Here is a 57,671-nt window from a genome sequence, read left to right on the forward strand (position 1 = left end):
CCACGATCTTCTGCTGCTTTTTGCATTTTTGTTACTAATAAACTTGTGCTCATTCCTGCGGAACAAACTAACATAATTGTTTTTTTTGCCATTTTCCTTCATCTCCTAAATTCTCTTTGTTTTACTTTACACCTTTATATAAGCAAGAAGCGTGCCAAGTTTTAACACATTGAAAACCTTGATATGACAACGTTTTTCAACATAGAAAGCGTGTACACACTAAAAATAAAACGATTACACACAGCTTTTTTGTGTGCGTTTCCAAAATAATAGGGCAACAAAAAAAAGTGAGCGATAAGTCGAAACGACTCATCGCTCACTTTCTAAAGCTGAAGAGAATCAACTGGACAAAAGCCGCTTTTTCCCTTTAAGCAGTTTCCATCATTTTAAGCATTTTATAAAACTGTTTCTTTTTAAAATAACTTAAAAAGATACCTAATACTGCGTCATTCAGTTTTTGTAACGCCCCATAAGAAACCATTGTTTCTGTATAACGCAGTTCACAGCTTTTTTCATCAATTGGCTGGAGCTCATACCGCACCGAGAAATCATTTTTAGTTGTGGATGTTCGAAATTGATAGGTCTTATTTTCTACAGCTTCTTCAATAACTATTTTCGCGCGACTATTTTTACTATATTCTTTGATGTATTCAAACTTACGCAACTGCTTTCTTGTAAGAGTTTTGCCTGTTTGCTTACGGATATCAAAAATAACAGAATTCATTAATTGCGTGTAAAATTCATCTGCTGAAATAGTTAATGTTTTCGTAATTTCCATTACCGTTTCACCTCATCCTTTGTCGCCTCTTCTTCAGCAACTTTTTTTCCTTTAAAAAACAAGTAACCACCAAGTCCAATGAAAAAAATCCCCGTTGTCAGACTTAATAAATCATAGTTTAAGGAGCTGGGATTCAACGAATACAAAACAATCAAGAAGCCAATACTACATAAAAATAATCCATTTCTAATCATTTTCATCCATCCTATCTTTTTAGACTACCGTTGCTTGGAAGTATAAAACGCCACCCCAAGGTTGTTCCTTAATCAGCTGTTTTGCAACTTGTGCAGCAGTTTCAGGGTCTCCTTCAACTTCAAAAAATAACTTAATACCATTCTTTTCTTTAAAAGTAAATGTTTCATTTTCCCCTTGATATGCCTCTAGTAAAGTAATAATTTCCTCTTGCTTCATTGCACTTGCAATCGAAATCATGCCGCTCGCTCCTTTCTATACAAGTAATTGCTGTTTTTATTGCCTATTGCTCACTTTCGCCTAATGCAGGATCCATTTTGTTAGCAGCGATAACAAACGGTGTCCAAATCAAGAAAGTGACTACCATACATACCAACGCTACGATTGGTGCGCGCCAGTCGGCACCTGTCGCTAAGAAAGATAATAGCAACGGCGGTGTCACCCATGCGACTTGTTGAGAAACTGGGGCGACTAGCCCAAGATACGTTGCAACCCAGCCAATTGTAGTAGCAACTAATGGCGCAATTACAAATGGAATAAACATAATTGGATTCAGAACAACTGGTAAACCAAACATAATCGGTTCATTGATATTAAAGATCCCAGGTCCTAATGATAATTTACCGACTGTTAAATAATCTGCTCGTTTGGAGAATAACAAGATTGCAATAATTAGGACGATTGTACCGCCTGAACCACCAAACCAAGCGAAAGCATCAAACGAACCACGGACCCACATGTAGGCTTTACCGTCGTCAATAGCGGCTAAAACCGCAGCTGTTCCTGTTTTTCCTTCATAACCTTTTTGGAAAATATCAATATTGATTAATTGTGCTTGTCCCCAAATGCCTTCAAGAACTGGTGCCAAAACGTTTGGCCCGTGGATACCAAAGAACCAGAAAATTTGAACAAAAACCGTTACGATTAACACAGCACCTAGTCCTTGTGATAACCCAAGGAACGGTTCCGCGATATATTTTTGAATTAAGTCAATTAATAATTGACCGCCTGAAAGTTTTGACACCGTAAAGTTAATAATTGCTACGACATACAATGCGATTGTTGCTGGTAAAATTGCCGCAAACGCTTTTGAAACTGCTGGTGGAACAGAATCAGGCATTTTTATTGTTAAATCCGCTTGCATTAATTTACAAAAAATAATAGTTGATAAAGCCCCCATAATCATCACCGTAAAGAAAGCGTTACCATTTAAATGATTAAGATTTAACCAACCCCATGGATTGACAGTCAATTGATTATTAGCAATTGACGCACCAATTTCTGCCCCATTAATTGCGTTGGCAATCTTTTCTGGCACTTTCACAGCTAATTCAGCTGTGTTATTTGGTGCAAAAGCAACACCTGAAATTAAGGTAGCTAAACTGACAATCCCACCAGCTAGCTCATTCACATTGTATGCTTTCGCTAAGTTATAGCCCCAAGAAAAAGCGAAAATCAAACCAGCGATAGCCAATGTACCATTCCAAACAAAACCATTAATCCCAATGATGACATTCAATACTGCAAAAATACCTTTGTCTGCTTCCAAACTTGCCGCATAAGTTGAGACAAACTCTTGGGGAAGATCTCGAATAATTGCGTTAATCATTACGGCGACTGATCCAGCCATTGTCGCAGGTAATGTACCAATAAAAGCATCCCTTAGTGCCACCAGATGTTTCTGTGCACCAATTTTTGCGGCAGTTGGTAAGATATATTTTTCCATCCATGCCATTAATCCGTTCATTTTTATTCCTCCTGTATCCATTTATATTTATTAAAAAGGCAGTAGCCTCATTAAACGAATGAATCGAGCGTACAAAATAAAACCTTTGGTAACATGCACTATCCTTATTTGCTATTCACTTTTCTTAAACGTTTTAATTCCTTATCCCATTAATGAGATTGCTTGATCTAAAACTTTTTCGCCATTCATCATGCCATAGTCTGCCATGTTAATTACATCTAAAGGAATCCCTTTTGGCTGTAATTTTTGTTCAAATTGCCCTTTCATGAAACGAACTTGTGGACCTAAAAGTAAAACATTCACCTCTTTATTTTCCAAGTTTGTATCTGCTTCAGAAGCCGATACTGCAAAGATGTCTGCTTCCATGCCACGATCTTCTGCTGCTTTTTGCATTTTTGTTACTAATAAACTTGTGCTCATTCCTGCGGAACAAACTAACATAATTGTTTTTTTTGCCATTTTTTCTTCATCTCCTTAAAAGTTATGACGTTATACACTTTATTTATAGCAATAATTGTGCCAAGTTTTTTCCTTATTAAAATGCTGATATAACAGCTTTCACCATCAAAAAAAGCGTGTACACACTAAAAGAAAACGCTTACACACATGAAATTGTGTGTAACTTACAAAAAGAAAACATCAAGAAAAAAGAGAGCGTTTTCTCATTTCTTGATGTTTTTTTATTTATTATTGTTTACTTTTAATTTCATTTTCTAAAAACATTTGGGTAACATGCGCAACTTCCGCTTCTGGAATCGTCACACGATACGCCCGTTCAATTAACATAAAATTCGTGCGTACGACATCGATTTCTAAACGATGTGTTTTAACATATTCCGCTAAGTTTGGAAAAGTTCTTGCTTCTTCTCCTTTAATTAAAGCATCTACCAGAAAAGCCAAATGAATCATGATTCCGGCATCCACCCCTGGTTCAACAATAATATGCATGTCTGTTTGTATTTGATGAACTGTTTTTTGTAACATGAGAATTAATTTTTGTAAGGAGTCCACAGAAGTAATGACGCCACTTAGTGAATGAACAATTGTATCAATCGCCACTTCATCACTAGCAATCCGTTTCAGTACATTTAATTTTTCATCATCAAAAATATCATAGACGGAAAAGAAGGGAATATTTTGATATTCAACATCCACAGTGCCCGCAATGGCCTTAATTTCATATTCTTCCATCAAGTTGTCGATATGCTTTTTAAATGTTTCTCGTTCAATAAATTGCATTTGAATCAGTTCCACTTTTGTTTCATCAATAACTGGTAAGATTCGTTGGTATAGTTTTGCGGCGACCCCTTCTCCTGTAAAGCACGTCACGATTACTGCTTTTTTTACGTTTTGACGTTTTTGCAGACTAGAGCGAAATTGTTCTCTCACAACGCTTTCAAAAGAAAGTTGAATATTTTGGTAAATGTCCTCTAAACTTCGTCCCACGCTTGCCATTCGAATAGCTTCTAAGACAATCATTGTGCTCGTCATTGTAATCGCCTTTGTTCGGATACCTGTTTCTTCAAACAACATATTTCCAAACGAATTTAATGAACCCATATCAGTCAGTAATAAAATCCCATTATTTAACGATTCTTTTTGCGTAATTACTTGGTTTCGTAATTGTTCATACATTGTTTGAACTTCCATCGTTAACGGCATATTCATCGCTGTTCCGATTGACGTTCCTAAAAGTTCTTGGGCGGTTTTCAACATACTTGAGGCAGTAGAATCCCCATGCATTAAGACGAACACACCAACATTATTTTCTGGAGTTCTTTCTTCTTTACCGACATTAATAGATAAAAACATACTAATAAAGCCAATTTCATCGAAAGGAATCTCTATGTTGTTCTCTTCTTCAATAATAGAAGATAAATCTAAGGCTACTTGAAATTCTTTTTTCATGTTTTTACGGACATTATTTAAATCAGGATGGACAATCACGTGACCTTCTTTGACACGTTCAATCGTACTTTGTAAATGAAGCGCAAAGGCAAAGCGTGCTGTTTCATTGTACGTGTGTTCCAAACGCTCTTCTGCGATATCATAAAGACGATTCGTTAAGTCCCAAATAGCTTCTGGTAGTAACTCCTTATGTAAAGAATGTTGGGTTAATTCTTCGACATAATTTTTAAAATACGCATTCATATCTTTAGAAATCAATTCTTCTAAATCAACATTTTCTAAGTCTGCTTCGGACAAATCAGCGACTTTTTCTTCGATTTCATTGTAAACTTGCATGTCTCTAGCTGGATCTTGCGACCAAACAATTTTGTTGGTACCTGGCTGGAAAGATAAATAATTACTTTTACTATCGACAAATTGATCCAAGCGCTCAGGCACTTCTTTAATTTTTAATAATCCTTTTTGGACAGGTAACGACAAATCCCGTTTACGGATAACCAAGTGTTCTAAATTGTGCGTCCGATAATAAAGAAATGACTTAGCACAAACTAATTTTAAGTCCCGCTTCACCTGACCAATATTTCCTTCTGCATCGTATAACATGAACGCCAAAACTGCTTCGCGTTCGATATCAATTTGTTGGCCCAAACGTGTTGCCTCTTGCTGAATAAATAACGAAATGATGGCATAACGCTCATCTAGCGTCCGTGCATCTAAAGATGGTAATGTAATCGACATCGGAATCCGCCGATTAAAAGTGGTTAAAAAGTTTTCTGAGGATTCCGTTGTCGCACCAATAATTTGAACAGAGGCTTCATAGGTTTGACCACTTTCTCCTAATGGACGGTACACGCCTTTATCAATAAACGTAAAGAGCATTTCTTGACCTTCTGGCGGTAAGCGATGAATTTCATCTAAAAAGAGAATCCCGCCATCTGCTTTTGCCATTAAGCCTGGACTATCTTCATTCGCACCAGTATAGGCGCCTTTTTTTACGCCAAAGATATGACCAAATAATAATTGTGGGTTTTGTGCATAATCAGCACAATTAAAAGAGACAAAAGGGGCATCTTCATCTAAGGTTTTTGAATCAATGGCAAAACGGTACATACATTCAGCAAAAAGAGATTTCCCTGTTCCTGTTTTCCCAAAGATAATCGTATGCAAACCTCTTGGTGGATATAAAATAGCCGCCTTGGCCTGCTGAATACTCACTTTTAAAGAATCATTGGCACCTACTAATGTGTCAAAACTAACAGAGGTGGACTCATCTACATGGACTTGTTCTCCTTCATTGATTGTTGGCACTGAATAGATAACAGGACGTCCAGTACTTCTAGTAATTTTCTTTTCTTTGAATAATTCATTTAAATAACGGCTGGCATTACTGCGATCAATCATTAACTGTTCTGCTACCGCTCCTGCCGTTAAGCCAGTTTCATTTTTTTGAAGTAACGCTAAGATTTCTTCCTTCCGAGATTTCATGGAATCCTCCTCGATACAACGTTCTGCTTGAAGCTCGTAAAGCGTTATTTCTTCGCTTTACGAGCTCCTTTGTTTTTCGTGTTTTTCTTTTTGTTTTTCTTCTTTTTGCGTGTTTCTTGTGGTTCTTTGACAACAGAATTTACTGTTTCTGGTTTTCTTTCTTTCGTACTCTTTTTTTCTGAATACGTATCTTTGACTACGTTCTTTTTTTCTAGTTCATCTTTGGCTTTTGGCTGTTCATGAAGTGCACCATCATATAAAAAGATTTCCTGATAGGGAATGGCCAATTGTTTCATCAAACGTTGATAATCCCTTTTGGTGCCATCGTTGATAAACGTAATCACTGCCCCTTGTGCACCCATCCGGCCAACGCGACCAGAACGATGAATATAGCTCTCTTCGGTTAAAGGAACATCTACGTTTACGACGTAAGGGACCCCTGTGAAATCTAAGCCCCGTGCCGCAATATCCGTGGTTAGTAACAACTTCACTCGTTCTGCTTTAAATTGATCGATCGCCAATTTACGCAACTGTTTACTTTGATCTGAAGCCAGACCAATAGCTGGCACATTCTCATAAACTAATTTTTCTTCTGCTGCACCTAAATCAGCAACTTGATTGAAAAAGACCATGCTTCTGAATGCTTCTGTATGGGCCAAACGACGTAAGTAATCAGCTTTTTTTCTTGGTGCTAACCGAATAAAGTAGTGGGCGACTTGACCTGCTGAAGTATCTTCTTCCGTCACATCAATCACCTGTAATTTTTGGCTTAAAGATTGCGCTTGATTCACGACACGATCAGCAGTCGCTGAATAAAAAACAAGTTGGTATTCGGTTGGTGTGTGTGTCAAAATTTGTTTGGTTAAACTTAGCTCTTCCTCTTGGAAAAGTTGATCAACTTCATCCATTACAATTGTTTTTAACAACTGAGCTTTGACTTTTTTATTCTTCATTAACTCTAAAATTCGACCTGGTGTTCCGATTAACACTTCGGGACGTTTTTTTAACTTGTCAATCTGGCGTGAAACATTTGCCCCGCCGATTAACGTTTGAACCGTTAATTGAAGTGGCTTAGCCCAAGTCCGAGCAACTTCAGCAATTTGCATAGCTAATTCTTGAGACGGAGCAATAATCAACAATTGATTTCCCTGTCCTTTTTCAACAGTTAAGAGTAAAGGCAGCATGTAAGCAAGTGTTTTTCCAGTTCCTGTCGGCGAAATTCCTAAAACATTTTCTCCTTCGCGAAGGGGCGTAAAACTTTTTTCTTGAATTGTTGATGGTTCGTTAAAGCCAGAAGCTTGCCACTGTTCTTGCCAAGCCTCTGGAAGTTGTTCTAAAAATCTCATATTGTTCCTTTCCTATCGCTTAATTCTTATTTATCAGCATCAAAAATAATGCCGGCACTATGACGTAAATCAGTGACTACTTTATTGACATTTCGAGCAAGCTCAACCCATTCTTCATACTTGGTGCCCCAATACTTATCTGTTGGGTTATTTAAAACTGCTGCAAAATCACGGGCTTCTTCAATCATTGGATTATCGGCTACTTGAATATCTAAGACATCACGTTCTTCATGTGCGCGATCATGGTACTCAGCCGAAGAAATAGCATTGACACTATCTAAAATCAAGGTCCCGTTTTCAAAGTAAATTTCGGATGGCGCAAAAGAATCACTAATTTTTCCAGTGTTTAACGTCACGTCAAACTGATCATAACGTAAAATAATTGTTCCTAAGCCATCGACACCTGTCGCAATTTTACTAGCAAAATAATGGCTTTCGTTTGGTACGCCAAACCAGCCCAAGGCTGCATAAACTAAATAAACGCCTAAATCTGCTAAGGCTCCCCCAGAAAAATGAGGAGAAAAAATATTTGGCTCTTTGCCTTCTAATACTTGATCATAGCGAGAAGAATATTTCATATACGTAAAATTCGCACCTAAAATTTGGTTTTTTAATGGCAATAATTCAGCAATTTTTTGGAAACTTTGCTCATGAATATTACGGGCCGCTTCAAAGAAATACACACGATTTTTATTCGCTAATTCAATAATTTCTGCCATCTCATCAGGTGTTGAAAAAGCTGGTTTTTCAACAATTACATTTTTTTTCGCTAAAATTGCTTGTTTCGCTTGTTCAAAATGTAATGAATTTGGTGAGGCAATATAAACCGTATCCATATGTGCAATACCAAAAAACGTCTCTAAATCAATTGCATATTCCACATCCCCATAGCGAGAACCAAATTCTTGTGCCGTTGCTAGTTTCCGAGAATAAACAGCCGTTAAATCATACGCACCCGTTTCTAAAGCTGCTGCAACAAATTGATGACTAATCCAATTGGTACCAATTACGCCTAAATGTATCATAATCAAAAACCTCCATTTTTTGTTTATTTACTCTCTTTATAATAGTAATCTCTCGTACAAAAGTCACGTAATTACCCTGCCTTAAAGCGCTAGGAGTTCTTCAAGTTATTTATTAGGATCATCAAATGCCTGTAATAAATCAAAGGTTACCTGTGACTTAAGTTCAATCGTTGCTGGTGTTACGTGGCAATTGTAAGCAAGGACTTGCACACCTTGATCAATTGCAGCACCCAGATTTTCAGCAAAGGCAGGTTGCATCTCTTGGTGAATCGTTGCTTGCTTAATTTCTTCAAATTGGACCACAAACAAAATGTAACAGCGGTAACCCGCTTTAGTTGCAGCCATTAGTTCAGTGACATGCTTCAAGCCACGAAGTGTTGGCGCGTCAGGAAAAGCACCGATGCCTTTATTTTCTAAAGTCATGCCTTTCACTTCGACAAAAGCTTGTTCGTCCGCATCCGTTTCCACTAGAAAATCAAATTTTGAATGTGCAAATCGTTGCTCACGTTTAACAGTTTGGATCGTACCAACTAAACCAGGAAGCACAATTTGACCATTTTTTAACGCTTCATTGACTAATGTATTCGGTACTTGACTATCAATATTAATCCAAAAAGAACCTTTTTTTACTGCAATCAAATCGTAATCTGTTTTTCTTTTAGGCGATGGTTGATAACTAAGCGCCACAATAGCACCTGGTAAAAAAACTTCTTTCCCTCTGCCAGTATTTTTGACATGTGTGACCACTTCTTCATTCGTTTCCATTAAACGACAGTGTGCAATAAACCGATTGGGTCGTTCGATAAAATAAGCAAGTTGGACATTCGGGTACTTCATACACAGACTTCCTTTCTTACACACTATACCATAAAAAAACAAGGAAAAGTATAGACCAAAACCAACAATTTTACTATCTTGTGTCAATCATTAAATATTTGTCAATTCTCAGCGATTTAGTCGAATATTTTAGACAAGTTCTATATAATAAAGGTAACTAAGACGAATAAATGAAAATGAAGGTTAGGAGGAATTTCTTTGAAAAAACATTGGACTTTCTTGGTTGGTGCATCTTTACTTACTGGATTAGCAGGCTCTATCCTCTGGAAAAAAAATAAACAGCTCCCTTCCCCACAGGAGCTTCAACACAACTATACTGGGCATTGGTGGTTTGTAGACGTGAAGAAAGCCACGCAACACACCTTGGAAATCACCTCATCTTTCAATGTTTTCATTGATGGCAAACAAACGCATGCCTTGCTTGTTGAATTAACCCCTAAACGCTTAGTTATCTTAGACAAGTTAGGTTACCATTTAATCATTCAATGTGAAAATGGTGTCCCTGCAACGCTTTACGATGAAGCCGACGATGAAACCTACACACTAGAACGGGCCATTTACAATTAATAAATCACCCACGACACATAAAATGAAGTATGTGCGGTGGGTGATTTATTTTTTTACATCCCTTGCAAAAGCATTCAGAAAGTTTTCTTACAACTTGAATATTATTAAATAGTCAAATGCGCCTTTTTCTGATAAACTTAGGATGATGTTTTTTTGAAAGGATGAGCCCCTATGACACCAAATCGCGAAGACTATTTAAAATTAATTTTTGAATTAGGTGGCGACGAAGTTAAAGTGAATAATAAACAAATTGTTTCTGGACTCGATGTTTCGGCAGCTTCGGTTAGTGAGATGATTTCAAAGTTAGTAAAAGAAGATTTGGTTGAGCATTCTCCTTATCAAGGGGTACAATTAACTGAAAAAGGCTTAAAAAAAGCGAGTACGTTAATTCGCAAACACCGAATCTGGGAAGTCTTTTTAGTAGAGCACTTAAATTACACTTGGAATGATGTGCACGAAGAGGCAGAAGTTTTAGAACATGTCACTTCACAGACGCTTGTGAACCGTTTAGCGGATTATTTAAATCATCCAGAATTTTGTCCACACGGTGGTGTTATTCCCGAAGATAATCAACCCATTCATGAGGAGAAACGCCAAACGTTAACAGACTACCCTGTTGGCACAAAAATTCGGATTGCACGTGTCTTAGACGAAAAAGAATTACTGGATTATTTAGTTTCCATTGATTTAAATATTCAAGAAGAATATACGATTAAAGAAATTGCTGCATATGAAGGACCAATCACCATTTATAATGAAAACAAAGAATTATCCGTCAGCTTTAAAGCAGCAAACACAATTTTTGTTGAGCCGTTGATTAGAGAAAGTGAGGAAAACTAATGAATGAAAAAGTAGCATTATTTACTATTTTCGGGGGGACAGGTGATCTTGCCAAACGCAAATTGTATCCTTCCCTGTTCCGCTTATATAAAAAAGGATTATTAGCTGAGCGTTTTGCGGTGATTGGTACCGCACGTCGGGAATGGACAGACGAATACTATCGTGAAATCGTTCGTGAAACCATTCAAGACTTAAATCCCACGGCCGAAGAGGTGACTGAATTTTCTAGTCATTTCTATTACCAATCACATAATGTGAATGATACGGAACATTATAATACCTTAAAAGAATTATCTGATCGCCTAAATGAACAATACCACTTAGAAGGCAATCACATTTACTATCTAGCTATGGCCCCTCAATTCTTTGGAACCATTGTTAATCACTTGAAATCACAACATATTATTTCGGAAGAAGGCTTTGATCGTCTAATTATCGAAAAGCCATTTGGTTCTGATTATGAATCTGCCTACGAATTAAATGAAGAAATTCGTGCTGCATTTCCTGAACAAGATATTTTCCGAATTGACCATTACTTAGGCAAAGAAATGATCCAAAATATTTCAGCCATTCGTTTTGCCAATAATATTTTTGAATCACAATGGAACAATCGTTACATTGATAATGTCCAAATCACCTTCGCTGAAAGCTTAGGTGTCGAGGATCGTGGCGGCTATTATGACCACAGTGGCGCACTAAAAGATATGGTTCAAAATCATATTTTACAAGTCGTTGCATTGCTTTCTATGGAGCCTCCTGTTGCTTTTTCTGAAAAAGAAATTCGGACTGAAAAAGTAAAAGCTTTACGTGCCATCCGCCTTTATTCTGAAGAAGAAGCCCTTCAAAATTTCGTGCGTGGACAATACGGCGAAGGTCAGCTAGCTGATCAAACATTTGCAGCCTATCGTGATGAACCGAATGTGGCAGAAACTTCATCCACTGAAACTTTTGTTGCTGGTAAATTTTTAATTGATAATTTCCGTTGGTCTGGCGTCCCTTTCTATGTTCGCACAGGTAAACGATTAACTGAAAAAGGCACACGTATTAACATCGTCTTTAAACAAGTACCTATTAATGTCTTCAAAGATGATACGTGTGAAGAATGCGATAAAACCGATTTACCACCGAATGTTTTAACTATCTATATCCAACCAACTGAAGGATTTTCATTAACCTTAAATGGAAAAGAAATCGGTCAAGGGTTCAATACAACTCCAGTGAAACTTGATTTCCGTCAAAGTGCTGAAATGACTGAAAATAGTCCAGAAGCATACGAAAAACTTCTATTAGACTGCCTAAATGGCGATAGTACAAACTTCTCTCATTGGGACGAAGTTGCCCAATCTTGGCGCATTGTTGACATTATTCGACATGCTTGGGATAAAACAGACGTTTCTTTCCCTAATTATGCCGCTGGCACAATGGGCCCGCAAGCTGCCTTCGACTTATTAGAAAAAGATGGCTTTACTTGGGAATGGCAACCAGATAACTGGTACCGTGACCGCGGTCAACTTGATCAATAAATAAGCCAAAAAAGATCCGCTAGTCGTTAACTAGCGGATCTTTTTTCTTGTTTATTCGAATCCTTCAGCAACCGCTTCTGGATAATTTTCTTCAACAATGTGTGCGCAACGGCCACAAAGTGTTGGTAATTTTTCATCTGAGCCGACATCTTGACGAACGGAACGACAACGGTCACACGTTTCGCCTTCTGCTTTTTCAACTAAAATAGCCATGTCTTCAAATTGAACAGCTTCACTAGGTGCTACTTCTTTTGATACTTCAAAGTCGGAAACAATTAGTAATTGAGCAATATCTGCATCAACAGCTGTCATTAATTGACGAATTTGTTCATTTGGATAAACGGTCACTTTGGCTTCTAACGATTTACCGATTAATTTAGAATGACGAGCTTCTTCCAACGCTTTTAAGACATTGTCACGGAAATCCATAAAGGCTGCCCATGTATCCATCAATTCTTCTTCATTAGTAAACGTTTCGTAACCTGGGAATTCAGCTAATTGCACATACTCTTCTTCTTCTTGTAAGAAACTCCAAATTTCTTCCGCTGTATGTGGAATAATTGGTGTCAATAATTTTGTTAATGAAACCAATGTTTGATAGAAAACAGTCTGCATACAACGACGTTGATAATCGTTTTCTGCTTCAATATAAACGACATCTTTCGCAAAGTCTAAATAGAAAGAAGATAAATCTACCGTTAAGAAGTTCATAACTGTCCGATAAATATGCATAAAATTATATTTTTCATAACCATTTTCACGGATTTCTTGAATGACTTGATTTAAACGAACCGTCATGTATTTATCTACAGAACGTAAATCAGCATAAGCTACAGTATGCTCAGCTGGATTAAAATCACTCGTATTCGCTAACAAGAAACGCATAGTATTACGGATTTTCCGGTACACTTCAGATACTTGGTTTAAGATATCCATTGAGACACGCACATCAGCTTCCGCGTCAACACTACTTACCCACAAGCGTAAGATATCTGCCCCCATTTGGTTAATAACTTTTTCAGGTAAGATGGTATTGCCTAACGATTTACTCATCTTACGGCCTTCGCCATCGAGAACCATCCCTTGAGAAATGATTGATTTATAAGGCGCTACCCCATTGATAGCAACACTTGTTGTAATACTTGAGTTAAACCAACCACGATATTGGTCAGAACCTTCTAAATACATATCTGCTGGGAAAGTTAACTCTTCTCTTTCTCGTAAAACTCCTTCATGTGAAGAACCTGAGTCAAACCAAACGTCCATGATATCTGTTTCTTTGGTAAACTCGCCATTTGGTGAACCTGGATGTGTAAAGCCTGCTGGTAGTAACTCTTTTGCTTCACGCATAAACCAGATATTTGATCCATGTTCTGCAAATAAATTCGCTACATGTTCAATTGTTTCTGGCGTAATGATGGCTTCCCCATTTTCAGCATAGAAGATCGGTAATGGTACACCCCACGCTCTTTGGCGAGAAATTACCCAATCACCACGGTCACGAATCATATTATACAAACGTGTTTTTCCCCAAGGAATTAGCCAGTCAACTTTCTCAACTTCATCTAAAATATCTTGACGGAATTTAGAGATTGAAGCAAACCATTGTGGCGTTGCACGGTAGATAACTGGTTTTTTGGTACGCCAATCATGTGGATAACTATGCGTAAAGAAATCTAATTTTAATAACGCGCCTTTTTCTTCTAATAACTCAGTAATCATTGGATTCGCTTTGTCATAGAAAATTCCTTCAAAACCAGGTGCTTCATCTGTAAAGACCCCACGACTGTCAACAGGAGAAATAACAGGTAAATCATATTTACGGCTAACGATATAGTCATCTTCACCATGTCCTGGTGCGGTATGAACTAAGCCAGTTCCGGCATCTAGCGTCACGTGGTCGCCTAGCATAACAAGTGATGTTCGATCATAGAATGGATGTTGAGCTGTCATACGATCTAATTTTTCACCAGAAAATTCTCGCAAGACTTCTACTTCTTCCCAACCAATCGCTTCTTTAACTGTTGCTAATAAATCTTTAGCAATTACAAATTTACGACCGTCTGCCTTCACTTCAACATACGTAAAATCAGGATTAACTGAAATACCTAAGTTGGCTGGTAATGTCCAAGGGGTTGTCGTCCAGATGACGAAGGCTGTCTCGTTATCTAAAAGACCTTTACCATCGGCCACATTAAAAGCTACGTAAATAGAAGGTGATTTTACATCTTTGTATTCAATTTCTGCTTCTGCTAAAGAAGATTCACTTGAAGGAGACCAATAAATTGGTTTTAAGCCTTTATAAATATAGCCTTTTTCTGCCATTTTACCAAAAACACGAATTTCTGCTGCTTCATACTCTGGATCTAACGTAATATATGGATGTTCCCAATCGCCTGACACACCTAAACGTTTAAAATCGTTACGTTGTTTATCGACTTGTGATAAGGCATACTCTTTACATTTTTCGCGATACTCAGCGACAGTCATTTCTTTACGTTTAACCCCTTTATTGGTTAACACTTGCTCAATTGGTAAACCATGGGTATCCCAACCAGGCACATAAGGAGAACGGAAACCAGACATTGATTTTGAACGAATAATAATATCTTTACTGATTTTATTCAAAGAATGTCCTAAATGAATATTTCCGTTTGCATACGGAGGGCCATCATGTAAAACAAAGGTTGGTTTTCCTTCGTTTAATTTTTGACGTTGTTCATATAAGCCTTTTTCTTCCCAGTCTTTTTGCCATTCTGCTTCACGGTTTGGCAAGTTCCCACGCATTGGAAAAGCTGTTTTTCCTAATTGCAATGTTTCTTTCATTTTCATATGCATTTGCCTCGCTTTCATTTTATCGATTTAATTGTGTTAGTTCATACTAAAGATGAACGATAGCTGATAAAAGTAGATAAAAAAAGAGTACTCCATCCCAAGGGACGAAGTACTCGTGTTACCACCCAAATTCAAAGTAGAGTTGCCCCTACTTTCTCTGAAATTGATAACGGTAATTATCCGGCAGTTCCTACTCAAGTGTTCAGAACTGCATCTAGGATAGAGGATCTGTTTAATGCCAGTGTCTGTCAAACTTTCACTATCATTGACTCGCTGCTAAGAATAAACATTAAACGTTCTGTTCTATCTATTTTGATTCTTCTTCAATTGTTTCTTCAGTGACTTCAATTACAGGCTTTTTTTCTACTACAGCATCTGTGTTCTCTTCAGAGTTTACAACAGTTTCATTTTCGTTGTCAAGGTCTTGTTCATCAAGAATTTCCTTAACTGCTGTATGTTTGTCTCCGACATAACTAGAAAAAGGCTTTAAAATCTCTTCCCACTCTTCACTCTTCACTTGCTCTAATTGAGTTTCAAGCATTAAGCTTAAGCGTTGATGGAAGACACGTGTTTTCTTCTTCAAGTCTTCTGTTTCCCCAGCTAATTGGCGAGCACGTTCAATTGCTTCTGCTAAGATTTGTGTTGATTTCGCTTCAGCATCTGCAATCATTGCATTTGATTTACGTTCAGCTTCTACCAAGGTTTCTTTGGCTTGGTTATCTGCCGAAGTGATAATCATTTCTGATTCTTTGTTGGCACTTGATTTCACTTTATCAGCGGTATCTTGTGCAACAATAATTGATTGGTTCAATGCATCTTTCAATTCATTGAAGTATTGTAATTTTTCTTCTGCGTGTTTTAATGATTTCTCAAGTTCACGATTTTTTTGTAATGCATCTTCATAATCACGTGTGACTTGATCTAAAAAGTCATCTACATCGTCTTGGTTATAGCCTCTCATTTTTGTTGAGAAGTCTTTGTTTTGAATATCTAATGGAGTTAATGCCATATTCCTTCACCTCTTTGGATTATTTTTGTAAAACCCCTTATGAACACATTCTCATACTAATCCTGAAATAGCAAATATCTTACTTTTTTTATTATACACAACTTCGTCTGAATGAACAGCCAAAATGGTTTTCTTAAACAAAAGTTCGAGATTATTTTCTCAATACCCCTAAGAGGACACTAAATTTTTCTTTCTTTGTTTTTCCTTCTAATTCTTGAATCTGAAGGCGCCCAAATCCCCGTATCGAAACAATATCTAATAAGTCTAAAGCAAAATCTGGTCGTGTCGTTTCTGTCCAATTGACTTTTACTTTACCAGATTCGATCAATTGTTTTGATCGCTGCCTTGAAATATTAAATACGGCGGAAATCACACTATCCAGCCGCAAAGAGCTCATAGTCGTTCGCTCTTCCTGCCAACCATCCTTCGGTATCAAAATTTGTGTATAATCACGCTCTTCTAAACGAACAGTAATTTTACCAATTTTGTCGACTTGGTTAACAACGAAGCCAGCTACTTCTTGTGCTATAAAAACCTGCCACTTATCACCATCGGAAATAATATCTCCAAAGGCTTCCCTACGAACCCCAACATTCATCAAGGTGCCTAAAATTTTCCCATGAGATAATGTCGCAAATTTAGATGGATAAATAATTTCAAATAATACAACACCAAAATCTGTCTCTTCTGGTATGTAATACGCTGGATAAATCAAGCAGCGTTTTCGTTCTGCTTGCTCATAACCACCATAAAAAGTAAACGATAAATCACTGTTTTGTCGAATCAACGTTTCCAAAATATACGCCTGTCTAGGATCAAGAAAGTCTGTCAAATAAGGCGCGTATTGCATCTCCACTTGCTCTAGCCAATCCCCGACAGTGTCAATAAAAGGATGTTCATCTTTGCGGAAATGTTGATACACATTTGCGTTCATAGATAAATCATCCTTTCTAAAAGTTATTAATAAACAATAGCTCGTAAAATGACTGCTAAGCCACCCGCTGCTAGGTTAAGGACAATAATCCCTACCATTACGTTAAATCCAACCATTCCAATCCTTAAATTCAAACGGTCAAACAAACTTAAGTATGGTTCACAAATTCTAGAGAGCAAACGCCCGAAAGCAGAATCATATGCTCCTGGAAACCATGAAAGTAGCGCGTAAATCACTAGTAATCCTGAATAGATTTGAACGCCTTTGTATAATAGAGTAATCAGTGTTGCGATAATAACACCTCCCTAAGGCTTAGAAATCAAAGAATTGTTTGTTGGCTAAAGATTGTGCTGTCGCACTATCAATTTCCATATTCGCTGGTGTGCATAAGAAGATTTCATTGCCAACGCGCTGAATATCTCCGTCTAAAGCATACACAGTACCAGTTAAGAAATCAACGATGCGTCGTGCTTGGTCTTCTTCTACTAATGTAAAATTAACTAGCACAGCTTCTTCAGCAAATAAATGTTTCGCAATGCTCATTGCTTCTGAATACACACGTGGTTCAATAATAGTAATTTTATGTGTTTTTGCATTGGCGGTGCTTTCTTGTGCTCGTCTTGTATTCGTAGTCGCTGATTGATTAGAACTACGCATAGAAACCACTTTTTTCTCTGTGTAAGCAGCTTGTTGTGTGTCTCTTTCTTGATGCGCTTCAGCAGAACGATAGCGTGCAAAAGGTTTTTCAACTACAGGCTCACTTTGTTGTGTATAAGCTGGCTGATTGTAACTTTCCTGTTGTTGAACAGGGCGTTGTGGTTTAGGCCGAGCTGCACGACGCGGTGGTTCATTAACTGCTTTGCGCTCTTCATATTCTTCGTAGTTATCATAATAATCATCTTCTTCGCCAGATAAGCCAAAAAAGCTCGATAACGCATCCTTGTTAAAAATTGACATAAATTCCTCTCCTTTACGCATCTCTGAATAACGCTGTTCCGATTCGTATAAAAGTTGCACCTTCTTCAACTGCGATTGGGAAATCGTTACTCATTCCCATGCTAAGTTCTGTACAAGGAGCAAAAGATAAATGTTTCTCATTTACGGTCATTTGCAGCTCTTTTAATTCTCTAAATGTTGCATGTAATACTTCTTCACTTGCCCCAAAAGGTGCCATAGTCATTAGACCGACGATTTGAATTTTGTCCAAATCAGCAAGTTCTTGAATGAAAGGTAAGACGTCTTCTTTACGAAAGCCGTGCTTGCTTTCTTCCCCAGTTATATTCACTTCAACAAAACAACGAATAACTTTCGTTGCTCTTTTTTGAATTTCTTTGGCTAGACTCAGACTATCTAATGCATGAAAATAATCTATCTCATTAATAATTAATTTTACCTTCCTACGTTGTAAATTACCAATTAAATGCCACTGAATATCATTAAATTTTTCCAATCCAGCTTTCTTTTCTAGTAACTTATCTACTCGGTTTTCAGCTAAATTCTGGACACCAAGCTGAACAAGCTCTGCTGCTTCCTCAATTCCTACTGATTTAGTGACGCCAATCATTGTCACATCAGCAACAGAGCGCTGTGAGCTTTTGCATGCTAGCTGAAGTTGATTATTAATATTTGTTAAGTTTTCAGCTATCATTTCTAATCGATGCTCCTTATCGTTTTCTGCGGAAAAATGGTGGCGTACTTAATTCGTCATCATTGTGATTTGGTTCTTCACGGTGGAATGTGTCAAATTCTTTTTTGTCTACTTGTTCTAATGAAGATTCATCAACTTTTGGACGTGTATTTTGTTCTCTGCGAATATCCCAATCGCCAAAAGCACTTGCTTCTTCTTGTGATTTTGGTTGATCCATTTCCACAGACTGAGTTGTTTGTTGCATTGGTTGAACCGCTTGTCTGGTTTGACGGTGCGGTTTTCTATCCTTTTTTGATTCATCAATACCTGTAGCGATTACTGTTACACGAATTTCGTCGCCTAAATCTTCGTTAATTGATGTACCTAGGATGATGTTCACATCACCTGAAGCAGCATTTGTAACGATATCTGAAGCATCTTGCGCTTCAAACAAGGTCATATCTAAGCCACCAGTAATGTTTAATAAGACTTGTTCCGCACCATCGATTGATGTTTCTAACAATGGTGAAGAAATAGCTTTTTTCGTTGCTTCAATTACGCGTTCTTCGCCGCTCGCTACACCAATTCCCATTAAAGCTGTTCCTTGGTTTTCCATCACTGTTTTCACGTCAGCAAAGTCCAAGTTTACGTAACCTGGCGCAGTGATTAAATCTGAAATTCCTTGAACACCTTGACGTAATACATTATCAGCTTCTCTAAATGCTTCAAGCATTGGCGTTTTCTTGTCAACGACTTCTAATAAGCGGTTGTTTGAGATAATTAGTAGTGTATCAACGTTTTCTTTTAATAAGGCAATTCCTTCAGCGGCAAAACGACCACGTTTTGGACCTTCAAAACTAAATGGACGAGTTACTACACCAACTGTTAAAGCGCCTAATTCTTTAGAGATTTTTGCAACTACTGGGGCAGCACCTGTACCAGTTCCGCCACCCATACCAGCAGTAATGAAAATCATATCCGCGCCTTGTAATGATTCTGAAATCACTTGTTCACTTTCTTCTGCAGCTTTTTGGCCAACTTCAGGTTGTGAACCGGCACCTAAACCACGAGTGTATTTAGGGCCTAATTGAATCACTGTTTCTGCTTTTGAATGTTTTAATGCTTGAACGTCTGTATTGGCTGTGATAAATTCCACGCCTTTAACGTTTTCTTCGATCATACGGTTTACAGCGTTTCCGCCGCCGCCACCTACACCGATAACTTTAATGACTGCACCGTTGTTAATGTTATTGTCTAATGAAAATTCCATGATATCGTATCCTCCTGTTTGTGTGATTAGTCGAAAATGTTCGAGAAGAAGTCTTTGATTTTGCCTGTCACTTTTTCACCAGACTCACGTTCGTTGAATTCTTCGTATTCTTCTTGAGGCTGTTCAGCATATGTGTCATAGCGAACTTCTTGTTGGACAGCGACTGATTGTGCTGGTTTCGATTTTTCACCAGGGATTGCATATTTGGCAATGTGATAAATATCGTTTAGTTGCGCTGAATATTCCACAATGCTAATGACATTAGCAAAGACTGGGTTACGTAAGCCCATGTGATTTGGTACGTATAGTTTTACGTTGGCTTCAAAAATCTCTTGCGCCAAATCGACAATACCTGGCATACTAGCGGCGCCACCAGTTAACACAACGCCTCCAGGTAATTCAAACGCATCAATTTCATCCAGAACTTCTTTTGATTTTCTCAAAATTTGTTCCACACGCGCTTCAATAATTTCTGAAAGGTAACGTTCGTCCACTCTTACAGGCTCTGACTTACCGATAACATCAACAGGAAACTCTTCGTTTGCTGAAGTTCTTTCTGGATAAGCATCCCCATAATTAATTTTTAAGGCTTCGGCGTTGTTAAAAGAAGTATTCAATACGATTGAGATATCTTTCGTGATGAACTCGCCGCCTTCTTGGTTAACATGAGTAAATTTCAATTGTTTGTCGTGGATAACAGATGTCGTTGTTTGACCGCCACCCATATCAATGACAATTGTTCCAAAGTCTTTTTCGCCATCTGTTAGAATTGTTTCTGTTAAAGCAAGCGGTGTAATCACTAATTCGTTAATTCCTAAGCCAGCTTTTTCAACACATTTACGGATGTTATGGATGATTGTTTTTGGTCCAGTATAGACAACGCCAAACATCTCCATGCGAACGCCAAGCATTCCACGTGGGTCTTTGATGCCTTCAAAGCCGTCGACGGTAAAGTCTTGCGGTAAGATTGCAACAATTTGACGTTCAGGAGGAGTTGAACGAACCAAAGCTGCAGATGCGACGTTGCGCACATCCTCATCTGTAATTTCTTTTGATTCACTGCTAACAGCTATCATTCCTTGACAGCTTTCTACTTCTAATAAATTCGCTGGTAATCCAACATTTACGCTTTTAATTTGAATGCCGGCTTTTTCTTCGGCTTGTCGAACGGCCCGTTGGATTGCTTGAACTGTTTGATCAATATCGACGACAATCCCTCGATTCAAACCGTCTGATTTTGCATTTCCAACGCCGATGATGTTCATTTGACCTTCAATATATTCAGCGACAACTACTTTGACAGAAGTTGTACCAATATCGAGGCCTACATACATTCCTGTTTTTGCCATGAACGGAATTCCTCCTCCTATTAATTCCAATATCTAAGCGGACAAAGGCGTCCGTTTAACTATCTCTTTTTTAGTATTATTCACTTCTTCCAATTTTACCATAAAAATGGGGGTTTTAGAAAGCAGATTATACGAATTTGTTCGTTAATTTTTGAAACATTTTTGTAAAAAACTTATTCTGCTTGTTGCACTTCTTGATTTTCTCCATTTGTCGGCGTACCGTTATTCGCTTCATCCGTTGCTACGCCTGCATTTGGGTCCACAACTTCTTGATTTTCAACCGCTGAATCTTCGGAAACTTCACTGCCCGTTTCTTCACTTTCTTTTTCATACGGATAAGAAAAAATGCCGACTTCCATATCAACGATTCCAGGTTTGTCCATTTGCTCGGCTACTTGTGAATAATAAGCCATTTTTTCACTTAAATCAGAAATATTAACAATCACTCGATTTCCATCATTCATATAGACATTAATCAAGTCTTTATTGGTTTTTGATGGTGCATATTTAATTTCTGAAATTCCTTGTTTAATTTCTTGAGGTAATTTGTTGTAAGAGGCCATTAATTCAGGGATTAATTTATCCTCTTTGAAATTCTCAAAAATTGGTTTGCCACTTTCAGCAGCTTTGGTGGTTTCCGCCAAAGTTTTACCATTCTCTAAAATCGGATGATAGCCGCCTTTAGTCGCAGCAAGAGCGACAATTTGATACTCTTGAATATCAATTTTAAATGAATTAATACCATTTAACTTAATGTTCGCCTTTTTTATAATTGGAAACTTTTTCTGAATATTTGCAGAAAAATAATTTCTATTTGAATACTGCTCCCATAAGCCACTGCCCGTTTCAAGTTTTGACTGCTGAATAATCGCTTGACTCTCCACACTTTTGTTACCTGAAACTGTTACTTCACTCAATCGACTAAGAGGCGAAACAAAATACAATGCCACTAAAATGGCTGTCCCTAAACAAGTTAAAATAAAGGCTAAACGCCTATATAAGCGCTTGTTCCGTGTTTTCTTAACGTTCGGTAAACGATCTGCAAAATGCTCCTCTTCTTCCACTGTTTCTTGTGGAAGATGTTGTTGAGGCTCTTCTTGACTTTGTTCTTGTAAAGTGATGGTGACTTCTGCTTGTTCGTTTTCACCTTTTGAAGCAGCTTCTTCCGCTTGCTTCTTCAAATATTCTTGGTTTTGTTTTTGCCAAGGTGTCAGTTCAGGTTGAGACTCTTCCGATTTTTTTGGAGGTAATGGTTTTCTTTTTTTGAATATATCGTTCTCGTTACTAATCTTCCACACCTCCTATCTCAGACTAACGTTTTCACAACTTGATACAAACGATCACTTGCATCTGGGATGCCTTCCCCTTTGGACGCCGTTGCCATCTGTTGTCTTTTTTCATTGTTTAATAAAATATCATCAATTGCCGCAACTAAACGAGCGCCGGTCAATTCTGCATCTGGAATCATTTCAACAGCACCAACTTTTACTAAGCTTTGCGCGTTTTTCGTTTGATGATCATTCGTGACGTAAGGACTCGGAATTAAAATTGCTGGTAATCCTAATGCGGTGAACTCCGCAATTGAGGTTGCTCCTGCACGTCCCACCATTAAATCGGTATTAGCCATCACTTCAACCATTTTATCAATATACGGTTGCACACTTATGTTTGTCAATTTCTTTTCAGAAAGCTTTAGACTTTCTTGAAGTTCCTGATAATATCTTTCTCCTGAAGCGTATAAAACTTGATACTCTCTCTCTTCAAACAAAGGAAAGGCCTGTTCAAACGCTTGATTGATTTTCAAGGCGCCACGACTTCCGCCAAATAAAACCACCGTTTTCTTTGCTGGATCCAAGCCAAACTCTGATAAAATAGCTGACTTTTCCACCGTTACGACTTCTTGTCCCCGTGGGTTCCCTGTTAAAATTGTTTTTTCTTTCGGGAAAAAACTAGCAACATCTGGAAAACAAATCGCAATTTTATCCACATAACGACTTAAAAATTTATTTGTCATTCCAGGGATACTATTTTGTTCATGAATAATTGTCGGTATTTTTAATTGGTGGGCCGCATAAACTACTGCACCAGAAACATAACCGCCTGTACCAATGACCACATCTGGTTGAAATTCACGAATAATTTTTTTTGCTTTATTAATGCTTGTTAAAAATAAATAAATTGTTTTAAAATTTTGAGGACTTAGCGAACGCTTGAATCCTTGAATTTTAATCGTTTTAAATGGAATTTTCGCCTTTGGCACAATTTGACTTTCTAGACCATTTTCTGTTCCCACATACAAGAATTCTGTTGCAGGTGCTTCTTTTTTGACGTGTTCGACGAAGGATAACGCAGGATAGATATGCCCACCTGTGCCACCACCAGTTACTAGTATCTTCATTTTCTCACATTTCACTTTCTTTTAATTGTTGAACAGCTTGCATAAAGGCTTCCCCGCGTACTTCAAAATTCGGGTATTGGTCCCAACTTGCGCAAGCAGGTGATAGTAAAATAGTATCATCTTTTTCCGAATAATCAAAGGCAATGGTAACCGCCGTTTGAACATTTTCAGCAAATAAAATTGTTTCAATGTTCGCTTTTTTAGCAGCTTCCGCCAATTTTTCTTTGGTTTCTCCAAATAAAACAATTGCTTTGAGTCCCAGCAGAGCAGGAACCAATTCATCAAATGAGTTACCGCGATCCAAGCCACCTGCAAGTAAAAGTAGCTTTTGGTTTTCAAACCCACTTAACGCCATCTCTGTAGCTAAAATATTGGTTGCTTTTGAATCGTTATAAAAACGTCTTTGCTGAACTTCGCCAACAAATTGCGTTCGATGGGGAACGCCCGAAAAGTTTTTCAAAGTTTGTCTAATCTGAACATTCGATACATTTTTTAATTTAGCTACACAAATCGCTGCGAGTGCATTTTCAATATTGTGACTACCAGGAATCCCTAGCTCATCAGCGGGCATAATATATTCTTCATTGAAATATAATTTCCCATCTAAAAGATAAGCCCCTTCTACTGCTTCTTTCGTTGAAAAAGGCAATACGTTGGCAGCTGTGGTTTTAGCTAACGTTTGAAGCTCTACTTGATTCCAATTTAAAATCAAGGTGTCCTCTGCGGTCATGTTTTTTTGAATGGCCCATTTTGCAGCAACATATTCTTTCCGCGAACCATGATAATCCAAGTGTGCCTCAAAAATATTTGTAATTACTGCAATTTGTGGGTGAAACGTCTCAATTCCCATTAACTGAAAACTAGAAAGTTCCATCACAAGATCATCCTTGGCTGTTGCTTCTTGAGCCACCGTACTCGCTGGAAAACCAATATTTCCCGCCAAACGTGCCTCACCAGCCGTTCTGTCAGCATTTAGCAGTAAACCAATCATCGTGGTCGTGGTTGTTTTACCATTGGTGCCCGTAATGCCGACAATTGGACATTCGGCAATTTGACCTGCTAATTCCACCTCAGTTATGATAGGAATTTTCCGAGTTAGTGCTTCTGCCACAAGTGGGTTTGTATAAGGAATGCCAGGATTTTTAACAATTAGTTCAAATTCTTCATCCAACAATTCAATTGGATGCCCCCCTGTAACAACACGAATACCCAAGGTTAATAAATCTTGGGCGTCAGGGTTTTGATCAAATTGTTTTGCGTCATTAACGGTAACGAGCGCACCTAACTCATGTAAGAGTTTCGCTGCGCTGACACCACTTTTAGCTAGTCCTAAAACCAACACTTTTTTGTTTTGATAGGTTGTTATTTTTTTCATTGTCAATTTCCCCTTTGATAGATTAGAAAAGAATCCATAATGTGATTCCTGAACAGATTAAACCGACAGACCAAAAGACAAAATCAATTTTCCATTCAGACCAACCACACATTTCAAAATGGTGATGAATTGGTGACATTTTAAAAATCCGTCGACCAAATAATTTAAATGAAGCAACTTGTAAAATAACACTTGCTGTTTCACAAACGTAGACAAGTCCAATTAAAAGTAGCGTCCATTCTTGATGCAAAATAATTGAAATTGCTGCTAACAATCCACCTAATGCTAATGAACCAACATCACCCATGAAGATTTTTGCTGGTTTTCTATTATAAGGGAAAAAGCCAATCAGCCCACCAATCACACTTAGGCAGATAATCACAACATCAAATTGTTGTTGTTTCCAGGCAATAATTGCATAAGTACCAAATGAAATTGTTCCTAAACCAGCAACTAAGCCGTCAATCCCATCTGTCAAATTCACGGCATTAGAAAAACCGACTAACCAAAAAATAATAAACACGCCATAAAAAATACCTAACGGAACTTCTGCTAATCCAAACAAATCTAAGGTGTCTGAAAAGCCTTCACTTCGATAAACAAAGTAGAAAACCAACCCACCAAAAATTTGACCAATTAATTTTTGACGAGAATTCAAGCCCATATTCCGTTTTTTAAAGACTTTAATGAAATCATCTAAATAACCTAGCAAACCGTATAATACTAAAATAAATAGAATAATTAGTAGAGACGGCGTAAATTGGTGGAAGAACAACCCCATTGCTAGCGAAGTAATCAAGCTGGCTACAAGGAAAACGACTCCCCCCATTGTAGGGGTACCTGTTTTCACGCTATGCCAAGTTGGGCCATCTTCACGAGTAACCTGCCCTTGTTTTTTCATTTGAAAATAGCCAATGAATAGTGGCATTACGCTCACTGTAATGGCAAAACTCACCACTATGGGAATAAAAATCTGTGTCCACTCCATGTTATCTCTCCTAATTATTCTACGTTATTATTCTGTGCCTTCTAAAGTCACGGTTAATTTTTTCTCCGTAATTTCAGTTTCAGCAGCGATACTTTGTTTCGTCACATAGCCTTCACCTTTAAACTCGACAGTCAAACCTAATAGATCGCCAAACTTGGTAACATCGCTCTTGGACCAGCCGGTTAAATCAGGCATATAGTTCGTTCCATTTGTGATCAAAATCAATTTCTGATTAGGCATTAATGTTTGACCAGACGGCGTTGATTGTTTTTTGATTTTTTCACCATCACCGATAATCACAGGATCAACCCCGTTCACTTTGGCATTGGCCAACGCTTCCGCTGGTGTCATGTTTTTATAATCAGCAACTGTGACTTTATCAGAAGCTACTTTCGTTGTTTCCGGATCTGTCTCTTTAATGTCTAACGCTAATTTCATTAATGGGTTTGCAATTGCCGCCATTGCTTCTGAAGGCGAACCTGTTTTTGCTTGTCTAAGTGTAATATACAAAACATATTCAGGATTATCCGCTGGGACCATTTCCACTACAGAAGACAAGACTTGACTTGCTCCATCAACGTACCCTTTACCATCTGAAATCTGGGCAGTTCCTGTTTTGGCAGCAACATGATAGCCTGGTACTTTATAAATATCATACGCAATCCCGTAAGTCGGGTCTTCAACAGTATCAATCATGTACGTACGAATCTGTTGAGCTGTTTGCGCTTTGATTGGGGTTCCTACGATTTGTGGTTCCGTAATCGTTTCTTTTCCTGTATTTTTGTCAACAATTTTGCTGATGTAATGAGGTTGCAACATTGAACCGTCATTTGCAATAGCTGAGAAACCTTTCATCATTTGGAAATTAGTAACTGTAATCCCTTGACCAAAGGCTGAATTGGCCCGATCAACAATATTATTATCTGGAAGTTTCCCAGTGTGTTCTGAAGTTAAACCTGAATGTGTGCTTGAACCAAACCCAAATTTTTTCAAATATTCGACCCACTTGTCGCCACCCATTCGTTGTTCCAAGTTCACCATTCCGATATTACTAGACCAAGAAATAGCTTGACGATAAGTTAAAGACGTTTTGTCTTTTAAATTGCCGACATCATGGTCGTTAATTGGGATACCTCCAATAGTGATACCACCTACGCGGTTAAATGATTCATTTGGATTAAAGACCCCTTGCTCGATGGCCGCCGCCGACGTAAATAATTTAAGCGTTGAGCCAGGTTCATACGGACTTTCAACTAATAGGTTCTGCCACGTGCCATTATTGTCTAATCCTTGTTTCGTTTCAGGATTAAATGTTGGCCGTTGAGACATGGCAACAATTTCGCCTGTTTTTGCTTCCATTAACATGGCAGTCATAGAAACTGGTTCATATTTTTCATTAACTTGCGTCATTAAATCTTCTAAGGTATTTTGCAAGCGACTATCTAGCGTTGTGTAAATATCTTGACCATCCACTGCTTTTTTCTCTTCCGCCACAGTTCCTGGTAAGGCATTACCGTAAATATCTTTTTCAAAATACACACGGCCATCGGTTCCACTTAAAATATCATTATAGGCCTGTTCTAGTCCCATCGCGCCTACTAAGCCTTCTTTATCATCATCTGGATTGGCTGCTTTTGTATAGCCAATAAAGTGAGAAGCAAACTGACCATTGGGATATAATCTGGCTGGATGTTCATTGAAATAAACACCTGAGATTTTTTTCTTTTTCAAATCTGCTTCAATTTTTTGGCGTGTTTCCAAGGTGATGTTTTGACCACCCGTACCAAATTCCACTTGATATTGTGTTGACCCATCTTCATGGATCCCATTATTCAAGTATTTCAATGCTGTTTTTTTGTCTAGTTTGGTATATTTCGCTAAAATTTCAGCAATATCATCGAAGTCTTTTTTCTCCGCATATAGCTTTTCATTATTTTGTCCCGTATATTTTTTTGATAATACGACATATAACGAATAAGAAGTAGCATCTTCTGCGATTGGATTACCATATCGATCTAAAATTGATCCTCGCTTAGCTTTTACCACTTGGCTTCCTTCATATAGAGAAGCTGTTTTTTCCTTTAGTGATACACCGGCTACTTTGCCTGTTGCCACAATGTATGTCGTTCTAAAGGCAAATAAAAAGAACAATCCAATACTCGTAGCGAATAAAATGATGCCTACTTTTTTACGATTGTTCATCGGATTTAAGTTTTTCTTTTTCATGAATTGTTTAAATTTATGTCTTTTACTCATTATTTAACAGTCCTAACATTGTCGCCGTTATTTTCTAGTCCTTGTTTTTTAGCGACATCTTTGATTCGATCTGATTTAGAAAGTTCGCTTCTTTCTTGTTCCAATTTCAAAGCGTTATCTTCCTTTTCTTTAATGACTGCTTGTGTTTCTGTAATATCGTTCATGGTTTGGACAATTGTCGTTCTTACTTGAATTGTCGCAATTGCAATACCAATCGTTGCACAAACTAATACAACACCGATTAATTTTTCTAGTAAAGAGACATTTTTTAGTTTCTTTTTGGGTAATAGAGTGGGGACAGGTAGTGTTTCCTCTTGCATTTTTCTGTCTTGCTCTGTTGCCACAGTTGGCTGATCCATTTCTGGTGCTTCATAATGGAAATCATTTACTTTCTTCAATTCAGCCATGTGTCTACCCCTCTCTCTATCTAGATTTTATTTTTTCGGCAATGCGTAACTTCGCACTTCGTGAACGATTATTCTCAGATAACTCACTGTCACTTGGTAAAATTGGTTTTCTGGTAATTACTTTTAATTCTGGTTGAAATTCTTCTGGTACCACTGGAATGCCTGGTGGCAAATCTTGTACCGTACTGTATTCTTTAAACATTGTTTTAACAATACGATCTTCTAACGAATGGAACGTAATCACACTGATTCTGCCATTTTTCGCTAGCAAATCAATTGCTTGTTCTAGCGACTCTTCAACTGCCCCTAATTCATCATTAACGGCAATGCGAATTGCTTGGAAAATTCGTTTTGCAGGATGTCCACCTTTGCGTCTTGCTGGAGCTGGAATCGCCGTCTTAATAATCTCAACAAGTTCACCTGTTGTTTCAATTGGCTGCTTTTCACGAACACGTTCAATTTCTCGAGCAATCTGTTTCGAAAATTTCTCTTCCCCATAACGAAAGAAAATTTTTACTAACTCACTATAGCTATACGTATTCACCACTTCGCGAGCCGTCAAGGGTGCGTCTTGATCCATGCGCATATCTAAGGGTGCGTCTTGATGATAGCTAAAACCACGTTCCGCTTCATCTAATTGTGGTGAAGAAACACCTAGATCGTATAGAATCCCATCAACATGGAACACCCCGTGTTCTGCCAATTCTTCTTTAATATTTCTAAAATTTGATTTGATGAAGGTCACTTGACCTTTGTCTACATATTTCTGCAAACGAGTCTTAGCATGTGCCAACGCTTTTTGGTCTTGATCAAAGGCATATAAATGACCGTGCTCATTCAATTGTGTCAGTAAGTATTCACTATGTCCGGCACCACCGAGTGTGCAATCTACGTATACGCCATCCGGCTTCACTTGTAATCCATCCACTGTTTCTTTTAAAAGAACGGTGTAATGGCGAAATTCTTCAGTCATCATTTGCCTCATTCCTAAAATCCAAAATCAATCATTGTTTCTGCTAATTCATCAAAGTTTTCTTCAGCTTCATCAGAGAATGCATGCCAACGTTCGTCACTCCAAATTTCAATTCGGTTAGAGACGCCAATAACAACACAGCCTTTTTCTAAACTGGCATGTGTTCGTAAATTCGCCGGAATATTGATACGACCTTGCTTATCAATCTCACATTCTGTTGCAGCGGAATAAAAGAATCGTACAAAGGTACGTGCATCTTTCTTAGCTAAGGGCATTTCTTGAAGTTTTGCTTCAAGTTGTGACCATTCATTTAAAGGATAACCAAATAAACAGCCATCCATCCCTCTCGTTACCACAAATTTTTCACCAAGTTCCTCACGAAACTTTGATGGAACGATTAGGCGGCCTTTGGCATCGATATTATGTTGGTATTCACCCATAAGCATAGCCAATACACCCGCTTTTCCACTTGATAGAACAAGTCTACCACATCCCACCACTTTCTACCACTATAAATCTAAAAACTTCTATTTTTTAACTGTTATTTAAAATTTCTGTAATATTTACAGGGTTTTATGTAACAAGCATCACCCAACAAAAAATGTTATTATAACAAGGTTTTTACTATGTTTTTTATAAAATAACCCCACAAATAACAAAAAAAACCCCACGGAGTGGGGAGTTGTGGGGGACATTTTCCCACAGCGTATTTCCCCTATTGTCTCCACGCTTTATTACAGTAGATAATGACTGATATTTAGCAAGATAAGCAACACATACAACACAAACGTTAGTAAAAACGTCAACCGCCAAAACATCTTGAAATATCGTCTATATAAAATCTCTCCATAATAATAAGCTTGAAACAGGGCAACAGCGACTCCTAATAACAAAATAGAAATCACAAAATACGGCATAATCGATTCATCATAACTATCTTTGGATAACTCATGGATCCCTATGAATAAAAACGGAATGGCCAAATCCGGTGCTTTTATTTTCCAACGTTCCGTTAGGGAAAAAGTGGACACGAGAAAATTGCACGCAAAGAGCACAATTACCGGAAAAATATACCAAAATAACATTATTGCCGAAAACGACACCATTCTCTCAACAAATCCTTTCATTCCACCTGCTATAACTATACTTCATCAACGTTACACAGATGTTTCATTTCGTTTAAATATATGTGCTAAAAGCCCTTTTTGCTTGCTTTTTCATATAAAAAACGGATTACTTATCAAACCATTTTCAAAACGAGGCCTCACCTATCGCGGCCACTTATTTTTGAATGTTTTTTATAAGCTTTTCTTCTCGTATTGTGTCATACTTCTATTATAATGGATTTAGAACAAAAAATGTTGATTCGGGGTGAATCTTTTGATTAATTATTTATTATTGAAAAATGACTATTTTGAACCTTGTTCACCAGACGATGAATCCCTAAGTTGGATTTCGGTAGAATCTCCTACAGAAGAAGAAATCGAGCGTCTCGTCAATCAATACCACTTACCAACAGATTATCTTACCGGCGTTTTAGATGATGAAGAAAATGCTCGAGTGGAAGGTTTCCGCTACGAAAAATTACAAACGCCTACGTTACTTTTATTTCGTTATCCCAAAGCTAGTATCAGTCCTAGTGGCTATCTGCAAGTAGAAACGGTGCCGATTGCTTTAATCGCAACCGTCGATAACAAACTAATTACTGTTAGCAATGGGCCTAACGACATCGTTCATGGGATTCAAAAAGAGGCGTTCACGCATCAAGATCTTTCTATTGAGAAGGCCTTAATTTTAGCCCTTTCATGGAAGATGGCCCTTTCCTTCAATAAAAACTTACAAGCACTTATCCAACAAACCAACAAACTTGAAGGAGAGCTCCAAGTAGCCACAGAAAATAGTCAATTGTATCAGATTATGGACATTCAAAAAAGTCTAGTTTATTTCGAAGCAGCTTTAACGGATAATTTAAAAGTATTAAAACGTTTATATAGCGCTGAAATTTTTAATCATCCAGAAAAACATTTGCCATTTTTAAGGGATATTCTGATTGAACTAGAACAAGGACTGAATACGACTAAAATACAACTAAAATTAGTTGATAACATTAGTAATACTTTTTCAGCAATCGTTTCAAATAACTTAAATAATGTCATGAAAATTTTAACATCCTTAACAATTGTCCTGACCATTCCAACCATCATCGGAGGAATTTACGGCATGAATGTGAAACTCCCTTTTGCAGAGCATGAATATTCTTTTTGGATTATTTTTGCTATCACTACCTTAATCTGCGTAATTAGTATTCGAATTTTAAAGAAAAAGAATCTCTTATAACTTTAGGTTGCTGTTTTCAGGAAAAGGTTGTACACTATTAGCAGAAATTAAAAAGGACGTGTCATTTATGAACGACAAAGAACAAAGTCGCTTTTCAAAAATCACGAAAGTCGTGGTTTGGCTAATGCTGATCGCAATTGTAGGTTCAACTGTTTTAACAGCGATTCTTAGTCTTTAAACTGGAGAACTTTTTCACACATTAAAAGTAAAAAAACAGCCCCTTCAATTGATAGAAGGGGCTGTTTTTTTACTTGCTCAAATAGAGCGGCTATTTTTTCGCCATCGCCAACAGCTCTTGTGCATGTTCAATGGTTAATTTCGTAATTTCACTTCCTGCGAGCATACGCGCAATTTCGTTTACTCGCTCTTTTTCAGATAAAATTCGGACGCTTGTTTCTGTCCGACCCGCCACAATTTCTTTTTCAATAAAATAATGTTCATCGGCAACGGCCGCCACTTGGGGCAAGTGCGTGATACACAACACCTGCGAATTTTCTGAAATTTGATAAATTTTATCGGCAATCGCCTGTGCTACTCGGCCACTGACTCCTGTATCCACTTCATCAAAAACAATACTAGTGATCCCTTGTGTTTGAGAAAAGATTGTTTTCATAGCCAGCATCACTCGCGAAAGTTCTCCGCCAGAAGCCACCCGAACTAACGGTTTTAATGGTTCCCCTGGGTTAGTAGTAATATAAAATTCTACTCCGTCTAAGCCATTTTCTTGTAAATGCTCAAGTTCTGTAAATCGGACTTCAAATTCAGTTCGCTCCAAATATAGTTCTTTTAATTCGGTTAAAATTTGTTGTTCAAGCTCTTTGGCTAGGCGCTTTCGTTCTTTTCGTAAAGCTAACGCTTGTTGATGAGCCGCTTGTTGTTTCTCTGCAAGCAACGCTTCTAAGTCACCTGTACCACCTTCCAAAAAATCAGCCTCTGCTAACTCTTTGGTGATTTCTTCATAGTAAGATAAAATCGTTTCGATCGAATCACCATATTTACGTTTCATTTGACGGATTAATTCCAAACGATTTTCTACTTCATTCAAGCGGCCTTCATCTAGTTCTAAGCCATCAATCAACCTAGAAAGATCTCCACTAGCTTCTTGTAGTAAGTAGTAAGCATTTTGAACAGTATCTGACAATGATTTATATTCTGGATCAAGGGATTCAATCGAAGCGAGTTCATTCATACTTGTTCCGATTTTATCCAAACTACTATCGTCTTCACCATTTAGCGCGGCATAACTAATCGTCAGTGCATCAGCAATCTTTTGAAAATTGTTCAGTTTATTGCGTTCTTCTAACAATTGTTCTTCTTCGCCAGCGACTAACTGTGCACTAGCAATTTCATCACTTTGAAAATGAAGCATGTCCATTCTTTGGGCAAATTCTTTTTCATTTTTTTGTCGCTTTCTGACTTTGGCTTCGAGTGCGCGATACTCTTGATACGCCTGTGTATATTTTTCTTTGACTGCTAAAAGCTTTTTCCCACCAAATTCATCTAACATATCAATATGGCGTTCACTTTGCATCAATTCTTGATGTTCATTTTGGCCATGAATATCTACTAAATATTCCCCAATTCTTTTTAAATTAGTAATGTTGACAATTCGTCCGTTGACACGGCAAACATTTTTACCAGAAGCGGAAATATCTCGTTGAATCACTAAAGAATCTTCTTCTGTTTCAATACCTAATTCTTCTAATAATTGCTTTAATTCTTGACTTTTCGGCATTGAAAAAAGTCCTTCTAAGGTGCATTTATTTGCTCCTTGACGAATATAGTCACTGGAGCCGCGTCCGCCTGTGAGTAATCCCATTGCATCAATAATGATGGATTTCCCCGCACCCGTTTCTCCCGTTAAAACGGTCATACCCATTTGAAACTCTAATTGTAACGAAGAGATAATCGCAAAATTTTTCACGGAAAGTTCTTGTAACATCTTGTTCACCTCATTCTTTATAGATAGCTTAGCAGCTCTTTATGAAGTTTTTCTGCCGCCTCCTCAGTTCGTGCAATCATGAGAACACTATCATCATCGTTGATGACGGCAAAAAGTTTCTCCTGGTAATTCTTTTCGATTAAACTACCACACGCCGCCGCATTGCCAGGAATGGTTCGTAATACGACATATTTTTCCATTTGTTCTGCAGCTACAAAGGCATCTTTTAAAAGCTTTGCAAGTTTAGCACTCGTATTAGCTTGTGTTTCTAATGGAAGGCTATATCGATAACCCCCTTCTGCAGAAGGAACTTTAATCAGTTTCATATCTTTAATGTCGCGAGAAATCGTTGCTTGTGTAACAGCTACGCCCTTTTCTTGTAAATAGTTGACAAAATCTTCTTGCTTTTGAATATTTTTTTCAGTCAATAAACGTGTAATTAAACGGTGTCTATCTTGCTTTCTCATGGCGCCGCTCTCCTTTTCAGTTTACTCTTGCCCTCATCATAGCTTATTTTTATGCATTTTAAAAGATGAATTACTAGATTTATACAAAAAAGAAGCTTTCACCTATAGGCGTCCACTTCTTTCTTCTAACTTTTCTCATCATTCCGCTAATTTTTGATGCGCATGCGCGACAACTTCTTCAATAGATTCTGTTGCTTGATAGGATCCTTCTCCTTCAACAGAAACTAAGTGTGCCAAAAATTCAATGTTTCCTTCGCCACCAGTGATTGGTGAAAAATCTAAGTTTTTCACATCATAACCGTTATTCATGGCAAAGCGTGTAATTTCCTCCACAACCATTTGATGGGTTTCTGGATCACGCACGATTCCTTTTTTCCCAACAAACTCTTTGCCAGCTTCGAATTGTGGCTTAATTAACGCCACCACACTACCGCCTTTTTTCAAAATATCATGAAGAGGTGGCAAAATTAAGCGTAATGAAATAAAGGAAACATCAATCGTTGCAATATCCGGCACCCCTTCAGTGAAATCTTCAGGTTTACTATAGCGAAAATTGGTACGTTCCATTACCACCACGCGTTCATCTTGCCGAATTTTCCATGCTAGTTGGTTATAGCCAACATCTAAAGCGTAACTCAAACGAGCCCCATTTTGTAAAGCAACATCGGTAAAACCACCTGTGGAGGAACCAATATCTAACATTGTTTTGCCTTGAACGTTGATTGCAAAAACATTTAGTGCCTTCTCTAGTTTTAAGCCCCCACGAGAAACATAAGGCATTACTTGGCCCTTAGTATGTAAGGGTGTCTCCACAGAAATTTTTTCCCCTGGTTTATCTAAACGTTCATTTTTATCATTGTAAACTAAACCAGCCATCACGCTGCGTTTTGCTTTTTCTCGTGTTTCAAATAATCCTTGATTAAACGCCAAGACATCGACGCGTTCTTTTTTCATAAGTGCCTTCTTTCTATCTCAATTGTAACTGAGTTAACAAGTTTGCTAAATGTTCTTCTGAAAAGTTGGGAACATTTGCTTTGATTTTTTCTAAAACAGCGCTGCCCTCTGCTAATTGATGTGTTAGCGCATCTTTCGCGCCAGCAATCCCTAGAAGAGCTGGATACGTACTTTTATTCAACGCTTCATCTCGGCCTACTTTTTTACCTAAATCTGCTTCTGTACTTGTGGCATCTAATAAGTCATCACGAATTTGAAAAGCCAAGCCATAGTGATGCGCAAACTGTGTCAGTAAACCAATGACTTCTTCTGTTTGATTGGCTAATACGCCCCCAGCAATTAAGGCGAATTCAATTAGCGCTCCGGTTTTCTTTTCATGAACAGCCGCTAACTCTTCTAAAGTCAAGCTGACCTTTTCTCCTTCAATATCACCCATTTGGCCGGCAACCATGCCTTGATTCCCCGCTGCCTTTGCCAGTTGTTGCATCAGTAAAACTTTTTCACTTAAGCCTAATTGACTCAAAGAAAGTAACTGAAACGCGCCTGTTAATAAGCCGTCCCCTGCTAAAATGGCAGTCGCTTCACCAAACACTTTATGATTGGTTGGTTTGCCACGACGTAAATCATCATCGTCCATTGCTGGTAAATCATCATGAATTAATGAATACGTATGAATCATCTCTAAAGAGGCAGCCACTTGATAGTCTTGTGTTTCCATCTCTTTTTGAAAAGCGGCCACTGTTGTTAACACTAATAGCGGGCGTAATCGTTTGCCACCTGCGTGTATTGAGTAGAGCATTGCTTCTTTCAAACGCTCATTTTCAGTATATTCTGCGATAAAATCGACCATGACTTTTTCAACCAACGGTAAATGCTGTTGACTAAAATTCGTCATTACGCTTCCTCGCTCTCTTCAAAAACAATTTCTTCATTGTTTTCTGTCATCATTTTCGTTAAAGTTTTTTCCGCTTTTTCCAATGTATCTTGACATTGTTTACTTAATGCCATGCCCTCTTGAAAGGCAGCTAAGGCTTCTTCCAAAGGAACATCTCCTCGTTCTAAGCGCTGAACGATTTCTTCTAAGGCATTTAATGATTCTTCAAACGTTTTTTCTTTTGCTGGCATGTTAAAACTCCTCTTTTTTCGCTGTTATTGTTTCGACGTTTGCTTGAACTGTACCGTCAGCATAATGAATCGTTAATTGATCTGCTGGCTGTAACTCGGTAACAGTTTTAACGACACGGTCCTCTTTTGTAGTATAACTATATCCTCGACCCATAATTTTGAGTGGGCTGAGTAAGTCTAATTGTTGAACAGCAGACGTGAATTGCTTTTGTTTGTTTAGGAACAATTGTGTCATTTGTGTTTGCAAGTTTCGTTGTAAAAATGCCAATTGTTGCTGACTTTCTCTTAATTGTCCCTTTGGTGTCTGTTGTTGCAATTGAGCGATAATTCCTTGGGCTTGACGTTGTTTTTGGTGATGAATCGTTGTCATTGCTTGGAAAAGACGTTGCGTCATTCGATCTAATTTAATCGTTTGACCTTCATAAAGCCGCTCAGGTTGCTTAAACACATAAGAATTTTGTAGTCGTTGGAAACGTTCTGTTCGTTGTTGTAAGAGATATAAAAAGCTTTGTTCTAAACGACTACGCCGTTCACTAATTCTTAATAGTTCTTCATTTAAAACTGGTACCGCTAGTTCCGCTGCTGCCGTTGGCGTTGCTGCACGAACATCTGCTACCATATCGGCAATTGTCACATCTGTTTCGTGACCAACCGATGAAATAATCGGTGTGGTGGCAGCATGAATGGCCCGAGACACTTTTTCTTCATTAAATGGCCATAAATCCTCGATTGAACCACCGCCACGGCCGATGATCATCGTATCAAAATCGCCTTGCGCATCGGCTCGCTGAATGTTCCGCACAATGTCATCCGCCGCCTGCTCGCCTTGGACCAAGGTTGGAAAAAGGACCAGTTGTGCAATCGGATACCGTCTTTTGACTGTCGTAATGATATCCCGAATGACAGCACCACTAGGACTTGTAACCACAGCGATTCGTTTGGGATAACGAGGCAACTGTTGTTTAGGCCCTTCAAAAAGTCCTTCTTTTCCTAGTTTTTCTCTTAATTCTGCCAATGCTTGATAAAGTGCACCTACACCATCTGGTTCCATATGTTCAATATAAATTTGATAGGAACCGCTGTTTTCATAAAGCGAAATCCGCCCCACCACCATGACTTTCATGCCTTCTTTTGGTTGAAACTTCAATTTTTGAAAGGCTGATTTAAACATAATTGCAGAAATCTTCGCATGATCATCTTTTAAACTGAAGTACTGATGCGCGTTCGCTCGGAAGCGAAAGTTCGAAATTTCACCTGTTAAATAGACACGTCCTAAGTAAGGGTCTGCATCAAATTTACGTTTTAAATATTTCGTTAAGGCTGTTACTGTTAAATACTGTTGCGTCATTTTTTCACCTTACTTTTGTTTTTTTGCTGCCTCGACTGTTTGATACATTAACATGGTAATCGTCATTGGGCCAACACCTTTGGGAACTGGTGTGATATAGCTTGCAATTTCAGAAACTTCATCGAATGCTACATCACCAATCAGTTTTCCTTCTTGATTGCGATTCATACCCACATCAATCACTACCGCACCTGGTTTCACGAACTCTTTGGTGACAAAATGCCCGCGTCCAATTGCTACAACTAAAATATCCGCTTCTTTTGCAACTTCTGCTAAATGTTCAGTTTTAGAATGGGCAATCGTCACGGTCGCATTTTTCATTAACAATAATTGTGCCATTGGCTTGCCAACAATATTACTTCGACCAATAACCACCGCACGTTTACCTGTTAAATCAATATCATAGGCTTCAAACATCTTCATAATTCCATACGGCGTGCAAGGAATCATTTCAGGTTTGCCTACAAACAAACGGCCTAAATTCATTGGATGGAACCCATCTACATCTTTTTTGGGATCAATCGCTAATAAAATCTTTTCTTCATCAATATGTTTTGGCAAAGGTAGTTGTACAAGAATGCCATGAAAGCGTGAATCTTGATTATATTTGTCAATCTCAGCCAATAATTCTTCTTCTGAAATAGTTTCTGGCAGTTTTTCGACCTTTGACAGAATGCCAATTTTGGCTGCTGCACGTTCTTTATTTCTCACATACGTTTGGCTGGCAGGATTTTCTCCAACTAATAAAACAACTAATCCTGGTTGGATGCCTTGTTGTGTCATCTTTTCTACATCTTTTTGAATCTCTGCTTGCATTTGATCTGCTAATTCACGACCGTTAATTACTGTACTCATTCCTTCGCTCCCTCTATTGTTTCTTTACTTCTTTAATAGTATTTATTTTAGCATATAACCCAGTATCTTAACACCAGTTAGATAGTAAAAAAAGATTCAGAGCTTACGCCTCTGAATCAATTTCTTTCATTACATTTGATAACACACCATTAACAAATTTACGTGAACGGTCGTCGCTGTATTTTTTACTTAACTCAACGGCTTCATTTAATGCCACAATGTTTGGCACATCTGAAACGTATAGCATTTCAAAAATAGCTAAACGTAAAATAACAATATCTATTTTTGCTAAGCGTTGCATAGACCAGTTATTACCTAAATGGTTCGTAATCACTTCATCTAATTCTGCTTTGCGGCTACACACACCGCCGACAAGTAAATCTAAATACGTAGGGACTAGGTCTTCGCCATCTTCACTGACGATTTCCCGATTATCATAAGCCAATGCATAATCAATGGCATCTTGTTTGGTTAAATCAGCATTAAAATCTAAAGGAAAAAGGGCTTGGAGCGCTTTTTCACGAATCTCGTGACGGGTTAATTCTGTTTTACTCATTCTCTTCTCCATCTTCATCTTCTGGGAATAATTCATTTAAGTCTGGTTGAGGGATTTTTTCAGGTACTACCGCTACAACATGAATATTCACTTCAACTAAATCAATATCTGTCATAAATAAGACTTGTTGTTTCACACGGTCTTGCATTTCTAATGCAACTTTTGGCACAGAAACACCGTAGTTCAAGTAACAATAGATATCGACTTTTAAGCCTTCTTCTTCTGTTCGTAAATATACACCTTTGCCGTGTGCTGCACGGCCTAATAATTCATTCACATTATTGGCGAACGTGCCACGCATCCCATAAACGCCCTCTACTTTTGAAGCAGCGATTCCGATAATTACTTCAATGACTTCAGGAGCGATCACGATTTCTCCTAAAGAATCGTTTGCATTGATTACAAGATTTTTTTCTTCTGACATTTGGTTGTCCTCCTTATCTATTACGCACAAAATCGTTAAATAAACGATTTATTTGATGAATCACTAAGTCTCTTAAGGATTCTCTTTTAAGCAACGGATGATTCTTAAAAATTAAAACAACACTGGTTTCTTCAGTTAGTTGTGAAAGAACGTCCAAATTTTGCTTATCAATACTCGTTCTTAGTTTATCATTAATTAGCCTATTTCGCTACCAGAAAAGCTAAGTTCTGACTAAAAGAACAGATAATTTCTTGTCATAAATTTCTAATCCAAGCCTTTAGACGTAAAAATAAGAAAGACCAAGTAATTTTGGCTTTCTTATTTTTACGTCTTTATTCTTCAGGATAACGTTCCATTAGTTTCGTCCGATGCTTTTGCATAATCATTTCTAAAGAGATGTCATATTTATCCGCTAAAATAAATAAATTATCCAACACATCGCCTAACTCTTCCGTTAAATTTTCCAGATTCTCTTCATCCGCCAAAACTGTTTCATCCGGTCGATCACGGCCAATTTCAATTGTCCGAATGGCCCGACACACTTCGCCGACTTCTTCTGTTAAAAAGTTGGAACGAATGAACGGATCATATTGATACCAGTTACGTTTTTTATAAAACGCGCTAATAAACCGCTGATACTCTTGGATATCCATATTCTCCCAACCTTTATAAAATGATTAATTCTTTTGGCGCATGTGTCAATACACGATTACCTTCAGCAGTAATCAATAAATCGTCCTCAATACGCACGCCACCAATTCCTGGCAAATAAATTCCAGGTTCGTCCGTAATCACATTCCCTGGTACAAACTGTTTGTCTGCTCGGAATGAAACATTTGGTCCTTCATGAATTTCTAACCCAATGCCATGACCAGTGCTGTGACCAAACGCATCGCCATAGCCATAGGAAGCAATATGATCCCGTGCAATCGCATCTAATTGAATGCCCGTCAACCCAGGTTTAGCTTCTGCTAACACTTTTAATTGTGCTTCTAAAACAATATCATAAATTTCTTTTAGTTTTGGCTGAATACTACCAATAGCGAATGTCCGTGTCATATCAGAAACATAGCCTTCATAATAACAGCCGAAATCCAAAGTGATTAAATCACCTTTTTCGATGACTTTATGGCTAGCAACGCCATGTGGCATCGCTGAACGTAGACCGCTGGCCACAATTGTCTCAAAAGAAACACCACTGGCTCCTTTTGAACGCATGAAGAAATCTAATTGATTAGCCACTTCAATCTCTGTCATTCCAGGTTTAATCATCTCTAAGACAAAGGCAAATCCTTGATCCGCGATGGCACACGCTTTTTCAATAATCGCTACTTCTTCTTCATCTTTCACTTCTCTTAATTCTTCAATCAAACCCATTACAGGAACTAATTCACATGGTAAAATTTCTTCCAATAAGCTATAATCAGCGAAACTAACTTGCGTTTCTTCAAAAGCTAAATTATCTAATTGCAAACGTTCAGCTAAATCTGCTACTTCGTCAAAAATATGTCCTGTGTTTTTAACGATAGTAAAACCAGTTGCTTGTTCCGCAGCTTGTTCCGTATAACGAAAATCCGTTACAAAAAAAGCTTTATCTAATGTAATCATTGCCAAGCCTGTTGTCCCAGTAAAATTGGTTAAATAACGTAAATTATACGGACTTGTCACTAAAAATCCTTGTAAATTATTTTCTTTCATTAACTCCCGTAACTTTTCGACTCTTGCCATCATTGGTTCGACCTTCTTTCTTTTTTCTCATTTTTCATTATAGCAAATTTACTTCAGAAAAGCATGAATCACCAAAAAACTTCATCGAGAAAGTTTACTGAAAATTTTACCTTTCCTTATTTTTTGCTTAACACTTTTGTAGTAAACTAATTTAGCGACTTCAAGGAGGAAATTATGAACGTTTATTTATTTCTGGCACTATTTTTCATTATTATCGGCATTTTAAGCTATAGTTTTTTTATTGAACCTAACTGCTTAGTCATACACAAAAATCAAATTAAAGTAACAGAATCAGGGAAAACCTTACGGATTGTTCAACTCTCTGATATTCATTTAAAAAAGAATTATTCTGTGAAGGCCTTAAAACAGATTGTTGAAAAAACAAATACATTACAACCAGACATAGTCGTTTTTACAGGAGACTTATTTGATGATTATGCCCGTTTCGGTATCGAAATTCAGGATGAAGTGAGTCAACTTTTCCGTAAAATTAACGCCCCTTATGGCAAATTCGCTATTTATGGCAACCACGAGTATAGCGGGTTAGATACCAATTTTTACGAAACAATCTTAGAAGCTGCCGACTTTACCGTACTAAAAAACACGGGCAAATTACTGCCTGTCTCACACCGTATCTCCTTGTACGTCGCTGGTTTAGAAGATTCGTTATATGGACAAACCGACTTAGCTGCAGCTTTAGTCAACCGCCCTACTGGAACGCCCACTCTGCTACTAACCCATGAGCCAGATGTCGCAGACTCAGCAGTCAACAAAAACATTGACCTCATTTTAGCAGGACATAGTCACGGCGGACAGATTCGCTTGCCTTTTTTCACTTACAAAAATCAGCTTGCTAAAAAATATACACATGGGCTTTATCATTTAGAAGATGAAACGCCGCTAATTGTTCACCCAGGAATCGGAACCACTAAAATCAGCGCACGCTTCGGTGTCTTACCAACAATTGAACTGATTGAGTTAACTATTTAACTATGCATTAAAAAGACCGCCCCACGTTAGAGAAAAATTCTCACATTGGACGGTCTTTGATTATGTTCGATTAATGATGAAAATCTTGCTCGTGATCTTCTTCTACTTTCGCTTTTCCTAGCGTATAAAATTTGCTGCCATTTAACCCGAGAATAAATAGCACAACCACTAGTAAAAGAATTGATAAAGATAACAATAAGGTCTGCAAGCCATCGCCATGTGCAACCATTAATTGACGTAAAATTGCGGTTAAACAAATTAAAATCAAATAACGAATCGGAATATGGTGTCCTTCTTGAATATAGCGAAGAATCATCATAATAAACTCAAATAACATAAAGAATGAAATAATTTCTTGCATGATAACTGAAAAATTATCCGGCGTCATTGGCTTCATGAGATATGTAGCGAGGTCAACTAAATAACTAGCCATAAATACTAATAAGAAAACTCCTAAAATCCCTAATACAATATCCAAAATCAAATTCACGTACTTCTTTACTACACTAAAATTCTTCTGCATAATACCCTTCTTTCTTTTGACTCAATTATTTTATAACATGCTTGTTATTACATTAAATATATCATCAATTAACCTTGTCAGACAAGCAGTTAAACCCAATGTGAGATTTTTTTTATTTTGAGATGTTTCTTTATTTTCCGGCTAACCCTTTATGCAAGACAAAAAAAGCTGAATCCGCAGATTCAGCTTTTTAATCGTATTAGTTAGCTACTGGATAAACTGATACTTTAAAATTTAATTTTTCTAACAATCCCTAATTTTCTTCAACACTTATAAAATAGGGATTTGTATTAAATCCTATGTTCTGATAGTTTCTATATTTTCTTAAAGTGTATGGTCAAAGTATGGTCATTTTTACCTATAAGAATAAAAAAATCTCAACATAATTTACCGTTGAAAAAATCCCTACCTCTAGTAATGAGAAGTAGGGATTTTCTTATTTCTTAATAACCAGTTCCCCAAGTATTATTTGGATCACCATCATTTGGACCAACAGGAATGTAAATTCTTGTTCCATTTGAATCTGTTCCACCTAACCAAACATAGCCGTCAGCTACATGGACTGAATCATATCTAAATTGCGCACCTTTTGGCCAGATACCATATACTGGCGCATACAGACTAGGTGAGCCAGTACGTAACACAATCCCTTCATTTACACCGATAGTAAAAACTTTAGCTGGCTTAGGTTTGCTATTTTCCCAAAGCTCCGCAATATCGCCATCGTTCGCGTATCCTAATAATTTACCGCTATTTTCAATCCGATATAGATTTTTACGACCGTCTAATTTCTGTGTGATTGTACCAACTTGTGTCCATAAAGTATTTGCATTGATATGTTGCTCGATTGGCGCATCTGGATTTTTATAGATCGTTGTAAAGCGAACGTTCTGCCCTACTTTATATTTAGGCTTGTTTGGTTTGCCGGGGTTTACAATAACATCATGACCGTCTTCTGGAAGTCCAGTTTGTAAGTCTTGTGCTAATTGTGCTTTACTAATTCCCCAACTTGCTAAATAACCGTAAGGATCTGTATGATCGCCCCACCAATTTTTAGATACCCAATCGTGCGATACAATTCCGTATCCTGTACCATCATCTAAATCAAATGTTGCGCCGATTTGAGTTGCTAAATCACGAATCAAATTAACATAGGCTGCATAGTCTTTCTTGAACGTTTCTTTGTTATTCGTTCGTGCTAATTCGATTTGAGCATAGGCTTTTGCATTCGCTGTTTGTCCTGCGCCCCATTGAATTTGTCCTGCTGGCGCTAACTGTTTCACTCGACCACCAGAACCAACAAAATATGAAACGTACGCATTTTGCCAGTTTCGTTTCATATATGCCGTTTCATTGTCTAAACTATTTGGACCGACATTATTTCCATTTCCTGACTCATGCAATACAATCAATTCGTTAGTTGCATATCCAGGGAAATAGCCACCGAAATTGATTGGGTCTTGTTCAATTTGGTAAGCATTTGCGCCAATTGGTAACATAAAACTTAATCCCATTCCGACAGCTACTAATAATTTAACAGTTTTTTTCATAAAAACACCTTCCTAAAATTAATAATAAAAAGGCATGGCTTAGAGCCATACCTCAATTTAATTTTTCATGAATTTTTTCTACTGTCGTCTTGATGTCCTCAACATCTTTTAACGAGTCCGCAAGCTTTCCAATTGTTTCTTGATAATTACGTTCGCGATCACTATTTTGTTTCATCACCCAAATAAATAAACCAACAAATAGAGTAGTAAACGTTACTTGCTCTGGATTCGTTAATAAACCTCTCACAAACTCTTCAATCATTGCTACTTACCTACTTTCCGACAATTTCTTTCGCTTCTTTTTCTGTAATGCAAAGTGGGACAAACTCCATTACTTGTTCATCTGTAAAACAGCCCCAGTCATACATCATTTTAATGTCATCAAATGTAAACATTTTATTCCACTCCTTCTGCTAATTTTTCGTTAATTTCTTTTACCTGATTGGTTAATTGATTAATCGCAAGCATTGATTTTGCACTAATTTGCGCAAAATTATCTGCTTTCTTCGTTACTTCTGAAAGCTCTTTTTTTAAATTCATGTCATTAATCATAAGTTTTGAATTCAATTGTTTTAATTCCGCATTTTCGGCTTGTAATACCTCAATGTCGGTTGGTGGTGCGGGCTCTGGTTCTGGCACATTGTTAGGATCGTATATTAAGCTTGTCCCGTTCCAGCGATAATTATAAAAATCTGTTGGTTCTTTTTCTACTTCAAGTTCAATTTTATTCGGTTGTTCCATTGTGGAATATCCGTCTAAATAACCTTGAATATCATCAATCCAAATTTTCATGTTCTCTTTCCTCCTAGTATTCATAAATCGCACTTAACGCAAACATTTTACTGCCTGAACCAGCTGTATCACTAGAAGAGGCATTTATATCATTACCAGTAATTTTAGTATCCTTAACATATAAATATTTCCGCACTAAACTATTAGCGTTGTATCCATGTAAAAGAAAAATAACTCCTCCAGAACCTGGATTCTGCGCATGCTGTTTAGGTACTAAGAAAAAGTGATAACATGCACCGTTTAAGGTGCCGTCTTTTTTATATTCTTGCCATTGGAAAATCCACCCGTTCTCACACTCCGATAGCGATTTAGAAGGAACATTACCGTTTCCTGCAGCTCCGCCATACCATGCACCTGTCCACAACGGTTCTTTTTTGGTGATTTTTTGGAAAGTTCTTGAGGTGCTATCAACGGCTGCACCAATTTTATTGAAATTTTCTTCAATCGATTCTGCCCCGTTCTCCATCCCTCTATAAATTCTAGTTAAATCCATATTCACAACGTCCTTTCTTATAAAATTAAGTCAAATACAATAGATCGGCTATTCTGACCATCAATAAGTAAATACTTATGCTCATCAATTTTTACTGGTAGAGAATCTGTTTTATAATCTAGCGGAATAGTCACAATACATTCAGAAGAATTCACATGTTTTACCGTACATTGAATTGATTGAGAAGCACTACCGCCAAATAATCCTGTTGGTTCTGTACCTAAAGGCAGTACACCTATACCATGTGTCCAAGTACGAACATTAACGACTGGTTGAGCTCCTAAATTGTGAACAATAGTTACATCAAAACCAACTGGAATTACAGAAGCAATGATATTTTCAAAATATTCTAGCCGTTCATCTAACGTTTTAAAATTTCCCAAACGTTCACTACTTCGAGCATCGATAACTTCGCTATCTGTTGTAGCATTTGCGATTACATCTTTAAAACGTTCCTCTAAATTGGTTTGACGTTGTTCTACTTTAGATTGGCGTTTTTCTGTATTTTCAGAAATAGCCTTTATTTTATTAAATAAAACACTGGTATACTCCATCATACGAGCTAAAGATTCTCGAACATGTCGTCGATACATCTTTGTTCGAATCCACAAAGCGAACGTTTGAGAAATAGGATCAATCACACCGTTTTTTATTTCATCTTGCACCTCATCGACATCGGTCGGGTCTTGATAATCAACTGTTGTATTTGGTTCATTTGTTGGTCGAGTATCCTTAAATTCTTGTGCCAACCGTCTCACCTCTCTTATTTTTCTAATTTCTCTACGCGCTTAATTAAATCGTCTAACGCCTTTTTCATCTCAGTTTGAGCAGTACCTACAGATTCGACTGTATTTGTTAAATCACTTGCTAATTGTTTAAAGGCTTCCGTCGATTCTGTCACGGTTGTTGATAATTCACTGGTTAAGTCTTCCAAAGAACTAACTTTACTACTTTGAACAGATAAATCATTGTCAAATTCTTCCTGTCTTTTTATCAACTCTGATATGTTTTGAACTCCTGCCGTCGCAAATTTTTTTACGTTTACTAAATTGGATTGAATAGCTTTTATTTCGTTTTGATAATCGGTCAGTTTTTTCTTTTTCGAACCAATAGTCAAAGTAACCTTTTGCGGTTCTAAAATACTAAATTTTTTCTCAATCACTTGTAATCGTTCTACAGCATAAATAAATTGATTATCTACTTTATAACTGTTTCCTAAAGTGATTAATTCATACCGTTTATCCAATAGCCCTAACTCAATGGCTTCAACTGTCCAAGTTACCAACATCAAGCTTTGGTCTTTTAGCCATTGCAACCCTCGACGTTTTAAAATTGATGGGTCTTTGACATTTGAAAATTCTACAATGCCCGTGTTTAATCCAAATTTTTTGATTAACGCTTCATCATCAAGGTAATTCTTACCGCCATTTACTTTTTCGATGGTGTATTTAGGTCGTGAAAAATCTGTTCCCACTTCAATATCAGTATTTGACGTATCTTCAATATCTTGACCGACGGGCACAATCCTTGTAAACAATTCAGAAATATCAATATCTCGAGTAGCACTTTTTAGATTTTTGGTTAACTGTAAAGGAGTTTCACTGTTCACACCATAATTAGATAGATAATCTAAATAATTTATATTCCCAACACGTCGAAGTGTTAACGTACCGCCCAGCCTATCCAACAATTTTTCTTTAATGGTATCAGCTGTACTTTGATAGCCTAATCCTCTTAGCAAGTCCCCATTATCTACAACATTCACTTCACCAAGCCGAAACTGCTTATGCGCTTCAACTTGTTTATTGTGTGCATCGAGTATTTTTTGTAAATAAGCAGATACAGTCATCCGTGTTGGTTTCATATAGGTTTGAACAGAATCATATAAAAAAGCTTTCTCATCCTCCGCTAAGAGAGTTTGAGAAAAGCTTCCTGATGCTTCCATTTTATTCGTGATTTTAGCAACTCTACCATAAAAAATTTCTTTATTTCTTGTAACATCCACAATCTGGATAAAGTGAATAATCGGCTCAATCTTTTGATAGTATTTATTGTTAATATTAAAGGTAAATTCAAAAGTAGAAATTCCTAATCCGTTAAGCGATAAATATACTTCACTATCTTTGATTTTCTCACCATAGCTATATGGCTCATGAACAATCTTTGGATTCTTTCTGTTCGGATTATCAAACAATAATACTCGATACATTAGACCATCACCTCACTAGACATAAAGAAAGAGATATGACCTTCGCCATAAATAGTTAAGTGGTTAGTCCCTCTTTTTAATTTAAAGAAATAATCTTGCGATTCGCCTTTCGGAACTTTTATTGTTATTCCGTCATCAGTAGTTAATTGCATTGTAGACGTTGCCTTTATTGTTGGACTAGAAGCATTTGCTCCCATATTGATAAGAAAAATTTCTCTTTTTCCGTGAATATAGTAGCCTGTCCAATTGTCGGCGCTATCGTCTGTGAAATAGTCATCGTCAAAGACATCGGAATAAGAAATATTTTCCCTTAAAGCAAAAGGATACACGTCAAATTCTACGGTTAACGTTAATGAATTACTTGACGAGTCATCTTCTGCTTTCACACTTTTGCATTTTCCATACCAGCGAAGCCCTGAACGTAACCAAGAATCATCAATGTAATCAATTCCATCCATCATCAATTCTTCTTTTACTTTCGCCTCTAATGCCTTTCGTTCTTCGTATGGCGTATTAGGTCGCCAAAAAGTAACAGTGACAATGCGATTACTAAAAATTCGTTCTCCTGTAAGCATGGAAAAATCATACTGACCTTGCATGAAAGGGATCTGTTCAATAATTTCCACTTCTTCCGCTGAAGGAGCATCGTGTTCAATAATGTAGAAACCGTGTTCTTTGCTATTAAAACGACCTTTGGCCATATATTCTACAATTTCAATCAACTACGATACCTCCCATCTTGCTTTTGTTGTTCTGCTAAATTAAGATTCATTGGGCTACCTAGCGCTCCCACTACTTGGCCAGTATCCATCACAACAGTTAAATGTCGTATTTCTTCTAAAATTTCTACCATTTTTCCCATTGGCGTATTATCTATAGAGTGTTTTACCTCAATTGCATTTGAACGTTTCATCAAACGGCTACCCGTAATAGATTGATGAATACTTGAAATCATATCTTTTGCACTTTGTACGGCAACCGACGTATCTTCTCGAATACCTGCAGCTACACCTTGTGCAAGGAAAACACCAACATCATATTTCAATAGGCGTGATGGTGATTTAATTTTTGCTTTTTTCTGTGCTTCTGCATTAACGGCGGCTACTAAATTTTGCATAGCAGCCACTGCTTCGCCCTGACTTGCACGAATACCAGAAGCAACACCTCTAGCCATATTTGAACCTACAGGGCTCATATCTACAGAACCTGCACCCTGACTTACCGCATTTCCTAAAGACCTTCCAGCATTATTTGCAGGGGGTAACTGAGTTAAATATCCTTGAATTGTTGCCGCACCTAGCTGACTTCCAGAATTCTTCGCATTTCCTTTTTCAGAATTCGTTCCAGCATTTGTCTGTTGAGCATTGCTTTTACCAGCATTTTTATGTTCATTACTTTTACTTCTTGTTCCAGAAGCAGCTGCACTACTATTATCAGCGGCAGCTTTCTTAGAATTAGATTTTTGCGAAGATTGACCACTATTCATCGAAGACATCAATTCTTTACCAACATTATTAAGTTGTGTTTTCCCAGAGTTTAATCCATCAATTAACTGGTTTTTTCCGTCTTGACCATTTCTAAATAAGTCAGGAGGCAACGCTTGTAAAGTATTAACAATGTCAGCTCTTGACATATTCGCCCACTTCGTTGGATCATTACTTTGCAATCCCTGAACTAGTCCGTTAGAGCCATCAATCCCTCGTTGACGTAGCATTCCTGCCAATAAAGCCATTTGTTGGTCAATGCTAGCACCATTATTTACATAAGATTGATAAATGCCTAAAAGCTGTTGGTCTGTAACGCCTTTAAGTTGTGCTAAATTATCAGCTGTCACTGCAATTTTATTTGCACCATTTTGTGAAATAATCGCTAGAAGTTGAGCTCCTTGCTCTAATTCACTTTGTCGTATTTGAGCATTTTGCGTTTGTAATTGTGTAATTTGATTTTGGAAAGCTGCTTTTTCAGATTCCGTTTTTGCTTGGTTCTTTTGTATTTCTAGTTGCTGAATTTGGGCGTTATTTTCTTGCACTTGTTGCGCTTGAATTTCTCCAAGCGTTCGCAAGCTTGTCAAAGTTTGTTCTTTTTCTTGCTCGCTTAATGCTTGTTTATTAGCCAACTTATTCATACCAGCCTCAACAAATTGTTGGTTCTGTTGTAATAATTGATCCCGAATAATATTCGTTTGATTTTGCAAAGTAGCTCTTTGCTGTTCTGTCAATTCTTGACCCTCTACTGTTTTATTATTCTTCAATTGGTTAGAATAATCAGTATATACCTTCAATAAATCACTATTATTCGTTTGAACAGCTTTCATATACTGGCTTGAAGCATTGGCAAAAATCTTTTGCTTCTCTGCTTCTGATTTTCCTTCTGCCGCTTCAATTTGCTTGTTATAGGTTTCAACAGCCTTTTTCTGTTGTTCCTTTAAATTCGTAACTAAATCAAGTGTATTCTTGAAATAAGTTTCTACGCCAGCCGTACTACCATTTTGCTGTGAGAAAAGTTCAGTCATTGCCTGTTTAGCTTCATCAAGTTTTGAAGAATAATTTTCAACACTTGAAGAGGCTTCTTCCATATTTAACGAAATTGCTTTCGTAGTGTCTTTGGACTTTTCACCTAATTCTTCGGTGCTTTTAGCAGCCTTTTTTAAGGCAGAATCAGAAAACATTGTATCCCAATCTTTTTCTATATCAGATAAGCTTTTCTTCATATCTTTAAATGCTTTATCAGCACCTTTAGAATCGCCTTTTAATCGTTTCCAAAGTCCTTTTACACCGTTTGAAATTGCCATTATTGCATTTACTACCGTTTTTCCTACAGTAACGATAGCACGTAATCCATCTACAAAACCTGCTATTGCAAAAGTGACACCAACAATTGCTCCAGTACCTAACCATTTAAAGGTATTTCCTAATCCTTTTATTGTTTTAGTAACACTCGAGGAGCTAGGAAGTACACTTTTAAACGATTTTACTATTCCGCTAAAAGCAGTTTTCACGTAGCCTTGAATGTTCATAAAATTGGATTTCCAAGCTTGCACTACACCAACTATCGTAGCGGTTATTGCTACTAAAATTGCTGTTATGGGATTGCTCAACATAGCTCCTGTTAAACTAGCTATAGATCGTATACCCGTTACCGCAAATGTTCTAAAACCTCCACCTGCTTTTGAGGCAGCTACGCCAAGCCCTGATAAAACCGTTCCCGATTTGCCAGCTGCAGAGGATAGGTTTCTTAGCGACCCTACAGGATTAATAACAACAGAGGCAAATTTCGCTAACTTACTGTTAGATAATTGTAAAGAAGCAGAAAAAGAACGGAAAAAGTTAGTAACTTTATTCCCTTCCCCTAGCATATTTAGCTGTCTTTGGCTTGCTCGTAGATTTGCTCTAAATGTATCTAACGTAGGAAAAAGACCTGAAATAGTCTCTCCTAACGTGGTAAATCTTGTTAGTACATTTACATTGACTCCCGCATTTTCAAGCCCAACCAGATTTGCTTTATATTTAGAAACAAACCCTTTTACAGCTTGTAATGCGCTATTAGAACCCCTAATAATAGGATTATTGATAAATTTCTTCCACTTGCTATCGATATTTCCCGCGGTTTCAAACATTGTTGAAATTGTTTTTCCGAAAATGCTTGTCATTTTTCCAAAGACTTTTAACACGGGACCAACTGAAGCTGCTAACGCAATCATTTTCATTATATATTCTTGAGTTTTAGGATTGGCTTCTGAAAAAGCTTTTGCCATCTTTCCTAAAGTTTCAACTAAAGGTTTAGAAGCCTGTAGTGCACTTCTTAATGCATCTACAAAAGGACCACCTAAATCTATTCCCATATTTACGAATTCATTTTTTAACATTCCAAGTTTTGCTTCAGTTGTCTCGTAACGCTTACCAGCTTCATTTGCTAGAGCTGTATTTTCTTTAAAAGCTGAATTACCTCGTTTTACAGCACCTTCAAAGACATCACTTGCATTAGCCGCACGTAATAAACTATCACGTAATCTAACTTCTGTAATTCCCATATCATCTAACACTTTAATAGCTGATATTCCGTGTTTTTCTGAGTCTTTTAAGCCCTGGATAAATTCAATTAATGCTTGAGATGGATTGCTTTTGAATAATTGTGCAAACTCTTCTCCAGTTCGACCTGTTACATTCGCGAAATCTTCCAGACTACCTGAAGCTTTACTGGCTTCTTTATACATTTTTTTTAATTCTGAGGTAGGTATTCCCATTTGCTTAGAAACTGCCGTCAGTTCTTTTCCACCCCAGTTTACAGCATGCACAAAAGATTCCCAAGACACGCCTTGCTCCGCTACTGCTTGTTTCAGCGGCGCAAAAGCTTCAACACCTGTTTCTGTTGCTAATTGCATTTGAACCATTAACCGAGAGAACGCTGAACCACCCGCTTCGGCCTCTATACCAACAGATGATAGCGCCGCTGCAAAACCTACAATATCTCCTTCAGTCATACCAATTTGTTTTCCTGCACCAGCTAAACGTAAGCCCATCTCTGTAATCTCTGATTCGGTAGTCGCTAAATTATTCCCTAAGTCAACAATCGCTGAACCAAGGTTGCTAAATTTATCTTGTGACATACCTGTAATGTTAGCAAAACGAGCTAGGGAAGTAGCTGCTGAATCGGCTGACATGTTTGTTGATTCGCCCATATCGATCATAGTTTTGGTAAATCCTACAACTTTATCAGTTTGGATACCTAATTGCCCCGCCGCTTCCGCAACGTTTGCAATTTCTGTGTGACTTGCGGGCAATTCTTTTGCTAAATCTCTAAGGCCTTTTTCTAAATCATCATAAGAATAAATGACTTTACCGTTAGAATCGATCATCTCATCGTTGGTCTTTTTAACTCCAGTAAAGGCGCTTTCCCATTTTACCGCTGCGGTTGTTACTGCACCAACGGCGCCCGCAATTGGAAGTGTGATACCTTTAGTCATAGAATCGCCAACTTTTTCAATGCTTTGACCGATACTTGCGGTTTTATCACCGAAACTTTTCATCGCACCATTCACTGTATTCAAATTACTAGGAATATCAGAAGCGTTTGAGCTAAGTTTTTTTAGCGAAGATACAGCACCGTTCATCGCACTGGTAAAATTGTTATCACGTGCTGTAAGTATGGCTGTTACCGTTTTACTTTGTGTCACGTTTTTTCCTCCTTTCCTCAACAATTTTTCTTGCTTGTTCTAATCGACGAGCGTTTTCTTCTAGCTCACTTAGCTTTTCCGCTTCTCGTTGCGAAATTTCACCTCGTACATCGCGTTCAAGCTTCTCAAAGTCATAGACATCTTTCACTTCGTTAAAAATATAGCGTTGTCCTTTTTCGTCTGGCGTTGTAAAAATACGTGTAGCTAACGCGTTAACGTATAGCTTCCTTTCTTCGTTAATTGCTCGTAAATTTACAGCTTTTATCCGTAAATAAAATTCATAAGGAGTCATACGCTCAATTTCTTTTAAAGTGATATTGGGGAAATGTTGAAAACATGTGACAACTATTTCGTCATAATCTAGGCTGTCGTTTCTTGTTGATTGGCTTGAATCTGTTCCATGTAAGCCATGATTTTTTTGATTGCTTCTAGTGCTTTTTTCGTCCGAAGAGCCGTTAACGGTGCTTGCTCCAAGAAAGAGATAAAATTTTCAAACAACGTTAAAGCCTCTTCCGACGTTTCTAAGTAGTCGTCAATTTCTTTCGTTGTTAAGTCATCATAAGTAATTAACGCTGCGTGCATTAATTTTTGAAAGGCAAAAGCATCGCCATCTTGTAACCCTCCGATCAGTTGGACAAAGCCGTCTACTTCTTCAACGTCAGGTTTTAATGCGTTAATTTCGTTTAAAAATTTAAAACCGAAAATCAAAGGATATTTTTTTCCGTTAATTGTTGCGACAGGTTTTACGTTTGTTGACATGTAAAATTCCTCCTAAAAAAGCGACAATGCCTTCACATTGCCGCCTACTTCCTGATTTTTAATTATGGTACTAATGCTAATAAATCTGTTTTCGTTGTTTTTCCTGTAAAATCAATACTGTGAGCAGTTAACCATTCTTTGATTTCAGGAATAGTATTTGCTTCTGTTGGTTTATTTTCCAAAGAGCGCCCCGCCAATACGGTAAAAGCTGGAATAGCTACTTTTTCAGATTCTTTTTCATCTTGCACACGTACAATATGATATGTTCCTGCTGCTACTTTTGCTCCTGCATCAAGTCCTGTAATAGTTAATGGACTTGCTCCTTCAACTACTTTTTCACTACCTTTGTAAATACGATAAGTATTTGCCATGATTATTCTTCCTCCTTCACTTTTACAACGGCACCATCTGATGTCGGCGTTACACTTTCAACTTTAGGTACTTCAATTGTTTTTGGTGTGTATTTTTCTACAGGCTCTTCTGGTTCCGCACCAGCCACTGTGTCGTAGAAGAAAGCACGCGCAAGTTCTTCATTTTCGGCGTCAACCGTTGCCCAACCTTCTACTAGGTCACCATTTAAAACTAGAGTTGGTTTAATACTTGAATTAGAATCGGACTCGGCAGAATCTCCGAATGAATCCAACAAGCCTGTGCCAAATTCCGCTTCGTATTTTCCTGTTTTTGGGTCTTTTTTATCAAAATTAATGCGCCATACATCAATTTCTAGCCCGTTACGATACGCATATTTCAACATGTTGTATGTTTCTGTGCCTGTCCGTAAAAATTCCATTTCGATGGAAGCTGACGGCATTCCTGATGTAGGAACATTCCCGTCTTTTGTTGATTGTGTATCTGTTTTTGTTTCTGACTTATATTCGTGTGAAATTTCTAAAGCTAACAACTTCGCTGCTGTTGTCGCACGTTCACGTGTTAGTCGAAACATTAACTTAATTTTTTTACCTTGAATTGCTTTTTCCATTTCGAGTTTCCTTCTTTCTTATTCAAATTCTAACGTGATGTCAAGTACACCGTGTGCAAGGCTCGTACCAAAATTGGTTGTATTTTCATAAATTACTTCTGTGCTACTTTCTGTCACTAACCAATTAAAGTTCTTAGTCTGATGCAATTCATGAACGATTTTTCGCACATCGGCTAATACTTGATTTAATTCTCGACGTTTGTCGTCATGATCATAAACATGAATCATAATATTTGTTGAACCTAACGTTCTTGTTTTTGTTTGTCTATCCTTAGACCATTGTTCACCTAAGAAAACAAACGGGTAAGAAGCGTCGTCATCTGGCAAATGCCCATAGGTTTCATAGCCTGTTTGCTCCAAAGTGACAAATAACGCTTCGTAAAGTTCTGAATACGGGTCTTTAAAGGTCATTTTACTAACGCCTCCATATTATCAAGAAATCTTTTAGCTGCTGCTGTATGCCCTTTTTTCATATAGAAACGTCCGTACATATAACGCGTTCCATATTCTACATATGCTGAATAGTCAGCCATCGCTTCAACTTCGCCAGTCATTCCGTCATCTTTAATAGAAGGTGTCTCACTTCGTTTTAAGTATCCACTTCTGACTGGTGTTTCTTCTGCAATTTGATTTGCCATATAAGCAGTATCATTTTTGACGACCTCTTTTACATCGTCTAGCTTTTTCGCTTCTTCAATCGCTTCGATTAAATCATCCAATCCTGAAATATCTACTCGGTAAGTCATCGATATTCACTTCCATAAACCGAAGTTCCTTTACTAACACGCAAATTTTTAACAACGGTAAATTTTCGATTTTTTTGTTCTTCTTCGTCGTAGTATTCAAGAAAACCTGAACGAATTGATAGGCGGTCTCTAAAACGAAAAATGACCATCTGCTCCTTTATGTTAGGGAAAATGGTCATTTGTTTTTCCGTTCCGACTTCGGTTACACTGCCTATTAGTTTTTCCAAAATCAGCTCGTGCTTTTTGTTGTAGTAATTAATGCAGGTTCTCATAAAAAGGACACCTTCCTTTTACGAATCAAGCCTTGTTCTTCAAGATAATCGTTAATCTCATCTTGAAATTCCCCGAAGTCGTCCAAATTATAAGAAATTGTTTCTTCTGATTGAGAATGTTGTTCCATGCCTTCAAAACCTAAACGGTTGTAACGTTTCACTACAATTGATGGAACAATATAGTCCAATTTTTCTGGTATCTCATCTGTTTTTAGCTTTACTAGCAGTTGCTTTTCAGTAATGTCCCAGATTTTGATAATTTTTGCCTTATCTTTTTCGTAGGTATCCTCTGAAATATCCAGTAGTACGCGATAATCTGAAAGAGTCATTTTTTCACCTACTCTGCTTCAATAACTGCCCCATCTGCCGTTGGTGTTACCTTTTTAACGGTCGGGGCGCTTACTTTGAATCGTAAGAAACGTAAATGGCAGGACGAGCTTTTTCAGTTACGATAGCATCATAATAGTTTAATCCTTTGATGGTGTCTCTGTAGCCATCACGGTCTTGTGAAGCTGGAATTAGATCAATAGAGTTGTATTTTTCAACTGGCGAACAAACCATCAAAGGCACAAGAATATAATTAATTTTCTTCGTAGAATCTACCTGTAAACGAGATTTGGCTACTTTTTGAATAATAGTATCGGAACCGTCTAACTGCGCAACTTTACGGTTAATACCTGAAATTTGTTGCTCGTTCGTAGTAAATGTTTTTGAAACACCTTTTGCATTTTTTAATGCTGAATAGTAGTCAGTGGATACAAACATAATAAACGGACCGACAATTTCTGCATCTGTCATATACGCTTCTGCCGCATCATATGAAGCCAAAGCATTTTCTGTAGTAATGGTTTCTTTTACCGTTTTTCCAACGTATTTTCCTTCGCTATCATCATCCGCTGCTTCCGCAAATGCCGCTTCTAATAGGCGTTGTACCGCAACGCGATCTTTTTCAGGAATCGCAACTAAACGAGTGTGTTCTTCCACAATCGCTTGAACTTCATAGGAAGCATTTTCTGATTGATCTAATGTGTCTAAGTCATAACCAAACCAACGTTCTTTCTCTAGTTTGACCGTTTCTTTTGCCACATCAATTTTAGAACGTTTATTGTCTTCGTTACGTTTATAATCACTAGCAGTAAAACCTTTCATTTTGTTGATGCGGACTTCTTTTGCGCCTACAAAATCCGCTTCTGTTACTGCAGCAGCCCCACCTTTCAATAAATCCCAAACTTGCGAGCCTGCAGCAAATTCTTTGTCAATTGCTTTTAAATCTTTGCTATCTAAAATAACTGGCATAATTTTTCATCTCCTATTTCTTTTCTAAATTTTTAGTCAAATTGCTGCGCCAATCGGTCTCTTTTGTTGCTGTAGCAACGTTTACAGTTTGACCTTTCAGCAATTCTTTTTGGATACCATCTCTAGCTTTTGAAATAATTTGTTTTAATTCATCTACAGCTTTCTTTGTATCCTCGTCCGTATCTTTCACAAGCAATAAATCGGCTTGTGCAGCACTTACGTAGTCGGAAAGACCATTCTCGGATAAATCGTTACGAACAGATTCGGCACGCGTTAAACGGTCGAGGCGGGCTTGTGCTTCCTTTTCTCGTTTTTCCGCTAGTGCTTCTTTGTCAGCGGCTTCTTGTTCTTTCGCCTTAACACGTTCTTCCGCAGTCATTTGCTCGTAAGATTTTTGCTTTTCCCAATCGGATTTTGCTTGCGCCACAGCTTTTTTAGTTTCTGCTGCGACCATCTTGGCAACATCATCACGGGTAAAAGTCTT

The 57,671-nt window shown here is 37.6% G+C and carries 62 protein-coding genes and 2 pseudogenes (1 of these 64 running past the window's edge); 6 read left to right on the plus strand and 58 right to left on the minus strand.

What is annotated here, in order from left to right:
• The 10 genes and pseudogenes from KQI94_RS06800 to sfsA form a co-directional block, all read right to left on the minus strand.
• Positions 1 to 92, minus strand: a pseudogene (locus tag KQI94_RS06800) (PTS sugar transporter subunit IIB); the annotation flags it as partial.
• A 275-nt stretch (positions 93 to 367) separates the two neighbouring features.
• Positions 368 to 778, minus strand: coding sequence for a DUF3284 domain-containing protein (locus KQI94_RS06805; RefSeq protein WP_002355917.1), 411 nt, complete (start codon positions 776 to 778; stop codon positions 368 to 370).
• Positions 778 to 978: a DUF3188 domain-containing protein gene (locus KQI94_RS06810; protein WP_002355916.1), complete on the minus strand. Its 201-nt coding sequence runs from the start codon at positions 976 to 978 to the stop codon at positions 778 to 780. Before KQI94_RS06810 ends, KQI94_RS06805 begins: the two co-directional genes overlap by 1 nt.
• A 13-nt stretch (positions 979 to 991) precedes the next feature.
• A complete protein-coding gene (locus KQI94_RS06815) occupies positions 992 to 1,210 on the minus strand; it encodes a hypothetical protein (protein ID WP_002355915.1) in 219 nt (72 codons plus the stop codon).
• Between the two features lie 43 nt (positions 1,211 to 1,253).
• On the minus strand, positions 1,254 to 2,717 hold the full coding sequence (locus tag KQI94_RS06820) for a PTS sugar transporter subunit IIC (RefSeq protein WP_002364646.1): 1,464 nt from the start codon (positions 2,715 to 2,717) through the stop codon (positions 1,254 to 1,256).
• 141 nt (positions 2,718 to 2,858) lie between these two features.
• Positions 2,859 to 3,176 carry a PTS sugar transporter subunit IIB gene (locus KQI94_RS06825; RefSeq protein WP_002355913.1) on the minus strand — a complete coding sequence of 106 codons (318 nt, stop codon included), beginning with the start codon at positions 3,174 to 3,176 and terminating at the stop codon, positions 2,859 to 2,861.
• 228 nt (positions 3,177 to 3,404) lie between these two features.
• On the minus strand, positions 3,405 to 6,110 hold the full coding sequence (locus tag KQI94_RS06830) for a sigma-54-dependent transcriptional regulator (RefSeq protein ID WP_002355912.1): 2,706 nt from the start codon (positions 6,108 to 6,110) through the stop codon (positions 3,405 to 3,407).
• Between the two features lie 44 nt (positions 6,111 to 6,154).
• Positions 6,155 to 7,456: a DEAD/DEAH box helicase gene (locus KQI94_RS06835; protein ID WP_002355911.1), complete on the minus strand. Its 1,302-nt coding sequence runs from the start codon at positions 7,454 to 7,456 to the stop codon at positions 6,155 to 6,157.
• Between the two features lie 26 nt (positions 7,457 to 7,482).
• The gene (locus KQI94_RS06840) at positions 7,483 to 8,481 is read right to left on the minus strand and encodes a Gfo/Idh/MocA family oxidoreductase (RefSeq protein ID WP_002355910.1); all 999 of its coding nucleotides are present in this window, start codon (positions 8,479 to 8,481) and stop codon (positions 7,483 to 7,485) included.
• Between the two features lie 105 nt (positions 8,482 to 8,586).
• Positions 8,587 to 9,318, minus strand: coding sequence for a DNA/RNA nuclease SfsA (gene sfsA / locus KQI94_RS06845; RefSeq protein WP_002368247.1), 732 nt, complete (start codon positions 9,316 to 9,318; stop codon positions 8,587 to 8,589).
• Positions 9,319 to 9,516: 198 nt separating this feature from the next.
• Between sfsA and KQI94_RS06850 the strand changes: the two genes are divergently transcribed.
• The 3 genes from KQI94_RS06850 (at position 9,517) to zwf (ending at position 12,248) form a co-directional block, all read left to right on the plus strand.
• A complete protein-coding gene (locus tag KQI94_RS06850; RefSeq protein WP_002355908.1) occupies positions 9,517 to 9,885 on the plus strand; it encodes a DUF4828 domain-containing protein in 369 nt (122 codons plus the stop codon).
• A gap of 171 nt (positions 9,886 to 10,056) precedes the next feature.
• The gene (locus KQI94_RS06855) at positions 10,057 to 10,725 is read left to right on the plus strand and encodes a metal-dependent transcriptional regulator (protein ID WP_002358896.1); all 669 of its coding nucleotides are present in this window, start codon (positions 10,057 to 10,059) and stop codon (positions 10,723 to 10,725) included.
• Positions 10,725 to 12,248: a glucose-6-phosphate dehydrogenase gene (gene zwf, locus KQI94_RS06860; RefSeq protein WP_002368245.1), complete on the plus strand. Its 1,524-nt coding sequence runs from the start codon at positions 10,725 to 10,727 to the stop codon at positions 12,246 to 12,248. The genes KQI94_RS06855 and zwf overlap by 1 nt, the downstream gene beginning before the upstream one ends.
• A 51-nt stretch (positions 12,249 to 12,299) precedes the next feature.
• On the opposite strand, the gene ileS is transcribed toward zwf, so the two are convergent.
• The 17 genes and pseudogenes from ileS to KQI94_RS06945 form a co-directional block, all read right to left on the minus strand.
• A complete protein-coding gene (ileS, locus tag KQI94_RS06865) occupies positions 12,300 to 15,080 on the minus strand; it encodes an isoleucine--tRNA ligase (RefSeq protein ID WP_010712188.1) in 2,781 nt (926 codons plus the stop codon).
• 388 nt (positions 15,081 to 15,468) lie between these two features.
• Positions 15,469 to 16,092: pseudogene (gene divIVA, locus KQI94_RS06870) on the minus strand (cell division protein DivIVA); the annotation flags it as partial.
• A 151-nt stretch (positions 16,093 to 16,243) separates the two neighbouring features.
• Complete coding sequence (locus tag KQI94_RS06875) at positions 16,244 to 17,026, minus strand: RNA-binding protein (RefSeq protein ID WP_216454347.1); 783 nt, start codon at positions 17,024 to 17,026, stop codon at positions 16,244 to 16,246.
• 26 nt (positions 17,027 to 17,052) lie between these two features.
• A complete protein-coding gene (locus KQI94_RS06880) occupies positions 17,053 to 17,310 on the minus strand; it encodes a YggT family protein (RefSeq protein WP_002355902.1) in 258 nt (85 codons plus the stop codon).
• A gap of 28 nt (positions 17,311 to 17,338) precedes the next feature.
• A complete protein-coding gene (locus KQI94_RS06885; protein ID WP_002368243.1) occupies positions 17,339 to 17,983 on the minus strand; it encodes a cell division protein SepF in 645 nt (214 codons plus the stop codon).
• A gap of 13 nt (positions 17,984 to 17,996) precedes the next feature.
• Entirely contained in the window at positions 17,997 to 18,674 is a 678-nt protein-coding gene (locus tag KQI94_RS06890; protein WP_002358890.1) for a YggS family pyridoxal phosphate-dependent enzyme, read from the minus strand.
• A gap of 16 nt (positions 18,675 to 18,690) precedes the next feature.
• Complete coding sequence (gene ftsZ / locus KQI94_RS06895; protein WP_002368242.1) at positions 18,691 to 19,923, minus strand: cell division protein FtsZ; 1,233 nt, start codon at positions 19,921 to 19,923, stop codon at positions 18,691 to 18,693.
• Between the two features lie 26 nt (positions 19,924 to 19,949).
• Positions 19,950 to 21,272, minus strand: coding sequence for a cell division protein FtsA (ftsA, locus tag KQI94_RS06900; RefSeq protein ID WP_002355898.1), 1,323 nt, complete (start codon positions 21,270 to 21,272; stop codon positions 19,950 to 19,952).
• 173 nt (positions 21,273 to 21,445) lie between these two features.
• Positions 21,446 to 22,570, minus strand: a complete 1,125-nt coding sequence (locus KQI94_RS06905) for a cell division protein FtsQ/DivIB (protein WP_002368241.1) — start codon at positions 22,568 to 22,570, stop codon at positions 21,446 to 21,448.
• A gap of 8 nt (positions 22,571 to 22,578) precedes the next feature.
• Entirely contained in the window at positions 22,579 to 23,670 is a 1,092-nt protein-coding gene (gene murG / locus KQI94_RS06910) for an undecaprenyldiphospho-muramoylpentapeptide beta-N-acetylglucosaminyltransferase (RefSeq protein ID WP_002355896.1), read from the minus strand.
• A gap of 4 nt (positions 23,671 to 23,674) precedes the next feature.
• Complete coding sequence (gene murD, locus KQI94_RS06915; RefSeq protein ID WP_002368239.1) at positions 23,675 to 25,045, minus strand: UDP-N-acetylmuramoyl-L-alanine--D-glutamate ligase; 1,371 nt, start codon at positions 25,043 to 25,045, stop codon at positions 23,675 to 23,677.
• 22 nt (positions 25,046 to 25,067) lie between these two features.
• A complete protein-coding gene (mraY, locus tag KQI94_RS06920) occupies positions 25,068 to 26,033 on the minus strand; it encodes a phospho-N-acetylmuramoyl-pentapeptide-transferase (protein ID WP_002368238.1) in 966 nt (321 codons plus the stop codon).
• Positions 26,034 to 26,060: 27 nt separating this feature from the next.
• Complete coding sequence (locus KQI94_RS06925; protein ID WP_002368235.1) at positions 26,061 to 28,289, minus strand: penicillin-binding protein; 2,229 nt, start codon at positions 28,287 to 28,289, stop codon at positions 26,061 to 26,063.
• Complete coding sequence (gene ftsL, locus KQI94_RS06930) at positions 28,289 to 28,696, minus strand: cell division protein FtsL (protein WP_002358883.1); 408 nt, start codon at positions 28,694 to 28,696, stop codon at positions 28,289 to 28,291. The genes KQI94_RS06925 and ftsL overlap by 1 nt, the downstream gene beginning before the upstream one ends.
• A gap of 16 nt (positions 28,697 to 28,712) precedes the next feature.
• Positions 28,713 to 29,669, minus strand: coding sequence for a 16S rRNA (cytosine(1402)-N(4))-methyltransferase RsmH (gene rsmH, locus KQI94_RS06935; RefSeq protein ID WP_002355891.1), 957 nt, complete (start codon positions 29,667 to 29,669; stop codon positions 28,713 to 28,715).
• A gap of 14 nt (positions 29,670 to 29,683) precedes the next feature.
• Positions 29,684 to 30,169 carry a division/cell wall cluster transcriptional repressor MraZ gene (gene mraZ, locus KQI94_RS06940; RefSeq protein WP_002383402.1) on the minus strand — a complete coding sequence of 162 codons (486 nt, stop codon included), beginning with the start codon at positions 30,167 to 30,169 and terminating at the stop codon, positions 29,684 to 29,686.
• Positions 30,170 to 30,403: 234 nt separating this feature from the next.
• Positions 30,404 to 30,796: a DUF3397 domain-containing protein gene (locus KQI94_RS06945; RefSeq protein ID WP_002383401.1), complete on the minus strand. Its 393-nt coding sequence runs from the start codon at positions 30,794 to 30,796 to the stop codon at positions 30,404 to 30,406.
• A gap of 244 nt (positions 30,797 to 31,040) precedes the next feature.
• Between KQI94_RS06945 and KQI94_RS06950 the strand changes: the two genes are divergently transcribed.
• Complete coding sequence (locus KQI94_RS06950) at positions 31,041 to 32,006, plus strand: magnesium transporter CorA family protein (protein ID WP_216454348.1); 966 nt, start codon at positions 31,041 to 31,043, stop codon at positions 32,004 to 32,006.
• A 67-nt stretch (positions 32,007 to 32,073) separates the two neighbouring features.
• On the plus strand, positions 32,074 to 32,184 hold the full coding sequence (locus tag KQI94_RS06955) for a DUF4044 domain-containing protein (protein WP_002383399.1): 111 nt from the start codon (positions 32,074 to 32,076) through the stop codon (positions 32,182 to 32,184).
• Positions 32,185 to 32,274: 90 nt separating this feature from the next.
• Here KQI94_RS06955 and recN read toward each other — a convergent pair whose 3' ends face one another.
• From recN to KQI94_RS07010, 11 genes are all read right to left on the minus strand, one after another.
• A complete protein-coding gene (gene recN, locus KQI94_RS06960) occupies positions 32,275 to 33,948 on the minus strand; it encodes a DNA repair protein RecN (protein WP_002386195.1) in 1,674 nt (557 codons plus the stop codon).
• A 17-nt stretch (positions 33,949 to 33,965) separates the two neighbouring features.
• Entirely contained in the window at positions 33,966 to 34,415 is a 450-nt protein-coding gene (locus KQI94_RS06965) for an ArgR family transcriptional regulator (RefSeq protein ID WP_002358881.1), read from the minus strand.
• A gap of 138 nt (positions 34,416 to 34,553) precedes the next feature.
• Complete coding sequence (locus KQI94_RS06970) at positions 34,554 to 35,369, minus strand: TlyA family RNA methyltransferase (protein ID WP_002355880.1); 816 nt, start codon at positions 35,367 to 35,369, stop codon at positions 34,554 to 34,556.
• Between the two features lie 13 nt (positions 35,370 to 35,382).
• Complete coding sequence (locus KQI94_RS06975; RefSeq protein ID WP_002355879.1) at positions 35,383 to 36,264, minus strand: polyprenyl synthetase family protein; 882 nt, start codon at positions 36,262 to 36,264, stop codon at positions 35,383 to 35,385.
• Positions 36,264 to 36,494, minus strand: a complete 231-nt coding sequence (locus KQI94_RS06980) for an exodeoxyribonuclease VII small subunit (RefSeq protein ID WP_002355878.1) — start codon at positions 36,492 to 36,494, stop codon at positions 36,264 to 36,266. The genes KQI94_RS06975 and KQI94_RS06980 overlap by 1 nt, the downstream gene beginning before the upstream one ends.
• Before the next feature lies 1 nt (position 36,495).
• Positions 36,496 to 37,842: an exodeoxyribonuclease VII large subunit gene (xseA, locus tag KQI94_RS06985; protein WP_002368232.1), complete on the minus strand. Its 1,347-nt coding sequence runs from the start codon at positions 37,840 to 37,842 to the stop codon at positions 36,496 to 36,498.
• 9 nt (positions 37,843 to 37,851) lie between these two features.
• On the minus strand, positions 37,852 to 38,697 hold the full coding sequence (locus KQI94_RS06990; protein ID WP_002355876.1) for a bifunctional methylenetetrahydrofolate dehydrogenase/methenyltetrahydrofolate cyclohydrolase: 846 nt from the start codon (positions 38,695 to 38,697) through the stop codon (positions 37,852 to 37,854).
• A 103-nt stretch (positions 38,698 to 38,800) separates the two neighbouring features.
• The gene (gene nusB / locus KQI94_RS06995; RefSeq protein WP_002355875.1) at positions 38,801 to 39,253 is read right to left on the minus strand and encodes a transcription antitermination factor NusB; all 453 of its coding nucleotides are present in this window, start codon (positions 39,251 to 39,253) and stop codon (positions 38,801 to 38,803) included.
• Positions 39,246 to 39,677 (minus strand): Asp23/Gls24 family envelope stress response protein, encoded by a 432-nt coding sequence (locus KQI94_RS07000; protein WP_002355874.1) that lies wholly within the window; start codon positions 39,675 to 39,677, stop codon positions 39,246 to 39,248. Before KQI94_RS07000 ends, nusB begins: the two co-directional genes overlap by 8 nt.
• 332 nt (positions 39,678 to 40,009) lie before the next feature.
• Entirely contained in the window at positions 40,010 to 40,330 is a 321-nt protein-coding gene (locus KQI94_RS07005; protein WP_002355872.1) for a MazG-like family protein, read from the minus strand.
• A gap of 13 nt (positions 40,331 to 40,343) precedes the next feature.
• On the minus strand, positions 40,344 to 41,408 hold the full coding sequence (locus KQI94_RS07010) for a Xaa-Pro peptidase family protein (RefSeq protein WP_002390179.1): 1,065 nt from the start codon (positions 41,406 to 41,408) through the stop codon (positions 40,344 to 40,346).
• A gap of 171 nt (positions 41,409 to 41,579) precedes the next feature.
• On the opposite strand from KQI94_RS07010, the gene KQI94_RS07015 reads away from it, so the two are divergent.
• On the plus strand, positions 41,580 to 42,395 hold the full coding sequence (locus KQI94_RS07015) for a metallophosphoesterase (RefSeq protein WP_002355870.1): 816 nt from the start codon (positions 41,580 to 41,582) through the stop codon (positions 42,393 to 42,395).
• Positions 42,396 to 42,465: 70 nt separating this feature from the next.
• Here KQI94_RS07015 and psiE read toward each other — a convergent pair whose 3' ends face one another.
• The 20 genes from psiE to KQI94_RS07115 form a co-directional block, all read right to left on the minus strand.
• On the minus strand, positions 42,466 to 42,918 hold the full coding sequence (gene psiE / locus KQI94_RS07020; protein ID WP_002355869.1) for a phosphate-starvation-inducible protein PsiE: 453 nt from the start codon (positions 42,916 to 42,918) through the stop codon (positions 42,466 to 42,468).
• 443 nt (positions 42,919 to 43,361) lie between these two features.
• Complete coding sequence (locus tag KQI94_RS07025) at positions 43,362 to 44,468, minus strand: SH3 domain-containing protein (protein WP_002390181.1); 1,107 nt, start codon at positions 44,466 to 44,468, stop codon at positions 43,362 to 43,364.
• Positions 44,469 to 44,520: 52 nt separating this feature from the next.
• Entirely contained in the window at positions 44,521 to 44,727 is a 207-nt protein-coding gene (locus KQI94_RS07030; RefSeq protein WP_033591391.1) for a BhlA/UviB family holin-like peptide, read from the minus strand.
• A gap of 13 nt (positions 44,728 to 44,740) precedes the next feature.
• Positions 44,741 to 44,863 carry an XkdX family protein gene (locus tag KQI94_RS07035; RefSeq protein ID WP_002368228.1) on the minus strand — a complete coding sequence of 41 codons (123 nt, stop codon included), beginning with the start codon at positions 44,861 to 44,863 and terminating at the stop codon, positions 44,741 to 44,743.
• 1 nt (position 44,864) lies between these two features.
• Positions 44,865 to 45,284, minus strand: coding sequence for a hypothetical protein (locus tag KQI94_RS07040; protein WP_002390182.1), 420 nt, complete (start codon positions 45,282 to 45,284; stop codon positions 44,865 to 44,867).
• On the minus strand, positions 45,274 to 45,753 hold the full coding sequence (locus tag KQI94_RS07045) for a hypothetical protein (protein ID WP_002390183.1): 480 nt from the start codon (positions 45,751 to 45,753) through the stop codon (positions 45,274 to 45,276). Before KQI94_RS07045 ends, KQI94_RS07040 begins: the two co-directional genes overlap by 11 nt.
• 17 nt (positions 45,754 to 45,770) lie before the next feature.
• Positions 45,771 to 46,511 (minus strand): hypothetical protein, encoded by a 741-nt coding sequence (locus KQI94_RS07050; RefSeq protein ID WP_002366376.1) that lies wholly within the window; start codon positions 46,509 to 46,511, stop codon positions 45,771 to 45,773.
• A 5-nt stretch (positions 46,512 to 46,516) separates the two neighbouring features.
• On the minus strand, positions 46,517 to 47,962 hold the full coding sequence (locus tag KQI94_RS07055; RefSeq protein WP_002366375.1) for a phage tail spike protein: 1,446 nt from the start codon (positions 47,960 to 47,962) through the stop codon (positions 46,517 to 46,519).
• Positions 47,962 to 48,684: a hypothetical protein gene (locus tag KQI94_RS07060; protein ID WP_002366374.1), complete on the minus strand. Its 723-nt coding sequence runs from the start codon at positions 48,682 to 48,684 to the stop codon at positions 47,962 to 47,964. The genes KQI94_RS07055 and KQI94_RS07060 overlap by 1 nt, the downstream gene beginning before the upstream one ends.
• On the minus strand, positions 48,681 to 53,135 hold the full coding sequence (locus tag KQI94_RS07065) for a phage tail tape measure protein (protein ID WP_002368227.1): 4,455 nt from the start codon (positions 53,133 to 53,135) through the stop codon (positions 48,681 to 48,683). The genes KQI94_RS07060 and KQI94_RS07065 overlap by 4 nt, the downstream gene beginning before the upstream one ends.
• Positions 53,122 to 53,427, minus strand: coding sequence for a hypothetical protein (locus KQI94_RS07070; protein ID WP_002366371.1), 306 nt, complete (start codon positions 53,425 to 53,427; stop codon positions 53,122 to 53,124). Before KQI94_RS07070 ends, KQI94_RS07065 begins: the two co-directional genes overlap by 14 nt.
• 68 nt (positions 53,428 to 53,495) lie before the next feature.
• Positions 53,496 to 53,894: a tail assembly chaperone gene (locus tag KQI94_RS07075; RefSeq protein WP_002366370.1), complete on the minus strand. Its 399-nt coding sequence runs from the start codon at positions 53,892 to 53,894 to the stop codon at positions 53,496 to 53,498.
• A 62-nt stretch (positions 53,895 to 53,956) separates the two neighbouring features.
• Positions 53,957 to 54,265 (minus strand): hypothetical protein, encoded by a 309-nt coding sequence (locus KQI94_RS07080; protein ID WP_002366369.1) that lies wholly within the window; start codon positions 54,263 to 54,265, stop codon positions 53,957 to 53,959.
• Positions 54,266 to 54,267: 2 nt separating this feature from the next.
• Positions 54,268 to 54,873 (minus strand): phage major tail protein, TP901-1 family, encoded by a 606-nt coding sequence (locus KQI94_RS07085; protein WP_002364302.1) that lies wholly within the window; start codon positions 54,871 to 54,873, stop codon positions 54,268 to 54,270.
• Between the two features lie 18 nt (positions 54,874 to 54,891).
• A complete protein-coding gene (locus KQI94_RS07090; RefSeq protein WP_002363373.1) occupies positions 54,892 to 55,284 on the minus strand; it encodes a DUF3168 domain-containing protein in 393 nt (130 codons plus the stop codon).
• Positions 55,281 to 55,619, minus strand: a complete 339-nt coding sequence (locus tag KQI94_RS07095; protein WP_002363372.1) for an HK97-gp10 family putative phage morphogenesis protein — start codon at positions 55,617 to 55,619, stop codon at positions 55,281 to 55,283. The genes KQI94_RS07090 and KQI94_RS07095 overlap by 4 nt, the downstream gene beginning before the upstream one ends.
• A complete protein-coding gene (locus KQI94_RS07100; RefSeq protein ID WP_227266026.1) occupies positions 55,616 to 55,846 on the minus strand; it encodes a hypothetical protein in 231 nt (76 codons plus the stop codon). The genes KQI94_RS07095 and KQI94_RS07100 overlap by 4 nt, the downstream gene beginning before the upstream one ends.
• A 41-nt stretch (positions 55,847 to 55,887) precedes the next feature.
• Positions 55,888 to 56,220, minus strand: coding sequence for a phage head-tail connector protein (locus KQI94_RS07105; RefSeq protein WP_002366366.1), 333 nt, complete (start codon positions 56,218 to 56,220; stop codon positions 55,888 to 55,890).
• 70 nt (positions 56,221 to 56,290) lie between these two features.
• Positions 56,291 to 57,187 (minus strand): hypothetical protein, encoded by an 897-nt coding sequence (locus KQI94_RS07110; RefSeq protein ID WP_002366365.1) that lies wholly within the window; start codon positions 57,185 to 57,187, stop codon positions 56,291 to 56,293.
• Positions 57,188 to 57,200: 13 nt separating this feature from the next.
• Positions 57,201 to 57,671, minus strand: partial view of a DUF4355 domain-containing protein gene (locus tag KQI94_RS07115; protein ID WP_010783308.1) — the 3' portion only. It continues 165 nt past the right edge of the window; only the last 471 of its 636 coding nucleotides appear in the window; its start codon lies beyond the right edge, outside the window — the gene reads right to left on this strand; it ends in the stop codon at positions 57,201 to 57,203.

This window comes from Enterococcus sp. S183_ASV_20 (genome assembly GCF_018919685.1).
In the GTDB taxonomy this organism is placed as follows: Bacteria; Bacillota; Bacilli; order Lactobacillales; family Enterococcaceae; genus Enterococcus; species Enterococcus faecalis.

Coding starts and splice junctions, on each gene's coding strand:
- KQI94_RS06805 (WP_002355917.1), bottom strand. CDS start 778: ATGGAAATTACGAAAACATTAACTATTTCAGCAGATGAATTTTACACG.
- KQI94_RS06810 (WP_002355916.1), bottom strand. CDS start 978: ATGAAAATGATTAGAAATGGATTATTTTTATGTAGTATTGGCTTCTTG.
- KQI94_RS06815 (WP_002355915.1), bottom strand. CDS start 1,210: ATGATTTCGATTGCAAGTGCAATGAAGCAAGAGGAAATTATTACTTTA.
- KQI94_RS06820 (WP_002364646.1), bottom strand. CDS start 2,717: ATGAACGGATTAATGGCATGGATGGAAAAATATATCTTACCAACTGCC.
- KQI94_RS06825 (WP_002355913.1), bottom strand. CDS start 3,176: ATGGCAAAAAAAACAATTATGTTAGTTTGTTCCGCAGGAATGAGCACA.
- KQI94_RS06830 (WP_002355912.1), bottom strand. CDS start 6,110: ATGAAATCTCGGAAGGAAGAAATCTTAGCGTTACTTCAAAAAAATGAA.
- KQI94_RS06835 (WP_002355911.1), bottom strand. CDS start 7,456: ATGAGATTTTTAGAACAACTTCCAGAGGCTTGGCAAGAACAGTGGCAA.
- KQI94_RS06840 (WP_002355910.1), bottom strand. CDS start 8,481: ATGATACATTTAGGCGTAATTGGTACCAATTGGATTAGTCATCAATTT.
- sfsA (WP_002368247.1), bottom strand. CDS start 9,318: ATGAAGTACCCGAATGTCCAACTTGCTTATTTTATCGAACGACCCAAT.
- KQI94_RS06855 (WP_002358896.1), top strand. CDS start 10,057: ATGACACCAAATCGCGAAGACTATTTAAAATTAATTTTTGAATTAGGT.
- zwf (WP_002368245.1), top strand. CDS start 10,725: ATGAATGAAAAAGTAGCATTATTTACTATTTTCGGGGGGACAGGTGAT.
- ileS (WP_010712188.1), bottom strand. CDS start 15,080: ATGAAAATGAAAGAAACATTGCAATTAGGAAAAACAGCTTTTCCAATG.
- KQI94_RS06875 (WP_216454347.1), bottom strand. CDS start 17,026: ATGAACGCAAATGTGTATCAACATTTCCGCAAAGATGAACATCCTTTT.
- KQI94_RS06885 (WP_002368243.1), bottom strand. CDS start 17,983: ATGTCAATTTTTAACAAGGATGCGTTATCGAGCTTTTTTGGCTTATCT.
- KQI94_RS06890 (WP_002358890.1), bottom strand. CDS start 18,674: ATGATAGCTGAAAACTTAACAAATATTAATAATCAACTTCAGCTAGCA.
- ftsZ (WP_002368242.1), bottom strand. CDS start 19,923: ATGGAATTTTCATTAGACAATAACATTAACAACGGTGCAGTCATTAAA.
- ftsA (WP_002355898.1), bottom strand. CDS start 21,272: ATGGCAAAAACAGGAATGTATGTAGGCCTCGATATTGGTACAACTTCT.
- murG (WP_002355896.1), bottom strand. CDS start 23,670: ATGAAGATACTAGTAACTGGTGGTGGCACAGGTGGGCATATCTATCCT.
- murD (WP_002368239.1), bottom strand. CDS start 25,045: ATGAAAAAAATAACAACCTATCAAAACAAAAAAGTGTTGGTTTTAGGA.
- mraY (WP_002368238.1), bottom strand. CDS start 26,033: ATGGAGTGGACACAGATTTTTATTCCCATAGTGGTGAGTTTTGCCATT.
- KQI94_RS06925 (WP_002368235.1), bottom strand. CDS start 28,289: ATGAGTAAAAGACATAAATTTAAACAATTCATGAAAAAGAAAAACTTA.
- ftsL (WP_002358883.1), bottom strand. CDS start 28,696: ATGGCTGAATTGAAGAAAGTAAATGATTTCCATTATGAAGCACCAGAA.
- rsmH (WP_002355891.1), bottom strand. CDS start 29,669: ATGACTGAAGAATTTCGCCATTACACCGTTCTTTTAAAAGAAACAGTG.
- KQI94_RS06945 (WP_002383401.1), bottom strand. CDS start 30,796: ATGAAAGGATTTGTTGAGAGAATGGTGTCGTTTTCGGCAATAATGTTA.
- KQI94_RS06955 (WP_002383399.1), top strand. CDS start 32,074: ATGAACGACAAAGAACAAAGTCGCTTTTCAAAAATCACGAAAGTCGTG.
- recN (WP_002386195.1), bottom strand. CDS start 33,948: ATGTTACAAGAACTTTCCGTGAAAAATTTTGCGATTATCTCTTCGTTA.
- KQI94_RS06965 (WP_002358881.1), bottom strand. CDS start 34,415: ATGAGAAAGCAAGATAGACACCGTTTAATTACACGTTTATTGACTGAA.
- KQI94_RS06970 (WP_002355880.1), bottom strand. CDS start 35,369: ATGAAAAAAGAACGCGTCGATGTCTTGGCGTTTAATCAAGGATTATTT.
- KQI94_RS06975 (WP_002355879.1), bottom strand. CDS start 36,264: ATGACGAATTTTAGTCAACAGCATTTACCGTTGGTTGAAAAAGTCATG.
- KQI94_RS06980 (WP_002355878.1), bottom strand. CDS start 36,494: ATGCCAGCAAAAGAAAAAACGTTTGAAGAATCATTAAATGCCTTAGAA.
- xseA (WP_002368232.1), bottom strand. CDS start 37,842: ATGACGCAACAGTATTTAACAGTAACAGCCTTAACGAAATATTTAAAA.
- KQI94_RS06990 (WP_002355876.1), bottom strand. CDS start 38,697: ATGAGTACAGTAATTAACGGTCGTGAATTAGCAGATCAAATGCAAGCA.
- nusB (WP_002355875.1), bottom strand. CDS start 39,253: ATGAGTAAAACAGAATTAACCCGTCACGAGATTCGTGAAAAAGCGCTC.
- KQI94_RS07000 (WP_002355874.1), bottom strand. CDS start 39,677: ATGTCAGAAGAAAAAAATCTTGTAATCAATGCAAACGATTCTTTAGGA.
- KQI94_RS07005 (WP_002355872.1), bottom strand. CDS start 40,330: ATGGATATCCAAGAGTATCAGCGGTTTATTAGCGCGTTTTATAAAAAA.
- KQI94_RS07010 (WP_002390179.1), bottom strand. CDS start 41,408: ATGATGGCAAGAGTCGAAAAGTTACGGGAGTTAATGAAAGAAAATAAT.
- KQI94_RS07015 (WP_002355870.1), top strand. CDS start 41,580: ATGAACGTTTATTTATTTCTGGCACTATTTTTCATTATTATCGGCATT.
- psiE (WP_002355869.1), bottom strand. CDS start 42,918: ATGCAGAAGAATTTTAGTGTAGTAAAGAAGTACGTGAATTTGATTTTG.
- KQI94_RS07025 (WP_002390181.1), bottom strand. CDS start 44,468: ATGAAAAAAACTGTTAAATTATTAGTAGCTGTCGGAATGGGATTAAGT.
- KQI94_RS07035 (WP_002368228.1), bottom strand. CDS start 44,863: ATGTTTACATTTGATGACATTAAAATGATGTATGACTGGGGCTGTTTT.
- KQI94_RS07040 (WP_002390182.1), bottom strand. CDS start 45,284: ATGAATACTAGGAGGAAAGAGAACATGAAAATTTGGATTGATGATATT.
- KQI94_RS07045 (WP_002390183.1), bottom strand. CDS start 45,753: ATGGATTTAACTAGAATTTATAGAGGGATGGAGAACGGGGCAGAATCG.
- KQI94_RS07055 (WP_002366375.1), bottom strand. CDS start 47,962: ATGTATCGAGTATTATTGTTTGATAATCCGAACAGAAAGAATCCAAAG.
- KQI94_RS07070 (WP_002366371.1), bottom strand. CDS start 53,427: ATGACTCCTTATGAATTTTATTTACGGATAAAAGCTGTAAATTTACGA.
- KQI94_RS07075 (WP_002366370.1), bottom strand. CDS start 53,894: ATGTCAACAAACGTAAAACCTGTCGCAACAATTAACGGAAAAAAATAT.
- KQI94_RS07080 (WP_002366369.1), bottom strand. CDS start 54,265: ATGGCAAATACTTATCGTATTTACAAAGGTAGTGAAAAAGTAGTTGAA.
- KQI94_RS07085 (WP_002364302.1), bottom strand. CDS start 54,873: ATGGAAAAAGCAATTCAAGGTAAAAAAATTAAGTTAATGTTTCGACTA.
- KQI94_RS07090 (WP_002363373.1), bottom strand. CDS start 55,284: ATGACCTTTAAAGACCCGTATTCAGAACTTTACGAAGCGTTATTTGTC.
- KQI94_RS07095 (WP_002363372.1), bottom strand. CDS start 55,619: ATGACTTACCGAGTAGATATTTCAGGATTGGATGATTTAATCGAAGCG.
- KQI94_RS07105 (WP_002366366.1), bottom strand. CDS start 56,220: ATGACTCTTTCAGATTATCGCGTACTACTGGATATTTCAGAGGATACC.
- KQI94_RS07110 (WP_002366365.1), bottom strand. CDS start 57,187: ATGCCAGTTATTTTAGATAGCAAAGATTTAAAAGCAATTGACAAAGAA.